This is a genomic window from Bacillus sp. 5w2, assembly GCF_054353775.1.
Window position 1 is genome coordinate 484,761 of record NZ_JBTIWT010000001.1, and the last position, 57,260, is coordinate 542,020.

Below are 57,260 nucleotides of genomic sequence, written 5' to 3' on the forward strand. Positions count from 1 at the left end.
GTCCCTGTTCCGCCTCCTGGGTTTCCTCCGTTATCTGTTCCCGTTCCGCCTCCTGGGTTTCCTCCGTTATCTGTTCCCGTTCCGCCTCCTGGGTTTCCTCCGTTATCTGTCCCTGTTCCGCCTCCTGGGTTTCCTCCGTTATCTGTTCCCGTTCCGCCTTCTGGGTTGTTATTACTCTGTTCTGTCTTTTGAATGATAGGCTTTTTAACAGTGTTTACTAGTGGCATGATTCCATACTGCGTTTGATTAACTACATTTTCTACCTTGCTATTTTCTGTTTTTGTTCCTTCATTCTCTTTATTTGGTTCTTCTTTTTTAGGTTCTTCTTTTCCAGTACTAGTTTCTTTCTCATAATTACCATTCAATTTCCATTCCCACGTTACTGGAGAGAAAACATCTATATTGATACTTGGATCTATTAACTTCACATGAAGGCTAATTTTCAAATCTCCTTCATTACGTGCTGATATTACAATTGATCCGTTTTGTTTAAATTCACTTGTACGGTCCACACCATCAATTAATAGTGAATCTGTACTACCATATAACTCAAAGCCACTAGGAATAGTTATATTCATAGTTTGCGAAGAATCCATTCCAATTACTTTCGCTGTATCACTGAATGTAATTCCATCTTTAGCCAAACTTTCTTTTACTTCTTTAATTGAATTTCCTAAAGATATTTTATTGACTGGGTCATAATTAAAATTATTTTCTTTATTATATTTATTCGTAAATTGGATTACGTTTTTCAGTTGTAACTTCGTTACATCAGGCAAATCACTTTGAACGATTTCTTCCATGTTCAAACTAGGCAACTTCGTAATTAAATTTTCAATTTGTTGCTTGATTCGAATATCTGGTTGTTTCATTAACGAATTGATAACTACTTCATGTTGTCCATCATTTGAAATAGACTTTTGTAATCGTTTAAGGATCGTCGCTTGCATGTCACTTTCTAACTTCCCTGCAAGTTCTGTATCATATTCTGACACTTGTTTTTTTACATCTGTTAAATACTTTTGAATTGTTGAAGCATCAGCTAAAATATTAGGATCTTTCTCTGAAAGCGTAAATTGATTTGCGATAATTTTATTCGCAGATTCTAATGCGCTTAACTGCTTTAAAACATCGCCTGAATTCATATCACTCATATACTGATTAAATTGATTTGTAAAATTATTCGCTAACAGATTATTATCCGTTTGTATTTTTTGAAAGTTATTAAATCCTTCTAAATACGTATTATTAGATTTATTCCCTTCATCTAAAGCTTGACCAAAGCCTTTTAAAACATCTTGGAATCCTTTAAAACTATTAACAGAAATACCAGTGTAATCTTGTACCGTTTTAAATTGGTTTGTGTAATTTGCCAACGGGCTATGTACATCTTTTTTATACATAGTCGTTTGATTGGTCCCTTTTTCAATTATTTTACCTATATTATCTTGTGCACCTTGCAACTTACCGATAACACTTGCAAAATAAACGTCGATGATTTGCTTATTAAAATCTTCTAAAATAGCAGAAGCTGTATTTTCTGCCTCAGCTTTCAAATCTTTATTCCCAGTTGCATTAACTTTGTAATTTAATGTTAATTTTTCTGGAAGTTCTGAATCAATCGCAACAGCTTTTCTAGAAAAATCGTTAGGTATTACAATCATCATATTGTAATTATTATTTTTTAAACCACTTTCTGCTACACCACGACTTACTACGTACCATTCTTGTTTCGTATTTTTATTTACATTTTTAACAAATTGATCTCCAAACGCTATTTTATTACCTTCAAATACAGTACCTTGATCTTCATTTACCAATGCAACTGTCATTTTTTGCGTGGTATTCTCATTTGCTTTCTTAACATTTTGATTTAACGCTAAATAGGAGACCCCTGTTGATAACACAAGAGCTAAAATAATAAACAACAAGATGCTCCACTTGAACTTTTTCACTACTTATCACTCCTGCGACTGCGAGTCTATTAAGTTAAAGACTTCGTATCTTACTCTAGTTTTAAAGTAATTTAGCCATACAACGTATGGTTGCATGGCTAAATTATATAGTTCTTTTTATCTGTCTTATTGTAGACCGAAATTACGAGAAAGATCTTCGTCATGTCTTGCAACAGCTTCTGCAGTTTTATTAAGCTGCATATTAATTTCTTGTAATAGCTGTGCGAAGTTTTGTACTTTTGGCTTTAATTGATTGAACTGTTGATCAAAACCTTCGAAAGCACGACCTTCCCATTCTCCTCTTAATTCATTTTGTAAGTTTTGTAGTTGACGTAAAATGTCCTCAATTTGATTTGCACCTTGTCCATATCGAGTCGCTTTCGATTTAAGCTCCTCTGGTGACATGCGAATTTGTCCTGCCATAAATAAATCCCCCTTAAAATTTAAAAATAGTAAAATTAACCAAAAATCAATTCTACAAATTGATTATATCAATAATTTAAAAATTTCTAAACAAAAAAATGATATTTTTCCAAAATTTCTCTTTTACTATAATAACATTATATTATATAATACTAATTTAGTGTTTTTTTAGGCATACTCTATAAATCTACTATAAATTTAAAGAAAACCTTTTATTCCATATGTCTTTAAGGACTTATCCATTTTAAATCCCAGCAATAAAGTGTTCACTAAATCAATCTTTCCCCTTCTCCACTGACTTTTCATTTTCACCAATCTAATTTTTAAACATATTGGGCTATTCCAGCTCTAAAAGCTTTCTTGTCATTATTAGTCACCCCAAAACGGATAAGGAATCGGAAGTGTAATAAAGGATTGTAATCGCTCTAACAACTTTGTTTCTAGTCGAAGTTTTTCAATGCCTTTTTCATATTTAGGAAAACGAAATACTATTTCATCATTTACAATTAATACATCATTATTTTGTCCTATCTCATTTATGTAAGTTGATTCTATTTGTAATGCCGGATACGCCATTTGCAAATACGCAACATATTCTCTTTCTCTTTCTCTTTTCATTTTTCCCTTCTCCCACTCACAATATTTTGCTCACTTCAAAGTCATAATTACCTGTCTTTCAACAAAACCAAATTCTTCGTACATCTCTTTCGCAAAGTTTCCTGCAAATACATTTAAGCGAATTTCTGAATAATTCTTTTGTAATTCCTTAATACCAGCCCCCATTAACTTTCTTGACAACCCTTTCCCGCGGTACTCTGGAAAAACATACAATTCGTATATAAACCCTAGTTTTTCATGAGAAAAATAGTCCGTATTTTCCCCTATTAATATCCACCCCATTACATTGTTTTCTTCTTTAACGACTAAATAATATGATCCCTTTTCTACAATCGGCCTTGTAATCTCAATTGCTTTCTCTGTACTTAACTGACAATTACCCCTCGTTCCTTCAAAAAGCGATTGAGCTGCATATTGTATTATTTCGTCCGTTTCTTCCCGATTCGCCTTCTCTATCATTTTTCACAACTCTCCTTATTAATAGGCATTAATATAGCTAGTTCAAGACTCTCCGCCTCTATAACAATTCCCATCAATCCATTTTCCGTACTCGTCTCATGAACTTCGCCCTTCTCCCAAAATACCGCTTGTCCCGCTTCCACCTTCACTTTTTCTTTATCTACTCCGCATACATACCCTTCTCCGTCCACAATAAGAAGCAGTTGCGATACAACTGCTTCATGATATCCGATTACTCCATTCTCTTGTAAATGCATAGCACCGATATGTACATTTCCTTTATGGTTTAATATTTTCGACATTATGAAATTAGATTGAAATGCTGAGATTTGTTTTCCCACTTTTTCACTAAAATCAAAAATTTTCATTACTAGTCCTCCTTATACGTATAAAACCATCCTTACTGTCTTCATCATATGTCCTTCAAAATCTTCTTCAAATTCCTCTAATTGTGCAAAACCTTTCGCTTCATAAAAACGTTTTCCTTTTTCATTCGCTGCTTCTACATGAATGTATAATTTCCGAATTCCTTTTAATGCCGTTAGCCCTTTTTGTAATAAAGCACTTCCTATTCCTTTCCCTTGCTGATCTGGTAACAAATAAATCGCACCTAATTCTGCTTCATTTTGCAGTCTAACAGGTGAGAAATTCACAAAGCCAATTACTTCTCCCTCTTCTTCCGCAACGAATAAATGTGTATTTTCAAGACGATATTTCATTTTTTCATCAGAATAAGCCTCGTCTAAAAAACTGTCTTGAATCTCTCTCGGAATAATGCCTTCGTATGTATCATGCCAAGCTATTTTCGCTACTGATTGTACAGCATGAATATCTTCTTGCTTCATTTCTCTAATTACATATGTCATCTCGTTGTCTCCATTCTCTTTAAATTATATTCTGCTAATATACTAGAAGAAATGGCAGAACCATTTTCATAATTCACTTTAATTAATTTTAATTTCTCAATTGAAGCTGTTGTAACATCAAATTTTTCATATATATATTCCATTACACTTAAAAACTGATTTGCATGTAACCTATTTGCAATCGTACAATGCGGAACCCATTTTTCTGGTACGTAATATGAATTTAAATTATCATGAAAAGTTTTAAAATAATCATGATAAGAATGATGAAGTCTTAACAATCCATCGGTAATGGTCGGTGCCAGAAAGATCGTTCCGTTAGTAGGAAAAATTCCAACAGAAGGAAAAGTTATTGCAGCCATATTCTCTTGAACAGCTACAAACTCCTCTAATTTCTCCGTATATAAATGAACATCTAATTCATTGTAATCAGCTAATGTAATATGAGGTTCTACTCCGGCTAATTGATTTGTGCCAATGATATTTGTTATTTCATTTTGCAATTCTGTAATTTTATTAGTAAATTCGCAATCAAATGTAGCAATAATAACGTATATACTTCCTCACCCCTTCGTTACACATAGCGCTTCCCATTCTTCACGAATCATTCCCATTCGAATAGAATCATAGTACGTTCCGTTATAGTATCGGCATTTGCGCATTCTACCTTCTACACTCATTCCTATTTTCTCAGCTACTTTCATCATTCGTTCATTACCAGACCAAGTCGTGATTCCTACTCTACCAATCTCCATCTTTTCAAATAGTAAATCTCGATATAACGTTAACGCATCTGTACCGTAGCCACCATTCCAATAATTTGGATTATAAATTACAAGCCCCATCTCTAACCAACGCGTCGGCTTATACTCCCAATAAAACCCGACTGTCCCAATGATTTGACCGTTATGTTCTATAATTAAATTTGATAGTGGTTCTTCTTTTAAACGAGTTTCCATCTTCTCTTTATAAGACGGGTATTCTTGCATTGAGAACGGGAAATATGGTGCATCCCATTTCTTCCATTCTGGATTTTCTTCTTTAAATACGAGATTCCATAATGGTTTTATATCTGATTCTTCAATTGTACGAATTGTAACTTTATCCCCTTTTACTATTACGTTTTGCATAATTTCCTCCTACAATCCTCTTTATTTCATATATAATTATAATGTTTTTTCAGAAAAATCAAAACAAATATCGTTTATTGTATTGTATAATTTTGTTATAAGATACCAATTATTCATGTAGAAAGCTGGTGATTCAATGAATAATCGATTTAGTATTGCTTTATTTCTCACTATTATTACGACAAATATTATTCTCTATTTCTTCTTACCATTAAGTATTGTTACGAAATGGGACTTCAATGGAACGCCTACATCAACAATGGATAAAAGCACCTTTGTTATCGTAAATATAATTATATGTTCCTTCTTATTCTTTTTATTTTTAGCTTTATCTAAAGCAGTGAGTAACCAGAAATTCCTCCATTGGATCAGCAACACAATTTTACTATTTTTATTTTTTGTCGATATGGTCATTGCCCTCCTCGCTCTTGGCTTCTCACTTCCTCTTGATCATTTAATATTTTTAGCATTAGGGCTTTTATTTATATTAATAGGCTATTTCAGTTCCAAAATTGATACGACTAAATCAACAGTTTCATTGGAATGGAATGATAAGCACCTCGAAAAAAGAGCTTCGAATATTTGTAGTATTTCAATGATGATAGCAGGTATTTTTCTAGCCGGGCTTCCATTTATCGTTCCTGCTCCGTATAGAGGTTATGCTATACTCACAATTTTTTTAGGAATGACGCTTGTCATTTTACCGAGTACGATTTACTTACTTATGAAAGACAGCAAGCAATCTACTCATATAAAAAGATAATAAAAAAATAGGAGGCTCCATACCTCCTATTTCATCTTTTCTATCTCAACTAAAATACCTTTCTCTATCCAGCCTTCTACTCCATCTCTTTTAACTAAATCATATCCCGAGCAGCTGTTATCAATGAGAGAAACAATGTCCCCTATGCTTACGCTTATTTGTGCACAAGAAATATCAGTTTTCACTGTGTATTCACCTGAATCAAGTTGCCTAATATATTCATTTTTCACAGAGAGTAATGTATTCGTTTCCTTTTGCTTACACATTGTGTAATCTTGCATCTTCTCCAGCGGCTCTATGTAATAGTACGGATATGTTACCCCGCCCTGCATTGTTGCATCAGCATGAAAATCTGCTATTACTTCATACTCTGGAAAATAGTCTACATATGTATAAGAAAACGTATCACCTGTTAGCTTCCTCTGAATGATAAATGCGTTTAATTGCCCTGCCTCTTTAATCGCATTTCCCCCATCAATTGCAATAATCTTTTTCTCCTGATCAATAACTGGATTGTTAGATGGGGCTTCATCAGAATAGTTCACAACAGGCCAATGACCGACAACTACATACTTATTTGATCTATGTAATTTATTGAAAAACTCCGGCATTGCTATCGCATTTTTTCGTTCTGTTTCTTTCCAATCCTCTCTATCTTCAAGGCCAGCATGTACAAAGATATAATCTTCTGTTTCAATCGCTGTTGGCAATTCTGTTAGCCACTTTATTTCTTTTGAAAAATGGCCCATCAATATGTTTTTCACTTCACGAATATCACTTTCTTCATTAACGGTAACGTTCAATTGCCCTAGCCACTCATTAAAAATTGTATTCTTTCGCGTACACAAATAATGTATTAGCGCAGGGTTTTCATTTACAAGTGCTTCAACTACAACTTCACAATTCCCTTCTATTACATAAACATTTGGCTTACTAACTACTAGATCCATCACATAGTTTACGACGCCAATACTATTTCTTCCTTTCTCACAAAGATCACCATTAATAATTAAATAATCCTCATCTTTAAAATTAACTTTATGTAGTAGTTCTTTAAAAAGATCTAATTCCCCATGAATATCAGAAATAATGATGGCTCTTACATCATTTGGTATCGATAATTTCTTTATTTTTTCCAAATATAAACGCCCCTAACATTCTCCAAATTCAACATTTCCTTGTTAAATTCTAATATTCGACAAATTATATTACTAGGCCTGTTCCTAGCTCAAATCTGGAAAAGAAAGTAGGTTCCATATATTTTCACACACGGAACCTACTTAGTATTATAACTCTTTATAAAAAGAATAGCTTACTTTATCATAGCCCTCTCTTTCATAAAAACGATGTGCATCCATTCTCGGAAACGCAGATGTAAGAACGATAGAGCTGCACCCTTTTTCTTTCCCCCATTTTTCTACATATGACAGCAGAACTTTACCATATCCTTTTGATCTGTGAGCTTCTGCCGTTACAAGGTCATACACGAAAACATGTTTCTCATTATAAAAGTTCGTACAAATCGCTACACCGGCTAGACTCACAACTTCTTCATCTTCATCCCGTAACGAGAGTAGTTTATAATTTTCTTCTTTCATTTTTTGAAATAAAGAACTCGCTTCTTCTCTTGAAAGTTTCGTTCGTAATTGCTGTAATACGGGAAATACATCATGTAAATCCTCTTCTGTTACTACTACTTTAATATTCATTATGATTCTCCCCTTACTATTTATAAAATTTTCTAAATGTTATATCATCATTATAGAAAGCGACTGCCCTTAGCTTAAGTGACAGTTCTATTCTTTTTTATAAGGCCAGTGTAAAGAGGAGCGTCTACGAATGAATCTTACTATCCCATTAGTATTACAAAGTAAAACACCCATTTACATACAGATTTGCGAATATATGAAACGAGAAATCTCTCATGGATCACTATGTGCCGGTACACGCCTTCCTTCTCACAGAAATTTAGCTATGCAACTTAATGTGAGCCGTATTACAGTTGAATCTGCTTATCAACAATTACTAGCTGAAGGGTATGTAGAAAGCAAACCGAAACGCGGGATTTTTGTTGCAGAAGTTGATATTGATGTCATTCAAAAGAAACAGCAAATTGCGTCAAACAGTGCTAACAATAAAGAAAACGAACAATATGATTATGATTGTAGTCAAGGGCTTATTGATCAAAAAGCTTTTCCGATAACAAACTGGAAAAGAGCAATACACGAAACTTTATTTCAGTATGAAAATGAATTATTTGCTAAAGAAGATCCACAAGGTGAGCTCGTTCTACGAGAACATATTTCAAAGTATTTATATCATGCTCGCGGGGTACATTCTTCACCTGATCAAATTATTATCGGAGCAGGTACGCAGCCTCTTCTTTGGCTACTCCTTCAACTACTTGGCCCAAAAAAAGAATACGGAATCGAAAACCCTGGTTTTCACCGTATACCTGCTATGATTCAAAGTTCTGGTCTTACCGTCCACCCCATCCCTTTAGATGATAAAGGGATTCATATTTCCGCTTTACGTGAATCGGGTTGCAATGTAGCATATGTCACTCCATCTCACCAATTTCCACTTGGAATCATTATGCCGTTATCTAGAAGACTCGAGTTATTAAAATGGGCGAATGATTGTAAGGGCTATATTATTGAAGATGATTACGACGGGGAATTCCGTTATATAGGAAAACCTATTCCTTCTTTACAAGGACTAGATACAAATGAACGTGTTATTTATATGGGAACTTTCTCGAAGTCTTTTTTACCTTCTTTACGAATGGGATATATCGTTTTACCCCCTCACCTTTTAAGCGTCTATGAAGAACTTGGTGGTATGTTTAAACAAACTGTTTCTACGCTGCAACAACTTACCTTTGCCACCTTTATTCAAAATGGTGATTGGGAACGTCATATTAACCGAAGTCGTACGTTATATAAAAGAAAACATATTTCTTTAATTAAATCTATTACAAACGAAATGGGGAATAACGTCCATATACTCGGTGAACAATCCGGACTTCATATTGTACTTCACGTTCATAATGGGATGAACGAACAAGAACTTATTCATGCAGCTGCAAAAGAACGTATTAAGTTATACCCTCTCTCCACATACGATTCTGTTCATAATGTAAGGGAGGAGTCGTATGTATTGTTCGGTTTTGGCAGTATTCCAGAGGATCGTATCGAAATTGTTGTCAAATTACTGAAACAGGCCTGGTTCGCTAAATAAGAATAGCTCCACGCAAGTTATACTTACGTGGAGCTATTTTTATTCACTATTTTTCTGATCTCGCTGCCCTTCCCGGACGTTTGACACCAGTTGTTTCTGTTGAATAGGAAGCTTCAATTATAGCAGTTGGATCTACAGAGAGAACGAGATCTTTCATTTTCGGATAAATGAAACGGTTTGTAATACAATAAATGATTCTCTTATGTTCTCCTAAAAAACCACCTTCTCCATGTAGATACGTAACGGATAATTGCAATTCTTTCATAAGTAGATCGCCTATTTCTTTATTTTTACCAGAAATAATCATAACGCTCTTTCCTTGATTAATACCATCTAATATGAAATCAATCATCTTCGTAACAATATAGAAGATTGCTAATGAGAACATCGCTTGTTCGATTGAAAATAAAATCGCTACAAATGTGAAAATAACTGCATTTACAGCAAGTAAAAATGTACTAATCGGTACTTTAAAATGTTTGTTCATCCAAACTGCTAACATTTCTGATCCGTCTATTGCTCCGCCCATTTTAACAACAATCCCAACGCCTATTCCAAACAGTACTCCGCCATAAAGTACAATTAATAGTTCAGAAGTTGTAATCGCCGGAAATGGTTTTAAATAGATTAAGCCGAGTGTTGTAACAACATTTGCATAAGATGTACGGATGAAGAACTTCTTCCCCATTACTTTTGCAGTAAAAAGCAGGATAGGAATATTAAGTCCTAAAAACACTCCGTAAAGCGGTAATCCAGCAACTTTATTTGCCATAATAGCAATGGCCGTTACACCGCCATCTACTAATCCATTAGGTGCTAAAATAAGTTCTAATGAACCCGCTACAATAATTGATCCAATTGTTAATAATACGTATTCAAATACTCTTTTCATTCATTACCCCCAAAACTTATGTATTTTCTTAGTATTATTTTAACGTAATTTTACTACTAATTCAAAGATATGAGTTTATATACACAAAAGTTTCACCTTTACAGTGATTTTTTATGTAATTTATTTATAGAAACACACTTACATATTACAGTAAGTGTGCTCCAAACATTTATTTAAGTTTTGAGTATGAATTCATTTTCATTTTTAATATTTCATCAACTGCCCTATTATACCCACCAGCATTTCGAAGTGACTCTCCAACTTTACGACTATTTTCCTTAAACGTTACATCATACGTTACTTTCTCTACAGCTTCACGTAACGATTCAGAAGTTAATTCTTTACGATTAAGCCTTATTCCAGCTCCTACTTCACTCACTCGTTTCGCAACTAAAGGCTGATCTCCTGTTACTGGAATTACAACTAACGGGACACCGTAATATAGTGCTTCGCTCGAACTATTCATACCACCGTGTGTCACGAATACATCAGCATGCTGTAATATTTCTAATTGCGGCACGTAATTATACAACTTAAAGTTATTCGGAATGTTTTCAAATTGATTTATATTTATCTTCTTACCAACAACTAATACGACTGTCGCTTCTACATCTTTAAACGCTTCAAAACATTTTCCATATAGTTCAGGTTGTTCATTAAAAACTGTTCCCATAGAAATGAAAATCAATTTTTTATCTTTTAAATCTACCATAGGAAAGCTACCTACTTCTTTACGCGTAGCAATTGATGGGCCGACGAACTTATACGATTCATCGAATACATCTGAACGGGGCTGGTATTCTTTTGAAGTATATACGATAGTAATATCACCAGGATGATTCATAATATCATACATACTATTACATTTCATTCCATACTGCCTATTCCATTTTTCCATTCCCGCTAAACAAGATTGATATAATGGATTCGTTTCGTCTACTTGTCTTGATTCTTGTTCATCATTAAAAGTAATGTACTGATTAAAAGCAAATGTTGTACAAGAAGAAACGCTAGGTAATTTTAAAACATTGGCTATAATACGTCCTACGGGAAAATGATTATCGTATATCAAGTAATCGTACTTTTCCCCTTTTGTTTCTTCTACAATTTGAGTCACAATACGCTCTGATGCTTCAATCATATGAGATAGCATCGTCAAAGGACTCCCACCTTCATTTACTCGTTCCATAATATTGATTTGAGAGAGGAAATTCTCAAACACTCGGAGTTCTGCACCTGTTGCTTCAATCTTCTTTCTATAATCTTCAATACAATACGAAACAACTGTCTCCCCTCGCTGAATTAACTCACTTACAATAGCTAAAGTCGGATTTATATGACCTTCTCCAGGGAAATTTATTACGAGTACATTTGCCATCATATTCTCTCCTATCTAATATTATTAATAATTAATTATATTAATTAATTTAAAACTATTATAAAGGAATCTATTCTACTTCTTTATATTTTTCTCTTCATTTTATTATTGAGAAATATTTTTCATAACCAACTTTATGATACTTATAAAAGAACGCTTAACTCTTCATTTACTGAAAATAAGAGATTTACATTCGGGTGTTTTTACAGATTTATCATCAGAAATATTATTTTGATAATTCATACAAAAGTAGAAAAATATAATTTTCACACTGATTTCTCACTATAAATTTATTTAAGTTCTATGTTGTCCTCATCATTATCCACTTGGAACAAATTCTGTTATATAATGAATTTATAGAATTTACAGAAAAAGGAGCAGCTTCATGCTACAACAACTATTCACTTCACCTATTTTATCTATTCAGGCTTTACACCCAGGTTATAAAGACCATGCAAGCGATGTGTTTCTCGTCCGAACAGAAGATGCAGAAGTCATCGTTCGTTCTTCTAAAATGAATGAAGAACCAAATAATGATTTTTGGTGGGGATGCAAAAACCTTTTTGGAATTGATCCACGGAACGTATATCATCTAGAAACTGTACATACATTGCTGCAAGAACATACTACTCTTCCCATCCCAACAATATTGGAAAAACATATTTTAAATGGCCGCGAATTCGTTGTGGTCGAAAAGTTAGTAGGTAACACAGTTCAATCTTTTATCGGGCAACCAGATACTACTTTATTCAGTCTAGGAAAAGGGCTTGCAGAAATACATAAATTTAAAGCCGATTACATAGGAAATGTGTCAGGCTCATTCCAAATTACACTTGAGGAATTCCAATCACACATTTTAAATGTGAGTAAAGAGCTTGTGAATATGTTTTATTCTGATAATGAAAGCATACAAAATGCATTTCCTACTTTTGAACAACAACTTTCTTCCTTACCAGCACCAAAGGAAGCGACGCTCGTTTTAATTGATATGGACCCTACTCAGTTTTTATCAGATGGTACAACTATTACGGGTTTAGTAGATACAGAAGCCTATGCAGTTGCTCCTCGAGAATTTGATTTTATCGGCTTAGAATATGTATTTACAGAAAAGGAAGCTCATGCTTTTAAACAAGGTTACGAAACCATTATGCCCATTCCTCGTCTTGAAGGATGTAGACCTCCCTATCGATATTTGTATCGATTATTATCTGTTCAGGGCAGTGTTGAGTTAGAAAAGTGGCTAAGTCATCCATCCTATTTTTAAATATGAATGTGAGGGATTATGAAATGTATATTGAACAAAAGAAATCTTTAACAGCAAACGAAATTCAGCAAATGAAAGATTTAGCTCATAATTGCGGGCAACACGATCAAATTGAATACTCGTCAGATTTACATATAAACTTTTTAACTACCCGTAATAAAGAAGAGATAAATGATTTTCTACTTTATGACGATACTCAATTAATCGGTGCATTAAGTATGTATGACTTTGAAAGACCGACAAAACTGGAGTTAATAGGGTTTGTTCATCCGAACTATAGGAAACAACATATAGGCACTACTCTTTTACAAACCGCAATGAAAGAAATACGAATAAGAGAGGCCGATGAAGCTCTTCTTATTATGAATGGGGATTCTGCTTCTGGGAAAGAATTTGCAAAACATATGAAGTTACCCTATTTATATAGTGAATATAGTATGGTGTTCAAAGCAAAAGAAGTGCAAAAAACAAAAGAGAATACTATACAGCTTACTTTTGCATCTTCAGAGTCACTTCTTGATCTTATTGAAATTTCCAGTAAAGCCTTTGGAGATTCAGCAGAAAATACCGCTACATGGTTACAAAAGATGATGAATTCGCCTTTCCATCAAGTTTACAGTGCACTTATCGATGAAAAAGTGATAGGAACGATTACAGTTTCTGAGCAAGAGCAATCTACTACACTATCAGGATTCGCCGTTCACCCTTCTTATCAAGGTAAAGGATATGGAAAAGATATTCTTAGTTATATGGTACATACCCTTATTACAGAAGGAGTATCAACAATTGAATTAGACGTCGAAACGAAAAATAATAATGCTTTAAAACTATATACACAATGTGGTTTTGAAATTAAAACGAAGCATGACTATTATAATGTAATGAATTTTGAGGTGAATACATATGTCTAAAAAACTAATTTATTCTAATTATGATATTTTTGCATCCATCTATAATAAGCATTGGGGGCATTATGCTGAACACGCCTATCTACTTTTGGAAAAACTCGTTTTACAATATGCACCACCACATTCTCATATTTTAGATCTTTGCTGCGGGACTGGTCACCTTACTAAGAAATTAATTGATAATAATTTTGTAGTAACTGGTATAGATGGTTCTGCTCAAATGATTGAATACGCACGTCAAAACGCGCCAGACGCAGCCTTTATCGTTGATGATGCTCGCTATTTCAATATAAATGAGCAATTTCAATATGTTATCTCTACTGGCGATAGCTTAAACCATATTTTGAAATTAGATGAATTAAAAATTGTTTTTCATAATGTTTACTCCGTATTACATAGCAAAGGTACATTCGTATTTGATATGAATATGGAAAAAGGCTTTCTTGAAAATTGGAGTGCTTCATTTCATATTTCAGCGGATGAACATGTTTGTACGATTGATTCAACATATGATAATGAAAATAAAAAAGCAGACATGAACTTTATACTATTTCAACATGACATAGATAATAATTGGATAAGAAGTGACTTTTCTTTTGAAGAAGCTTGTTATTCCAATGAAGAAATAATTTCTTCGCTAGAATCCGTAGGTTTTAAAGACATTCAATCACACGGTACAAATAGAGCATTTTTCATTTGTCAAAAATAAAAAAACTGAATCATAACGATTCAGTTTTTTCTTAATATATTTACAACAGCAGTCGTTTCATTATTTTCTTTATAAACACGTGGAATTCTTCTGTCTAGCATACATGTAACTTCATAGTTAATTGTACCTAACATATCCGCAATTTCTTCTACTGCGATGTTTTCTTCACCTTGTTTACCGTAGAATACTACTTCGTCACCAACTTGTACTGGCATTGCTTTTGAAACGTCTAACATGAGCTGATCCATACAAACACGGCCAATAACAGGTACTCGAACTCCATTTATTAATGCATGCCCTTTATTAGATAACTGGCGATTATAGCCATCAGCATAACCAATCGGTACAGTTGCAATCCATTCTTCACCAGTCGTTACATACGTATTCCCATAACTTACACCGCGATTCTTCTTCGCATGTTTAATATGAGCTACTTTTGATTTTAACGACAACGCAGGCTGTAAAGAAACAACTGCATGATCTACCTCTTTTGAAGGATACATTCCATAAATTCCAATACCTACACGAACCATATTTTGAAATGTATTGCTAAGTTCCATTGATCCTGCACTATTTGAACTATGAATATATGGGATATGGATTCCTAATTCTTTTGCAGCATTGACAGCTTTTTCAAATAAGCTTGTTTGCATATTCGTATATGATTTATCAATTTCATCTGCCGTAGAGTAATGTGTAAACATTCCTACTATCTCTACATACTCCATACGGTTTAATTCTGCTAAAAATGGTTTAACCTCTTCTTCTTGTAAACCGATACGACTCATTCCTGTATCAATTTTCACCTGAATTTGCGCTTTCTTTTGAAGGCGGTTTGCGATTTCATTTATACCTTTTAAATCTTCACTTCTATAAACGGTCATCATAACGTCATATTGAATTGCCTCTTCAGCAGCCGCTACTGATGTATAGCCTAAAATTAAAATCGGCACGTTTATTCCTGCTTCTCTTAACTCTATCGCTTCATCTACAAATGCAACTGCAAGCTGATTTATTCCTGCTTCAATAGCAGCTTTCGCAACTTCAACTGCCCCGTGACCATACCCATTCGCTTTTACAGCAGCCATCATTGCAATATTTTCATCATTCACACGTTTTTTAAATTCTTTTACATTATGTTTTACTGCATTTAAGTCCACTTCAACAATTGTATCTCTTCCATATTTCAAACTCATTGGTCTAACTCCTAACTCAATAATTGCATTCCATTCTATTTCACGTTTCATATGACCTTTTACAATATAATACTTTTCAATATGCTAGTCAAACTACTAGAATTTTCGGAATTTTGAGTATGATATAATACTCTTAAGAAATTATTATATACGGAGATGAGGAGAATTACAATGTTTGTTCACTCTGCCTTGCATCAACTACAAATTGCTGTTGATACTTCTATTCAAATGCTTAGCCAATACAATGAAGAAGATTTAAAAATATACCCCATTCACTCGAAGCGATCAGTATTCGAAATGTGTGCACATCTTTCTCTTATTTGCCATGCAGATTTACTCATTTTAAATGGTATTACGGAAAAAGAGTTACATACCTTTTATTTCGAACATACACCGGAAACAATTGCGTACATGCAACAAATAATGATTGAAGGATACAATCTTCTCTCTAAAACATTTCTTTCCTATTCCCCAGAAGAATTAGCAGAAGTTATGACTGCCTATTGGGGTGTTTCTTATTCTCGATTTGAATGGTTACTTGAAATTCTTTCGCATTTTTATCATCATCGTGGGCAAGTTCATATTTTATTATGTGAGCATACGAAAGATCCTCGCATTCCTTTATTTGAGTGATTTTCCACTCATTCATTATCCAATCTACATATCATCAAATACGTGTTCATCATTTATAAATAGAGAAGCTATAAAACCAATAAAAAGTATCATTCCTAATAAAATAAACGTTTGAGCATAACTTCCTATTTTCATAAGATAAATAGAAATGATGGGTCCTATACTAGTACCTAAAAATAAAATAAAAGTATAAATGGAAACTGCTATTCCCCTTGCTTTTCCTCCTAATTGGCCTACAAGAGAAACTAAAGACGGAACTGATATAGCAATACCTATTACAAAACAGACACTCATTATGACAAGTAGAGGCAGGTATGAAACAAAACCCATTGCACTTAGACTAATAATAGCGACCAACAATCCCCCCTGAAGAACTTTCCTTACTTCGAACCTCTTTGTTAAACGACCCGCAATCGGTGACAGCAACATACCAAACAGCCCTGCTAAGCGAAAATAAAGGATTTGTTCTGCAGTTAAAGTGTAAATAGGAGAGCTCAAATAATTCCCTAAAACAGTAAACATATTAACAAAAGCCATTAATAAAACAAATGCAATCATATAGCTCATTACTAAGCTTTTATGTGTAAAAACTTTACCCATTTGTTTAATTGGTCCCAAAATATCAGTATAGGATTGAGATGTCTCTCCTTTCGGAAGAGAATAATGAACCCATACAGCAGTAATCATATAGACAATGCTAAGAAGAAAGAACACCATATGCCATCCAAAATGCTGACTAACAACCGTACTGATTACCTGCCCTACAATTCCAGCTACTAAAAAACCGGTACTAACAAATCCTATTGTTGTAACCTTTTTTTCTACTGGAAACATTTCTACAACGTAGGCTAACGCTACCGGAGAAAATGTAGCTGCTGCGATACCCTGTAATCCTCTAAGAATAACAAGCCAAAATAAACTCCCTACAAACCCTAAGGAAAAAGAAATAATCGACAGAGCAAGTAATCCAATGAAGATCACTTTTTTTCGCCCATATTTATCAGAGATTGCCCCAAATAACAAACAACCTATAGCAAAGCCAACAGAAAATATACTGCCTGTAGCTGCAGATTGTGCTAGTGAAGCATTAAAAAGGTCTGAAAATAGAGCAATTAAAGGGATTGTTACATATAAGCTAGACATAACTACCATACCCGACCAACATAATACAACGGTCATTATTGTGTAATTCTTTTCACTATTTATTTCCTTTCCTATTTCCATCATAATATCTCTCCCTTATTATAATTTTTTTATCCACTTAAAACCTCTAAAGTACGCAAAATGGCATTTCTTTAACTGCTACTCGTTTTAAAAAATATGACTGTTCCTAAAGTTAGTTAAACATATAATAAGGTAAGCTAATTATATTCCCAAATAAATAAGTTGATCCTCATAATCAACTTATTTACCTACCTTCTCCTAATTTCACCTGCATAGTTACTTGCATTTTATTTAATAGCTTCTCTAAAACTTGACGCTCTTCTTGATTAAAGTCGTCAACTAACGAAGCGCAAGATAACCAAAAAGTTGGTAAAGATCGCGTAACTAGTTCTTTTCCTTTCGGGGTAATTTTCACTTTTAATCTTCTTCGATCTTCAGAATGATGGAATCTTACAATTAACTCTCGTTTCTCCATCCAATCTAATAAACCAGTGACAGAAGCACGTGTTATCCCTAATCGACTCGCAATATTCGAAGGACTCATATTCACTTCTTCCCCATTTGATTCCATTTCACGCAAAATAAACAACAGTAAAAAATCTAGTTTACTTTCCGAAATACCAAGCGGAGCTAAATCTACGTCAACAGCATCAAGAACATTATCAGACGTCCATAACATTAACAAACCAAGTTTTGCTGCGATTGGATCCGTATCCGCTGATGCTGTCTTTTTTATTAGCTCTGCATACGGCCCAATCCCTAAAGGAAGAGAATCATTTTTCGAATTCATTCATCTTCACTCTCCTTTCCTTTTAGTTAATTAGCTTACCTAATTACTTTTTCATTATACTCGCATTTTTCCTTTTATTGCAAGAATATTGTTAGACAAAAAAATCCTGCAATTCAAACAGGATTTTACAAACTGACTATCTATTATTTTTAAATCATACGAAACTTCTTTAAGGCAAAAGAGATACCACCTTCACTTGATTTCTTTGTAACGAAATCAGCTCTTGTTTTTAACTCTTCTCCACCATTCCCCATCGCAATCCCTAATCCTACATACTGCAACATCTCAATATCATTTCTACCGTCACCAAAAGCAACCGCTTCTGATTTACAAATGTTTAAGTGATCCAATACCTTTTGAATAGCAGTTAATTTTGATACTTTCTTATCTTCCAATACATTTATGACATAGCCATGAAAACGTTCAAATGTAAGCATTGGGTATTTTTCAATAAATTTTTGAGCTTCTATTTCATCCGCATACAGACATAGACAATAGACGTCTTCTGACAAATCCCTGCTTTTTTCAGGATACTTCCCTAAATGTAACGTCTCGCTAAGCGCTTGCATTACGCGCTCATTATCCCTGGCTATTCCATTCATTACAAATTCCTCTGTGAAATAAGAAATACCGTGACCATGTAATTCAGCAAACCCCGATATATCATGAATGATTTCACTTGAAAGTACTGATTTATGTATAACTGTTTCTCCACGCTTGATATGTGCACCATTTGCAGAAATAAACGTATTTATACCTAGTTCCTTAAATTGCGAGCATAAGCTATATGGTCTCCCTGTAGTAACAACTACATGAATCCCTTTATCTATTAATCTTTGTATCGCTTCTTTTGTACTGTCGTGCATACTTCTGTCAATCTCACTTAAAAGCGTACCGTCAACATCAAAAAACACTACTTTATACATAGGTTTTTACATCCCGTCCAAATGATTCGTATCATTAATGAAATGTATCGTTTTTTGTTCACCATCAATTTCAATTAAACTTATTCCCGTATCTCCCATTTTAAAATAATAATCCATTGAAATTGGCATTTTGAAAAACGCACGTAATAGACTATTTATTACACCACCATGTGCAACGATTGCAATTCGGTCATATGTATTCTCTGTCACGATTTTAGAAAAGATGCCTTCTATTCTCATTCTAAATTCAATAAATGATTCCCCGTTTTCAAATCGATCATGAAGAAACTTTGGCTCTGGATATTTTTTTGCCTCTTCAAATGATAAGCCAGCTTGTACCCCATTATTAAACTCCATTAGTTCCTCTTCTAATTGAATTGGGCATCCAATTCCTTCTGCTAATGTTTCACCAGTTTCACGAGCACGTTTTAATGTACTTGCCCAAATGAAATCTGGCGGAAAATCTGCTTTCACTTTCTGTACAAGTCTTTGCACTTGCTGCCTTCCCTTTTCTGTTAATTCAAAGTCAGCTCGTCCTTCATGTACGTTTAAGATATCAGCTTCTGATTCTCCGTGGCGTATTAGTAGTATTTGCATGTTTATTCCCCCTTATCTCCTTAAAACCAAGACTAAATTTTAACATATTATTAAAACTTTTCAAAATAATAAAAGCAATTTTCATTCATATAAGAATGAAAATTGCTTTTATTACTAACTAACTTTCTTTTAAACTAGCTTTAGACTTTCCTCCTACTCCCCAATGCGAACTCGGGATTTCATTCACCAGAACACGCACTCTTTCAACATCTACATCTAAGTTTTTCGCAACCGCCTCTGTAACATCAAATATTAGATTTTGAATTTGCTCCTTCTTTCTACCTTCTATTATTTGAATTTGTATAATGGGCATTTTATCTCTCGCTTTACCTTTTATTCACAAAACATCGCTATACTTCCTAAATCATCAAATTGTGCAATAATAGAATCTCCTGCTTTGAAAGCAATCGCTTCTGATAATGCTCCACTTAATACAATATCACCTTTCTTTAACCCTTCATTTTGTAAACCAAGTTTGTTTACCACCCAAGCAATCGCCTCTGCTGGATGTCCCAGTACAGCTGCCCCCGTTCCAGTTGTAGCAATCTTACCATTCTTCGACATAACCATCCCTACATTAGCTAAATCTATATCTTTAACATCAATCCACTTACTTCCTAACAAAAATTTTGAAGATGAACAATTATCTGCTATTACGTCAGGTAATGTAAATTTGAAATTTAAATACCTACTATCAATAATCTCTAAAGCTGGCGCAACATATTTTGTTGCCTTTAATACATCCTCAGCTGTCACATTCGTCCCTTGTAAATCCTCATCCATTAAAAAGGCAATCTCTGGTTCTACTTTTGGATGAATGAATGTTTCGTATTGTAATGGCTCCCATTCAAACGCTAACATATCTTCCAACAAATATCCGTATATCGCTTCATCAATACCCATCATTTGTTGTTTTGCCTTACTTGTTAATCCTAGTTTTACCCCAACTCTTTTAGAACCTTCGTTCATTTTTTGTTCAATTAAACATTTTTGCAATCTATATGCGTCATCCACCGTTAAATCCGGATGCTTATCTGTTACTTTCACTACTTCTTTTCTATCTTTTTCAGCCTGAAGTAAATAGTCAACAATTTCTAGATCTGCTCCTTTTACTAAAGCCATCTTTTACACCCCCATTTTTATCTTTGCTAATTCTGCCGCGACATCTAAAATCATATCCTCTTGTCCACCAACTACTTTTCTTTTCCCAAGTTCTATTAAAATATCACGGGCGTCTACACCAAAACGCTTTGCCGCTCTTTCAGCATGTAATAAAAAGCTAGAATATACACCAGCATATCCCATTACAAGACTTCCTTTTTGAATTTCTTGCGGTGCTGGCAATAAAGGTGCAACAACATCCTCAGCTAAGTCCATCATCTTATATAAATCTATATCTAGCTTATATCCCATACGATCTAAAACAGCGAGTAATACCTCTGTTTGGGCATTTCCAGCTCCTGCGCCAAGGCACCGCACGCTTCCATCAATACGTGTCGCACCTTCTTCAATTGCCACCACTGTATTGGCTACTGCAACAGACAGATTATTATGACCATGGAAACCAATTTCGACATTTAAAGATTGACGTAATGCTCGAATACGTTCACGTACTTCGTGAGGCAATAAAGCACCCGCTGAATCCGTTACATAAATCGCCTCAGCACCATAGTCCTCCATAAGCTTTGCTTGTTCTACTAACTTTTCAACCGGTGCAGAGTGTGCCATCATTAAAAAGCCACACGCTTCCATACCTAACTCACGCGCAAATTGGATATGTTGTGCTGAAACATCTGCTTCTGTTACATGCGTCGCTACACGAACAAGTTTCGCGCCAATATTTGCAGCTTGCTTTAACTCATGAATCGTTCCAATACCAGGAATTAACAAAACAGCTACTTTAGCTTGCTTACACTCATCTACCGCTGCTTCAATCAACTTCATTTCATTAACTAATGACTTTCCATATTGTAATGTGGAGCCTCCTAAACCATCTCCATGACTCACTTCAATATAATGCATACCAGCCTCATCTAATGCTCTAGTTACAGATCGAACTTGTTCTTCTGTAAATTGATGTTTCATTACATGACTTCCATCACGTAAACAAACTTCCGTTATTTTCACTGGCCTTTCACTATTTCGCCTCATTCATTACACCTCTTTTCTTCTCTGAAATGATCCGCATTGCAAATTCTTCACCTACTTTTAATGCCGCTGCCGTCATAATATCTAAATTACCAGCATAAGGAGGAAAGTAGTCTCCAGCTCCTTCAACCTCTAAAAATACAGTCACACGATTCCCATCAAACATCGGCTCTTGTTTTAGAGAATAACCTGGAACGTATGCCCTAACTACTTCAACCATCTTATGAATTGCTTCACGAATAGAATCCTCATCCATATACTTAACTTCACAATATACTGTATCTCTCATTAAAATAGGAGGCTCCGCAGGATTTAATATAATAAGTGCTTTCCCATAATCTGCTCCGCCAATTTCTTCAATTCCACGCCTCGTCGTAATTGTAAATTCATCAATATTTGCCCTTGTACCTGGACCTGCACTTAAACTTGAAATAGTTGCAACTATCTCTGCATATGTAACATTTGCCACTTTATTAATCGCATGAACAATTGGAATCGTTGCTTGTCCTCCGCACGTAATCATATTAACGTTTTGCTTATCTACAAAATGATTATTTCGGATAGCAGGACAAACGAACGGTCCGCATGCAGCCGGAGTTAAGTCAATTACTATTTTCCCAAGCTCTCCTAATACTTTTGCATGATAACTATGTGCTTTAGCTGAAGTTGCATCAAATACAATATCAGCTAAACTTGGATTATCAATCATTGCTTGTATTCCATTATCAAAAACCTCGTATCCTGCTTCTTTTGCTCGCTTTAAACCATCCGATTTTGAATCTATTCCAATTATGGCATTTAGCTCTATGACTTCACTTTTTCTTAATTTATACATTAAATCCGTACCAATATTACCCGATCCGATAATAGCCGCCTTTACTTTCTCCACATTTATCCCCCCCTTTTTTCAACGCTTTAATCTATATGAATGTTACAGAAACCGATCCAAGTAAACCGAAATCAGCTCGAATGTTGTCTTCACTTTGAACTGAAACAGCACCAGATAATGCGCCAGGTAAAATTAGTTCCCCTGCTTTCAATCCAATATTAAATTCATAAAGCTTATTAGCTAACCAAGCAATAGCTTGTGCTGGATGGCCTAATGCAGCCGCGCCAGCCCCCGTTGCAATTAAACTATTATTTTTATAAAGTGTCATTCCAGTTGTACGTAAATCTACTTTATCGATGCTAGAGAATGTATGACCAATTACAACTTTCGCTGATGAGCCATTATCCGCTACTGTATCAGCCAGTTTAATTTTCCAATCAACAATGCGACTATCAATTATTTCAAGTGTAGGTACAACATACTTTGTTGCCATCAGTACATCAATGTATGTAATATTAGGCCCATTTAAATCTTGCTCTAACACAAACCCTATTTCTGCCTCTATTTTTGGGGATACAAAGGACCTCATTGAAACTTCACTACCACTTTCTATCTTCATATCATCTAGTAAATGTCCATAATCCGGCTCATTTACTCCAAGCATTTGTTGCATTGCAACACTTGTAAGACCAACTTTCTTGCCAATTATGCTACGTCCACTCTCTAACTTTCTCCCTACAACTTCAAGTTGAATATTATAAGCATCCTCAACAGATAAATTATCATATCTCTCAGTAAAAGGAAGTATCCCTACACGTGAATTTTCAGCTTGTACTAGTTCATCGGCTAATTCTCTAATTAACAATTGCTCTCACCTCATTTTTTAATTTATATATCCCTAAATATTCACATTGTAACTAACCCCCATCTATCTACTTTATTTCCATAAATATTAGATGGGAGCTCTTTGTACTTTAAGTTTAAACATCACCTTTATAATTTCATCGTTACTGTCTTAGCTTCCGTATAAAATTCAAAACTATGACGTCCACCTTCTCTACCAATCCCGCTTGCCTTCGAGCCTCCAAATGGAGTACGTAAATCCCGAACATACCAACAATTAATCCATAGTAAGCCTGAATCAATTTGTGAAACCACTCGTTGCGCTCTTCTAAGATCATTGGTCCAAACAACTCCAGCTAGTCCATAAATGGAATCATTCGCAATGCGAATTGCATCCTCTTCCGTTTTAAACGGAATAACAACTAGAACTGGACCAAATATCTCTTCTTGCGCTACACGCATACTATTATCAACATCATATAGAATAGTAGGTTCATAAAAATTCCCTTCTACTAAACTCTTAACTCTTTTTCCACCATAGGCTAATTTTGCACCTTCCGAAATTCCTATTTCTACATAGCGATTAACCGTTTCTAAATGAGATTTTGATACTAGTGCTCCCATATCTGTATCTTCAGAAAGAGGGTTTCCAACTTTTATTCTTTGTACAGCTGCTACAAATTTTTCTAAAAACTGTTCATATACACTTTCTTGCACAAGTAATCTCGAACCAGCTAAACAAATTTCTCCTTGGTTCCGATATATAGCTTCAATCGATCCTTGTACCGCTTCATCTAAATCCACATCTTCAAATACGATATTTGCTGATTTTCCTCCTAATTCTAATGAAACAGGGATTAAATTCTCTGCTGCATTACGCATAATTGTTTTTCCTGTATTACTTTCTCCAACAAATGAAATTCTTCTTACAGCTGGATGTGTAGTCATTGTTGTCCCAACAGTACTCCCTGGACCTGTAATAATATTAAGTACACCTGGTGGTAATCCTGCATCATTAGCAATTTCACCAAGCATAACTGCACTTAATGGAGTATAAGAGGCCGGTTTGACAACAACTGTATTACCAGAAGCAAGCGCCGCTGATGCTTTCCACGTCATTTGCATAAATGGCAAATTCCAAGGAATGATTAAACTTGTCACTCCCGCTGGAGCGTACTTTGCATATGACATAAAATTATGTTTGTCATAGTGCTCGTGCACCATATATTTAGCCATTTCAGCAAAGAAGCGAAAGTTATGAGCCGCGCGTGGTATATCGAATCCTTTACTTTCCTTAATTGGTTTTCCAACATCCAAAGTTTCTATATACGCTAGTTCATCCACACGTTCCATAATTAAATCCGACATTTTGCATAAAATATCCGATCGTTCTTCAACAGGCATTTTACTCCAAATGCCGCTTTTAAATGTTCGTTCTGCTACATCAATTGCTCTTTTTGTATCCTCTTCATTTGCCTTCACTACAGAAGCTAACTTTCTATTCGTCGCTGGATTGAACGTATCAAACGTTTCACCACATATAGAATCCACATATTGTCCATCAATAAACAATTTCGCATCTTTTACTTTCATTTTGTCAGCTAATAATTCTTTGTTCACCGTCTTTACCCCCTACTCCTCAATTTCTAAAACCATCTCAATTTCAATTGTTGTGTTATTAGGTAATTGAGCCATACCGACTGCAGAGCGGGCGTGTTTTCCCTTTTCTCCAAAAATCTCTACTAATACATCCGATGCCCCGTTCATTACTTTTGGCTGATTGATAAAATCCTCCGTACTATTTACAAAGCCAAGCAACTTTACAACTCGTTTCACCTTATTTAAATCACCTAGTTCATTTCTTACAACACTTAATAAATTCAACATGGATTGTCTCGCTGCTTTATATCCATCATCAATCGATATATCCTTTCCTAATTTCCCGTGATACTCATCTACACCTTGTCCAGCAGTAAATAATAAGTTACCTACCCTTACACAACTAACATAATTTCCAACTGCTGGGCGAATAGCTGGTAGTATAATTCCCAACTCTCCTAATTTATCCTCAGGTGTTTGTACTCTCTGCATATGCTACACCTCGTTTTTTTATATCAATATTTAAAAATTCAGCTGCATTTTCCCCAAGCATTGCTGCTTTTTGTTCCTCGGATAAACCAGATGTTTCATCAATCACTCTACCCGGATCAATTTCTCGCAATAAAAATGGATAATCCGAACCCATGAAAATCTTTTCATGCCCAAATCTTTCAATCATATATTTCAAATTCATAGGATCATAATTTAAAGAGTCAAAATAAAATTTCTTTGCGTAATAACTAGGAGGATGTGTAGTCAAACGTAAATGAGGCCATACTTTCCAGCCTTGATCTAATCTTGGCAAAATATATGGAAAAGATCCGCCGCCATGCGCAAAACAAACTTTTAACCGTGGAAACTTTTCCATTATTCCACTACATATAAGTGTAGCTGCTGCAAGCGCCGTTTCACTTGGCATACCGACTGTATACATAAAATTATGGTGTGGCATTCTATCGCGTCCTAACGTTTCCCACGGATGGATAAAAATTGGAACTTGCCACTTTTCAGCCATTCGAAAGAATTCAATAAACGATGGATCATCTAAATTTTTACCATTTACGTTTGTACCAATTTCAATACCATGTAAATTTAATTCCGTTATGCAACGTTCCATTTCACGAATTGCAGTTTCTCCATCTTGCATCGGAACCGTTCCTAATCCTACAAAACGATCTGGATGTGCTGAAACTGTTTCTGCAATAAAATCATTTTGAATACGTGCCATACTTTCGGCTTCCTCTGGTTTTGCCCAATACGAAAATGTAACAGGGATTGGCGATAAAACTTGAATATCTACACCTTCCCGGTCCATATCTTCAATTCTTTTCTTAGGGCACCATACTTGGTCTGTCACATCACGAAAATTTTTCCCTCCAACCATAATACTTGCACCACATGTACAAGTCCGATTTAACATTGGCCAGCGACCGCCACCAAACTTCTCTTCAAAATCTGGAAAAGTTTCAGGAATAATATGTGTATGAAAATCTATTCGCACTTCCATTCCTCCACTTCTTCTGGCATAATGTAACCACAGTTTTTACATGCTCGAATTTCCTTATTTGAATTAAAACTATGAATTGCTTCTTTTACTTGTTTTTCAATATCATTTAATTGAACACGTACACGATGCATTTCATGATTACACTCGTCACAGAACCAAACGAAATCTTCAAGTTCTCCTTGGCTACGTTTTCTTTCAATTACTAGCCCAAATGTGTTAGCAACGCGGTGTGGTGAATGTGGTACCATAGCTGGCAGCATAAATACATCCCCTTCTTTTACTGTGACAACTTCCCGCTTACCTTCCTCTGTAATACATTCCACATAACATTCACCTTTAATTTGATAGAAAAATTCATCTGAAGGATCTACGTGGAAATCACGTCTTCTATTTGGACCACCTAATATCATGGCAATAAACTCTGAATCTTGCCAAATCACTTTGTTATTTACTGGTGGCTTCAATAACTCCTTATTCTCATCAATCCATTTTAGTAAATTAAAAGATTGCAATGTTTTAGACATATTATTTCCTCCTCATGATTCCTTTTTATTTATATCGTTTTAAAAGACCAACCGAGTAAAGAGCTAGACTTTTGCAAGTCCCCACGATAGACATAATCTCTAATTCTCGTTGAAGATATTCGCTCACCTTCATCACAGCAAACATCTTTCACTATAGAAATGTTGAAGTGTTCTCTTAGCAACTCAATATCTCCCTCACGATTTTTTCCAAACTTAAAATCTTGACCAATAAAAATTTCTACGGGGCTTAACCTTTTTATATCTTGTATAAAGCAACTCGCGCTTTTTGTTATATAAGACTCATCAAACCGAATTACAATCACATGTTCAACACCAAGGTTTTGAATACGTTTCACCTTCTCATCAATAGGCGTTAATACTTGCGCTCCTTGAAAATATGAGCGTGGTGGTGGATCAAATGTATACACAACATTTGTTATCTTTAATGCCGTTGCCTTCTCAACCGCATTTTTAATTACAGCTTGATGACCTTTATGCACACCATCAAATGCTCCAATTGAAACAATAGATTTCGTAAATTCAGGGATACACTGCTCATGTATATAAATGATACTCATCTCTTTTCTTCTAAAGTTAAATTTCCAAATAACCAAATTCCTTGGAAATCAAATTTGCCGTATTCATCACACTTTGAATTATGATTTCACGGTTACTTCCTTGCATATACGATATAGGTCCAACAATATTAAGCGCCGCAATGGTTCTCCCAGTATAAGATCGAATAGGCGCTGCAATCCCATACAGTCCATGCTCATTTTCGTTATCACTAATTGAATAACCTTGTTTACGAATCTTCTGTAACTCTGTCTGGAATTGTTTGACGCAAGTAATTGTATTAGGCGCTCTTGGTAAAAGCCCTTTCTCTGAAGTATATTCTAAGGAAGATGAATTAAATGAAAGCAGTACTTTCCCTGTGCTTGTACAATATGCAGGTTCTCTTGATCCAACATGTGTTGAAATTTGAACGGACTCCTTTGACGAAACTTTCAATATAAATACAACATCACCACGATCAAACATACCGATATGCACAGTACCACTAAAATTTCTTACAAGCTCTTCAACAAGTGGAATGGCTCCACTATAAATCTCTTGCTGAAACATGACTTGATTTCCCCACTCTAACAATTTCCAACCTAATCTATATTTTCTTTGCTCATCTTGTATGAGCATTCCTTCTGCACACAACGTACGAACAAGATGGTGAACCGTACTTGCATTCATATTTAGCTTTTCCGCTATTTCCGAATTACCTAGAACTGGTTCATCACTCGTAAAACAATTTAGAATTTTGCAAATTTTACTGATAGAAGCGATCAAATCATTTACCTCCCCTATTCCAGTTACAGTTCTCAAGTTTTAGATATTGTTAAAAATATAAGAAGATTTACATCCTAACAGTAAAATTCTTGTTTTCCTCTATTGCTCCTTCCTTTTTAAACAAAAATGTAAGCGTGAACATTTTTGTTTAACTTAAGGCTCCTTCAGATGAACTCGATTGCAATGCATTGTTCACAAGTGAAAAAGTTTGTTGTTTTTTGTACGCATTATAAAACATTCCCATTTTACGCACCGGATCTCCAGAATAATAACGCTCATATTGTAATAACCGTTGTCCAAAAGCCTCACCACATAAGTCCCATGCTAATTTAAATAAACGAACCCGTTCCTCAGAAGATACTCCTTCACGCCCGATATAATATTTTTGCATATCATCTTGAATCTCGGGGTTCATAAAATCAGCACCTGTCGGTGACATTAATAATCCACCAGCACCTATTGTTTGAATAATCTCAATAGCACGCGGGTACATCTTAGGTAATAAACTGCGTATCGTATCAAGCGGCAACCTCGCAGGAATAACTTCTCCATATGAATTCGTTTCATACTCATATTCAGCTACTTGCAGGAGAGCGCGTATCGTTTCAACATCTTGCATAAGCTCTGCTAACTGGTTTTGTACATTTAAAAATCCATCTACTCCAATCGAATCTGCTAATTTCATAGCTACTTCAGCTGCAAAAGATAGTTTTACTAACCCTCTTACCCCAGATTGATGGGCTGGTTGATGACCAATTCCGGTTTTAGGATACAATTGATTCCCAGCTTCCACACTTTGATAAATAAATACTTTATCCCACGGGATAAACACATTATGAAATACTAGTAATGCATCCATTTCCTCAAATCTTGATGCAAGTGGGTGATCAAATAAAGATCGTTTTCCATCTTGCATTGGCTCACGACATAGAATTCTTAGACCTGGTGCGTCAATTGGAACTGCAAAAGAAATTGCATGACGTTCATCACCTGGCTTAAAGCTTGGATAGGAATATATTATTACCTCATCCGTAATCGGCGCCAGTGTCGCTAACATTTTAGCACCACTAACATACATCCCTTCCGCTGCTTCACTTACTACCCCTAAATGCATTGTTTCATCTTCTTGTTGATGGGAAGCCTTACTCCGATCATTTTGTGGATTAATAATTGCGTGTGTTAAAAACAAATCATTATCCCTTATATGTTTATAATAATTTTTTATATTCGCTCCCCATTCTGGATTAAACTTCTCAAAAAACCACGAATTACTTGCCATCGAAGTAACCGTTACATTTAAAAAATCAGGTGTTCTACCCATTAAACCATAAGTAGCTTTTGCCCACACTTCAAATAATTCACGGCGTACTTTTAAATCCTCATAATTTTTCGGTACTAAAAATGCATTTGATACCCTTTCTCCTGTCTCTTCGCATATATGAGTAATCTTATCTTGATATTCTGGATTGTGCTGCATATCATATAAGTTCGCAATTTGTAAAATTGGTTCACGAAAAACATCTTCATTTACTACATCCGTTACTTTTCTTCCTCCAATCCAAATTTCAGGATTTCTTTTTCTCAATCCTTCAATATACTGTTCCCCTGTTCTAATTGCCATTCTTTCCCCTCCGATTTCCAATAATAATATACTAAAAAGTGTAGAAACTTCACTAGATGACTGAATTTTCAATCATTATACCAATTTTATTTTTTACAGATTCTCCTTTATTTCATATTATGAAATCTTAAAAATTTTTTAGTGCATATGAAAAAGGAAGGGTTTCCCGTCCCTTACTCATTTAATTTATAAATTAATACAATGATAAAAAATAAAAAGAGAAATGGCATCCCATTTCTCTTTTTCATTCTTATTGTTCTTTTGGTGTATCTGAAGAAGGCAATTTCTTCGCTTGTTTTTCTTTAAAGATTTCTCCAATTGCTCCAAGAGTACCAAGTGTTTCAATTGCATTAGACGGAATAAAGACTTTATTTGCTGGTCCTTTCGCAACCTCAATCAATGATTCAAATGATTTGTAAGCAAGTACGCGTTCATCTAAATCTGCTGCACGAAGTAATTCAATTCGATTTTGTTCTGCTTTTGCAATTTCCTCAATCGCTCTTGCTTCCCCTTGCGCTTCTAGTTCTTTTGCTTCCTTTATACCTTCAGCTTCTCGAATACGTGCTTCTTTATCACCTTCAGCCATTAAGATTTTACTTTGCTTTTCACCTTCAGCACGAAGAACTTTATCTTGTTTTGCAGCTTCAGCTTCTAAAATAATCGCACGTTTATTACGTTCTGCTTTCATTTGTTTTTCCATCGATGCTTGCACATCTTTTGGCGGATTAATATCGACAACTTCAACACGTTCAATACGTACGCCCCATTTTTCTGTTGCTTCATCAAGTGCTAAGCGAATTTCTGTTGAAATTTTTTCACGACCAGATAACGTTTCATCCAGTTCCATTTTACCAATAATTTGGCGCATCGTTGCAGAAGTAATGTTACGAACACCATATTCATAGTTCGAAATACCATATGTCGCAAGTTCTGGTTCCACAATTTGATAGAAAATAATTGTATCAATTTCTACTTGTACATTATCTTTCGTAATTACCTTCTGCGGCGGTACATTCGTTTGCTGAATACGCAAGTCATGATATACACGAACGCGATCCACAATTGGTATTAATAAATTTAATCCCGGCTGCATAATACGTTGAAACTTACCAAATCTTTCAACAACCCCAACTTTTTGCTGTGGAATAATTTTAATTGTTAATGCGATAAATGTAACAACAATTAGTGCGAAAATAATCGTTAATGTCAATGCTACTGCCATATTTATTCACTCTCCTTTTTCACTTGTAATATAGTACTATTCCTCTTTATAACAATAACCTTTTCTCCAGCATCAATTGGATCATCTGCAATAGCTGTCCAAGTATCTCCATCCACCTTCACAATACCATTTGTCTCATTTGTAATCGCTTGCATAATGATACCTTTTTTACCAACAAGCATATCTACTGTATCAGTAAAACCTTTTGCTTCTCGAAAGTTTTTTGAAATTCTTTTCGTGAAGAAAGTCAATGTTAAACTGACAATCGCACCAGCAATGACTTGTAACAGTAATGCTTCAGGAACAAACAAAGCAATAAGACCTCCGACAACAGCTCCAATTCCAAGCCACAGCATGTAAAACGTAATCGACAACATTTCCGCAATAAATAAAATACCAGCTATTATAAACCAAATTACCCAAGCAGCCATATACAACCCTCACTTTCTTTCTCATTTTCTATATGTATATGAAGAAAAGAATGGTTTATCCGCCCTTTCTTGTATGTGGGCGCTTACTACAAGCTATTGTACATATTCACTGTTATAATGAGTATTATTAAAATACTATATTAATATATTCTTCATTATACATGAAAATCCCTTTCAAAAAGTGACAAAAAATTAAATTCTTTCACAATTCCAACTTTCAAATTATAATTATTCTAAATATTGGAATGTTTTTCCTCAGGAAGGTTGTGTACTTATTGCAAAATCGTTCACTAATTTACTATTTAGGCTCTAAAATATGCATTACTCTTGCTGACATCGTATACATCATGATTATTACAACCCATATGTATATCACAACGAAATCAGCTACATTAACTGCTCTGTTTCCATTACTCCAGGTCATAACTAATCTTATAGCAAATACATCTGCACCACTTATAATGAATCGTTTTTCATCTTATTCCTTACTTTTTATACTACAATGGACAAAAACTGCTCTCTTATTTTTATTAATGATAGTATTCCCGGCCCTTTCCTCAAATATTGTAGCACTATTCACTTTCATTTTTTTCATTTCTTTATGTAGTGGCTGGAGCGCACCATTATTATACGGTATCCTTCCTCGCCTTACACCAAAAGAAAAATTAGTAAAAGTAAATAGTATTTTTTCCTTTTCCACACAAATTGCGCAAGCCGCTGCTTATTCATTTACAAGTTTTATTGTTCTTCTTATCGGCGCTACTTCTACACTCATGATGAATAACATATTGATGATTTTTGGGTGTGTTGCACTACACGTTTCATTACATTCCATACATAATGAACGAGTAATAGAGCCTTCTTCTTCAAAAGGCGCTGCTTTATTGGAAGGTTGGAAACTCTTATTTCAGAACCCGTCTCTCCGTACCGTTACATGTATGGACTTAATTGAAACTTTCGCAGGGACGATATGGATTGGCGCTATTACGATGGCTTATGTAACGACTGTCCTTCATAAAGGCGAAGAATGGTGGGGATATATTAATACAAGTTATTATGTTGGGACGTTAATTGGCGGGATATTAGCATGGAAAATGAGTACATACATTCAATACAATTTAATACGCTCCATGGCGATAGGCTCTCTTATGTTTAGTATTCTTACATTTTTATATGGTATGACAAGTAGCGGGTTTATTGCGCTTTTTCTATGCATTCTAATGGGGCCATGTTATCAAATTAGAGATATTTCTCAAACGACAGTGCTACAATCAAGTGTCGCCCCTACTTTACTATCAAAAATGTATACAGCTCATGGCGCACTCCTTTCCGCAGCTTCTGGTCTTTCTATGCTTAGCGTTGGAATTATTACCGATTTGTTCGGTGTTCGTACGATTTATATTCTCGCTTCTATCCTTATTTTATGCTCTGCTTGTTTATCGTTTAACTTATTAAAATATGATAAAACAGAGAAAAAAGATATTTCACTTTAATGAACAAAATAAATAGGACAGGAATTCCTGTCCTATTTATTTTATTCATGATAAGTTAGGGATTTTTCGATGCTTTGTCGCTTGTTCAAAAGCGTATGCTAGTTTAATCAAGGTCCCCTCAGAAAAAGCAGTGCTTGCAAGCGTAATTCCAAACGGTCTCCCGTTATCCATATATCCCGCAGGCATTGCTATAGACGGATAACCTGCTTTCGCACATATAGTGGAGCCTATATAAGAAGGGAACAGAATCGCATCAAGATTATATTTTTCCAGTGCAAAATCAATGCCTTGTTCTTGAGAAAAATATATATCTTCTAATCTTGCATTTAAATACTCTGGATTTCTTAACGTATTAGGAACATCTTTTCTTCTCTCCAACTTAGTTTGTCCATATTTCAAAGCTCTTTCTGCTATATTTTCATTAAACTCCATTAACTCTGAAATAGAATGCACTGGAATAGCAGATGGTAATTTTGAAAGATAGTTATCTAAACTATGCTTTAATTCATAGAGCGATACACCCCAGCTCCATTCTCTATGAAAAGACGGAATATTAATATCCTCTACTACTGTCGCACCCCCACTACGCAACACTTCAATCGTCTCCATAAACAACTTTTCATCATACTCACCAGTTTCATAATAATCTTTTTGTGCATTTCTAAATACACCAATCTTCGCTCCATGTAAGCCAGTAACATCAAGATACTTTGTATAATCATGTTCTGCTATACCTTCACTTTTATGAGTAGCTACATCCTTCTCGTCTACCCCAGTTAAACTCCCTAGCAAAACAGCAGCATCTGTAACCGTTCTAGCAAATGGTCCCGCTGTATCCTGTGAATAAGTAAGCGGAATAATTCCCCTACGACTAATTAGACCAACAGTCGGTTTAATACCGACTACAGAGTTTTGAACAGCTGGACTCAATATAGAACCATCTGTTTCCGTTCCAACAGATACTACTGTGAAATTAGCAGCAACTGCTATGGCAGACCCTGTACTTGAGCCTCCAACAAACATATCATCCTCACCTGTACCATAAGGGTTTATTGTTTGTCCACCTCTTGCACTATATCCAGCCCACATATCAAAAGACATTCCATTTGCTAATTCTGTCATATTTGTTTTTCCTATTATCACTACTCCTGCTTCTCGCAGCTTTGTTACGAGAAATGCATCTTCAATACTTATATTTTGTTCTAGAGCAATCGTACCTGCACTTGTATGCATAGAGTCGTTCGTTTCAATATTGTCTTTAAGTAAAACAGGTATACCGTGTAGTGGACCTCTTACACCTTTTGTTTTTCTTTCATGATCTAGCGCTTCTGCAATAAAGATAGCGTCCGGGTTGATTTCTAAAATAGAATTGATTTTTGGTCCGTCTTGATCATACTTTGCGATTCTATGAAGGTAATACATAACTAATTCTTTTGAAGTTAATTGCCCAGCTGCCATTGCTTTTTGTATATCATGAATTGTTAATTCTTTTTGTAACAGTGTATTGAACTGAACCTCCATCATCATTCTCCTTCTATAAAGCCTTTTATTGATTACATATAACTATTAGTTTTTCATTTTCTCCGCTCCTCGCATATACAATTACAATCCCTTTAAAAGAATTCAACTTACCAATATAAAAACCTTTTATTTCCTGAAAAATAAAAAAAGTCTGAAACGAATGAACTTCCGCTTCAGACCCTTTTATTACTTTACATATACTTCATCTAACAAATGTAAAAACTCACCTTGTTTCCCCGCTAATTCAGGGCATTTTGCAATATCAATCCATTCGTAGCAAAATACTAAACCTTCATCTTCCTCACCGGCACTTACAGTATGCTCCCAATTATCCTTTACATCTGTTGGTAACGTTACGTGGAAAAAATGGCGTTTTTGATATTCCTTTTTCTCCTTTACATGTATGATGTAGTCGGCTAGGAATCGTTCTATGCATAAATGACGTAATCCAGACTCTTCTTGTACTTCACGTAACACTGCTGTTTCTAACGTTTCCCCTTCGTCAACTGTTCCCCCTGGTACTTGTATACCAGCTTCAGGTATATCACGATGTTTAAAAACAAGCAGTTGCATAACTCCCTCTTTTTCTCTTGTTACATACACGTGTACCTTTTTCTTATATAACACCGTCATAATCCTTCTCTCCCCTCAATTGATCACTCTGTTACTTCTTCAAGTGTCAGTTGATTTTCATATAAATATGTAGCTTGTGGATTTCCCACATACCTCACGTGCCATGGTTCAAATCGATAGCCCGTAAGCGATTCTTTCTCTTTTGTATATCGAATGACAAAACCAAATTTATGGGCATTTTCAGAAAGCCACTGCCCTTCTTTCGTTTCACCAAAAATTGTCTCTAACTGAAACTTAGCAGATTGCGATGTAATATCCATAGCTAGTCCAGTTTGATGTTCACTCGTTCCAGGAACTGCACTCGACATTGCTGTTTTTGCTTCTCCATCTTGTTTTTTATACATCGTATTTAATGCTTTTTGTCGATCAAAAGATCTAAATCCAGAGACTGCAAAAAGGAAAATACGCTCCTTATCAGCTTGCTGAAACATTTCCTCAAGTGCCCCTGCTGCCTCTTTCCTCATTTTTTTCTTTTCTTGATCACCTTCACTTGAGTAACGTACTTTCGGAATAACTAAATCTGGCGGTCTATACCCATCTGGCAAACGCCTACTTTTATTCACAAGCACAAGCATCGAATTCGGATTACTAATGACCGCAATATCACCATCCATATTCGCAATCGTTTCTTTCGCTTTCGGAAATATGTTATTTACATTTACCTCGCGCGCCTGCTTATCCTTATACATTTTATAATTGATTCCTGCTACTCCAACAATGAGTATCATCGCTACGATACCAAGTAGTATCCATCTTTTTTTCATATAACGACCTCTTATTTTAATAATTTGGCCATTTCATACTCATCGATGTTCTCTCCATCGATAATAAGAGCAGCTCTTTTGACACCTTCTTTCTCAAATCCAGCTTTTTTATATAGTGCCTGAGCTCTTGTATTGTGGGCCATTACCGTTAATTCTAAACGCCATACATCATGTAATCTTGCCCACTTCTCAACCTCTTTAAACAATCTCGTCCCAATACCTCGCCCGCTATACTCTTGCAAAATACCAATTACAATACCTGCTACATGTCTCTTTCTTTGAATATGATTTCCATTCACTAAAATAAACCCTACTATTCTCTCTTCTTCAACTGCTACAAATATTGTTGCATATTCATTTTCTATAAAGCGATGAATCATTTGTTCTTGTTGCTCGGCTGTAAATTTTCTTTCTCCTGGTTCGTATAACATAAATTTCGTTTCTTCGTCTAGTTGCTTACTTAATTGCAAAAATGGTGCTGCATCTTCTATTTTGATCTCCCTAATCACTTCAATCACCCTACCAATTTCATAATAAAAAGCTTTCCTTATAAAAAGATTTTCTCTACTTTCTCGAAAATCCCTTTGTAAATCTCGCAGTACAATTTGACAAATTTCGATATTACTATAACAACGACAAAATATGTCTATTCTGTGAAGTCTCATCATTACAAAAAAAAACGCAAGCATTACACTCACGCTTTTTCAAAATGAATGTGAACTCATACTCATCAGCAGACTCCCCACTCATTTAAGTTTCACTTTATCCATTCACCTTTTCCGCCTGCCAGAAATATTCACCAAACGCTTTAGCAAGTGCATCAATCGATCGATTTAGTTCTTCCTCTGTATTATCTACGCCACCAACTTCAATTAATATCGCTTGTCCTGATAAGTCTTGATTGTAGACACCATTTCCTGTTTGGAATCCTTTTTGAATGACACCACGACTCACTCCTGGGTACTTCTTACTAATCGTCTCATGTAAAGCCGTTGCTAATTGTAAGTTCTTTTCGTAATTTTTATTGCCTTTCCCTACTACAAACGCAAGCTTCGCATATGATTTATCACCAATTGCTTTTGTCGTGACATTTTTCCGAGCACTATCACGATGTAAATCAAAAAAGTATTGTAGTTCTTTATTGCCGGCCATTGCTTCTTGTACAATTTCCCGTGACATTTTGTAAGAACTATTACTATTTAACCCTTTACTAATCAACTTTTGACCGACATCAGTCTTGTCGTTAGTAGCTCCGATCCCTTCACTTGCTAATTGTTCACGAAATCGGTCGCCGACTATTGAAATATTCGTGACGGAACTTGTCGCTTTATTCGGATTTGGATCGTTTGTTAAATTGAGTAACGGCAAATAAGATTCCCAGCTATGCGAATGATAAATAAACGCAACTTGTCGTTTTCCTGTCGTTTGATCTGGTTGCTTTTTCTCTTTGTTCGTATCCGGCTTTGGAGCCTGTCCACCTTCTCCAGTCCGTTCTTTTACTACTTCTTCAAGCGGAACGCTCGACTCAATCGGTAAGTTAGAATAATTGGTCCCTTCACCCGCAATAACAATTTCTGTATCGTACTTACCAAAACCAGGTAGCTCTTTGCCGACAAAACTGCGTACATCATTAAAACGAATATTCGTAGCCATCGAAAAGAGAAACGAAGAAATCGAAAAATCCTGATTTAAATTTCGATACTCTTGTGTAAAATAATGATTCTCTTTCCCAAGAACATACATGTAACCATTCATTGATAACTCATTTAACCAATTATATAAATACGTGGACTTTGTCTCTTTCATAGAAGTTACCATCATACTAATAAGAAAAAAAGTCGCAAGTACTGTAGCAATAATAAATAAAACTAACTTACGTACACTTGTGAACTTCACATAAAAAAAGCCTCGATTCATACTATCACCCTCTCTATTTCAAGTTATGTACAAGCTCTAGAGAATAGACCGTCTAAATTTCGGCTATATTGTTGCTGAGGTGAAATGAATTGAAGCTACTAATAGGAACATTACCCATTGTACTATCATTTATTTTTTATTGGCTTGCTAAGCATCCTACAATCCGTGTTGCGTTACATATTTCAGCGTACTTAGCACTTTATGTACTCGGTACAATTATTTCTATTAATATATATGATGTTTTAATACAAGATTTAGTTTTTATGACAAGCATTCATGGAATTTTACTAAATCCATTTTTTCTTATATCAGGAGCGTATATAGGAATATACACTTTGTACCTAATCATGTCTTACATTATTACAAAAATGAAAAATGGAGTGTAATGAAATGCAACCACCATTTATCTGTCATACATGTAAAAAAAGAATTGCACGAAAGAAAGATCTTATTACTGCCACATGGTACTTCCGCTTTTATTTATTTCACAGTGATTGTTTTAAAAGGCAGCAAGTGTTCATCTCACGATTTATCCCTGTGAATACACTTTTTAATTTCTTTCTTATTATATATGGACTTATTTTTGGCGGCATTCTTATGATTACAGAACCATCTATCATTTGGTTTATTTTTTTATTCCCCATTTTATATCGGTTTCTTTCCTATTATTATGTTGAACGTTTTTTCTCTACATAACGTGCAGAATGTCCTCTAGGAATACTTAAACATTCCCACTCATTTTCTTTTAACATTTTACCGATGTAAATAATCTGTCCAATATGCAAAGCATAATGAGAAATTTGTCTTTCAATTGCTTGCATGACAGTATGTGCTTCACCGCGAATATATACCGTCTTTAATAAATGTTCGGGCGTTAGCACATTCATCGTTTTAAAAACATATTCCCATCCTCCACTCCATGCTGCGAGAACCTCTTCCTTAGAATGATAACCGCCTTCAAATTCAGCATCTCGGTTACGATCTATTTTTTCACCATCAGATGTTAAAAAATCCGTCCATCTAGAACGCATATTACCATGTAAATGCTTAATAATAATTGCAATACTATTCGTCTCCTCATGAGAAGACCACATTATCTGTTCATAAGATAATTGAGAGAGTACTCGTTCTCCTTGGTTTTGTGTTGCTTTAAAATTCGAAATTGCACATTTTAAATATTCTCGTCCAATATCCAAATTAACACCTTCCTTCACACTAACTAATTTTCGTTCCATTCGGTAGTTCCATATTAGGCTGAAGTAAAACAACATCGTCAGCTTCAGGTACTCCTCCTAAAACAAGCACTTCTGATTTGAATCCAGCTATACGTTTTGGCGGGAAATTCACAACAGCAACGATTTGCTGACCAATTAACCCTTCCGGACTATATCTTCTCGTAATTTGAGCACTTGACTGCTTGATTCCAAGCTCTCCAAAATCAATTTCTAATTTAATCGCTGGAACTCTCGCTTCTTTAAATTCCTCTGCCTTTCTTACAGTCCCAATACGTAAATCCAAAGTTAAAAATTCTTCAAAATTAGCCATTTTATCATTCCTCCCAATTATTACTTAGACATAATACAAAAATTCCCTTCAAAAAAAAGAAAGGCGCCTAAGCACCTTTCTTTTGTAGTTCACTTGATTCATTTGATTTATAGAAGAAGAAACCCAGAATCCCGCCGATACATGATGGGATTAACCATCCTATTCCTTCTTTATATAAAGGTAACATTTGTAGTACGTTAGAAATCGCGTCAATTTTAATCTTCGCACTTTCTAAACCGTTAAAGAAACTAATTAACAATGCTCCTAAAATAGCTCCAATATAAATGGTATTACGCTTTCCAATCCATTTATGGAAGTAAGAAAGTACGATTAATACAATTGCAACTGGATAAATGATCATTAACACTGGTAATGTGACTGCAATTAATTGTGTTAAACCTAAGTTAGATACAATTAAACTAAACACACATACCATTGTTACAATCGTTTTATGCGAAAGTTTTGGGAATAAGTTTGTAAAGAAGCCAGCACAAGCTGATGTTAATCCAACAGAAGTTGTTAAACAAGCTAGTATAATAACAAGCCCTAATAAAATTTTACCACTTGTTCCATATAACTCATTTACAACATTCGTTAAAATAAGTCCACCATTCTCTGAGACACCAAGTGATGTACTTGTTGAACCAAGATAAGCAAGTGATAAATAGATTAACGTTAAACCAAGTACAGCAATAATACCTGATACAACTGTTATTTTTGCAATTTGACTACTCTCTTTTATCCCTTTAGAGCGGATAACTTGTACAACGACAATTCCAAATACGAGAGCACTAATTGCATCCATCGTTAAATATCCTTGTATAAATCCACCAAAGAAAGCATTTTCTTGATATGCCGCTAGCGGCGCAGCTGGTTCTCCAATTGGATCAATAATTGCCTTTCCGACAATAACAGCAACAATCAATACTAACAATGGTGTAAGAAATTTTCCGAACCAATCCACTAATTTAGATGGATTTAATGATAGATACCACGTTATTCCGAAGAAAACTATTGTGAATAGAAATAGCATGTACCATTCTGAAACCAATGCCTCTGATAGAAATGGCTTCATACCCATTTCAAATGAAACGGCTCCCGTACGCGGAATCGCGAAAAATGGTCCAATCGCTAAATAACTAATCAATGGGAAAATAAACGCAAATATAGGGTGAACTCTAGAAGATAGCGCTTTCAAGTCCCCCTCTACAAACGCGACAGCTGTTACAGCTAATAGGGGTAATCCGACTCCCGTTACAAGGAATCCAATTGTAGCAACCCAAACATTCTCTCCAGCTTGTTGCCCTAAAACTGGTGGGAAAATTAAATTTCCTGCTCCTAAAAATAGTGCAAATAACATTAAACCTATTGCTACCGTATCACCTGGCCTTAAACGTCCCTTCATACTTTTCATTTGCATAGCACTTTTTCATTGTTTATCTGTATTTTCACAATATGCTATGCATCCTCCTCTCTGCTCAAGCTGATAAAATATGCCCCTTACAAAGCAGTGTCTTTCTCCATAATTTCTCCATTCCCCCTATTTTTACTCTAATTATCGATTTTTGATTTTTTTGAATATTTAACTCATTAGAGTGGTATTGCGTGGAGTGTAGTTGTCAGACCTCTTTGTTTTTATCACACATATAGTAACATATTTATTTAAAAAATAAAAACATATTTTCAAATTGATTTTTTTGAAAATCAAAATTATCTACATTTTTTTATTCTTTTACACAAATATTTTTACACCCTCACCTTTTACCCTATCATTATTTTCAAATAACTTTATGCACGTAACATAACAAAAGCCATCCAACATAATTAGATGGCTTTTGCATGTTAGTCTATCGTTTCAACTTCACGTGGATTATTCATCTCTTCCACATAGACAACTCTAAATCCGTGATCTTCTAAATCTTTCAATAACATCTCTAATTCACCGTCGTTAAACTCTTCTCCTAATGTAAACATAATTCTACGAACTAATAAGGCATCATTATCAAAAGTCATTAAACTTTGGATACCTGTATATTTTTTTAACACTGTCGATAATTTTTGAATGGCCCCATTATAATCTTGTGTCCCAATCATGACAGAATATTTACTAGAATGAACGCCCCAAGCATCTTCTAATAACTCAAAAACTTTTTTATGCGTTAAAATTCCAAGAAAGATTCCTTTTTCATCCACTACTGATAAATAAGGTAATTTTTTTATTGTAAAAAATACTTTAAAGAACGAAGAATCTTCTCTGACATATCCTTCTTTATCGTTTAATAATTGTAACACACTCTCTTCCAGCGAACCTTTATATTCTAAAATATCTACTTTATATATATTACCTAAATATTTCTCTTTTTTTCCATCTAAAACTGGTACACAACGATAGCCAGTTTTATTTAAATGCTCCAGTGCTTCCCCTATTGTAATTGAACTTGAGCAAAAGAAAACTTCCCTTTTCGGCACATAATTCCCTTTAATCCTCATAAACAGCCTCCTTATGTTAAAATACTTTCTGTGCCATAACTATATTATATTTTCAGAAAAAAATAAATGATTTATTTTATTTTTCTGAAAATTATTCATTTTCTTGTCATAATTTATTCATGATTCATTCACTTATCTCATACAACCTCAAACATTCTCTCTAAATTTCTTTAAGAAAAATATATTGTAACTTACACTGAAAAAAGCTAAAATAAGAATAAGAATTTTCTGAATATTCTAAGAGTAGGTGATTACATGTCTTTATTGCGCTCACATATATGTAAATTTATAGTTGGTGTTCTCATTATATTTATTATTAGTCCTATTCCAGCATTATTCATTACACATAAATACACATACTTAACTGGCTTTATAAGCATTTTTCATAACTTCGCACAACTTTCTTCTATGACAATTCCAAAAATTGATTGGATGCACGAATCTATCTTTTTCTCAGCAAATCAGTCGGTACATACTTCTAATCATTCTACACCGTTATTCCCTTACATATGGGAAATATATTTTTTATCGATTGTTCGTTTTACCTTTACTCTTGCGATCGGATTCTTCATCAGTTTAGGAATCGGCCATTTATTTTTTAAAGCACCTCATTCGGTTAAAAAGTTCACTTCTTTATTAAAATGGATTCCTTACTCTTTTTGTACTGTATTATTACAATGCTCAGTCCTACTACTACTCCTATACATCACAAAATTTATAAAGCTTCCTTACTACTCATCTTTTATCATCGTTTGTAGCACTTCCATGATTATCGTTATGCAAGCAATAAAAAAATGGATTCCTTTCTTAAGTAACACAAATGAATATGAAATAAAACAATCTTCTTTCCTTGTAGACACATTGTTTTTGGCGCTTACTTCGAATCATAAATCTATTCTAGGTTCCATTATTCTTTCATTCATTTTTATGGAATGCGTTTTTCACGCAAGCGGACTATTGCAATTTATCGTTCAATTCGGCGGAAATGCACCTATTATTGTTACAATTAGCTTATTGCTTTTGTATATCCCGTATTGCATACTCTCATTCCTTCAAACACTATGGACAACAAACCACTTTAAACAACAATCATACGCTTTAACGAGAAGTATTCCAAAACCTTAATTTGAAATAGCCCTCTAGAATCTGAAAGTAGGGGGTTATTCCTTTTGTATAGCGGACAAAATAATAGCAAATTCAAAAACTATTGCAGAAACATACCAATATTTACCCTTTTTCTTTGACTATTCTTTTCGTTTGGATTTATTATAAAAGTATAACATAATTGCAGGAGGTGACATCTTTATTCCAAACTACGGAATAGAGAACACACTTGGACATATTAAATATTTTTCTCATCTTTGTACTTATCCTTATTTCCGGCTTTTTCGTTGCATCAGAATTCGCTGTTGTAAAAGTACGAAAAAGTCGAATTGACCAGCTTGCAAATGAAGGCAATAAACAAGCTTTAGCTGCAAGAAGTGTCATATCTAATTTAGATGTTTATTTATCAGCTTGTCAGCTCGGGATTACGATTACTTCTTTAGGGCTTGGTTGGCTTGGTGAACCGACTGTGGAACATTTACTACGACCGCTCTTTGAAAAGATTAATATTACTGGAACAATGGCGAATACTTTATCCTTTATTATCGCTTTTAGTGTTATTACATTTTTCCATGTTGTATTAGGTGAATTAGTTCCAAAGTCTTTCGCAATTCAAAGGGCAGAAGCAATCACACTTAAGTTTGCACGACCACTTATTTTATTTGATAAAATTATGTATCCATTTATTTGGCTACTTAATAGTACAGCTATCTTTTTCACAAAACTACTCGGTTTAGAGCCTGCGAAAGAAAATGAACTTGCCCATTCTGAAGAGGAATTAAGACTCATTTTAGGTGAAAGTTTCAAAAGCGGCGAAATAAACCAAACCGAATATAAATATGTAAATAATATTTTTGAATTTGACGACCGGGTCGCGAAAGAAATTATGGTCCCTCGTACAGAAATGATTTGCTTATCTACTGAAAATACGTTAGAAGAAAATATGGATATCGTCGCAACTGAAAAGTATACACGCTATCCTATTATCGAAAAAGATAAAGATGATATTATCGGTATGATCAATACGAAAGAAGTATTTCACGATCAAACGAAGGGCATTCATAAGCCGCTTGAATCATACATACATCCAGTACTAACTGTATTTGAAACCGTTCCAATTCGCAAAACGTTAGTACATCTACAAAAAAATCGTGTTCAGATGGCAATCGTTATGGATGAATACGGTGGTACTGCTGGACTCTTAACAATGGAAGATATTCTTGAAGAGATTATTGGAGAAATTCAAGATGAGTTCGATGCGGATGAATCACCTATGATTGAAAAACGCACGCCGAAGCTTACTGTTTTAGATGGGAAGGTGCTCATTTCTGAAGTAAATGATATGTTTGGCCTACATATTGATGATAGTGATTTAGATACAATTGGCGGCTGGCTACTCTCTCAAGCAGTTGACTTAAATATTGAGGCTGGTTATTCTATTGAATTTGCTGGTTTTCAATTTAAAGCACTAGAACTTGATGGACATCAAGTGAAAAAAATTGCGGTACATAAATTAGACACGAAGAAGGAGTTATAAAGTGACAGTATTATTAACAATCTGTATCATTGCCTGTTTCATTGTTTCATTTCTCGCCTTTATTTATCCTATAATCCCAGGAATCCTTGCTGTCTGGGCTGGATATTTAATTTATCATTTTGGCATAAATGGCGGAGAACTAACAACTTCCTTTTGGATTATTCAAGTCATTTTCACACTATTCATTTTCGTTGCTGATTTTATTGCAAATGGATATTTCTTAAAGAAATACGGGAGTTCTAAATGGGGCGAGCGTGTCGGGATGATTTCAATCATTGTCGGATCGTTCTTCTTCCCACCATTTGGTCTTATTATCATCCCGTTCTTATCGGTATTTATAACAGAACTAATGCATAAAAAAGCGCCAAAAGACGCTTTTCTAGTAGGAGTTGCTACTGTAGTTGGTTTTTTAAGCAGTACAGTAGCGAAAGCCATTCTCCAAATCATTATGATTATCATATTTGTATGTTATATTATCTTTTAACCATCCCATTTTCGGGATGGTTTTTTAATATGAAATACCTACTCGACTATTCTCATATTTGTTTTTACTGCACAGATTCCACGTAAATTGCGCTGTATCACCAACTGTTATTTTTGCTCCTCCTTCTGGTAATACATCTTTTTCAGCTCGATATACCCCTGTCACATCACCGTCTATTAAATGCGTCGGACAAACGACTGTCCAACATAAATTACTACTACTAAGTATCTTGTATGCAGCTAAATGATCTTCTGCTGCTGTTGTCGTTTTCCTTTTTGATTCCGTTGATTGAAAACGATATAAATTTAGATTTGTCCTTGCTTGTAAAATACCTGCTGTTCCTATTGTAATAATCTTATAAACCCCTTCTTCTTCCATTTGCTTTATAATTTGTGGCATACTCTTCGCTAACGTTCCATTTTGATCAGTTCCAAGTGCACTAATTACTATATCGCTTCCTTCTATCGCGTTCTTTATATCATTTTCATTCAGTACATTACCTTCTATAACTCGTAACCTTTCATGATTTATTTCTATTCTATTTAAATCACGCGCTAACGCAGTCACTTCAGCTGAATCTTTTAATGCCAATTTTATAATTTTTGAACCTACTCGACCTGTTGCTCCCAATATACATACTTTCATTTGTTATCCCCTCTTTCTCTCTTTCTCTCTTTCTTTCCCTCTTTCTCTATTTTTCAATAATCTTAATCAATTTACAACAAAAAAGCTTCCTCATGTATAAGAGGAAGCTCTATTATTACTTTATTTCTTTTCTTTAGAATCTGTAGACTTCTCAGTTTTGCTTGTTTCTTTATCCTTTTTGTCCTCTTGTTGTGTTGTTGTACCGTCTTCTTTCTTCTTGTCCTCATCTTTACTACAACCTACCATTAATAAAGAACTTGCAAGTGCCATAGCAGTTATTGATTTAACCCATTTGTTCATTTGCGTTTCCTCCTTGTGATAGAATATGTACAACCCCATATTACTCTCTATTTTTAAAGGAAAGATTGAAAAATAGTAAATAAACGGTAAATATTTGTAAATTTTCTGATAATAAACATAGACACTTAGTCTTTTTTCTCCATGAAAAAAAACTAAGGCGCCTATCTTTCCACCTTAGTTTCTTATGCAAACTTCTCATTTTCATATACATGTTCAATCTTATACTCTTTCTTCACAACATATTGCCATACACTATAGGCATAACGGTTCATTTTCAAGAAGCAATTTTCTAAAAATGAACGGAATTCTGGATTTGCAACTTCAACTGCCACTTGAGCAAACTTTAATGCTAGCCGTTTTAAATGCGAAATATAGCAAGTTGCAATATAAATATCCCCTGTATACTTACTATTAGTTTCCTTTTCCATTTCATGAAAATGAAATGAAATTGGTTCACAAGTTATTTGCTGTACATTCTCTCCTTCTTGAAAATTAACTTGTTCATTATATGCTTGCAACATATATGGTAAATGATGCTGTAATAGCTCCTTTAATTCTTCGTCTCTTACCTCTCCTGTATACTCCCCAACCTTATATATAAGCATATAACTATACCTCATTAATTCTTTCATACAATCCATGAAAGTGCCTCCCATCTCTTTTGTCTATATACTATAAATATGATGCTATAACATTTGCTATTCTTGCTAAAAACCAATCCCATTTACTAATTTTCTCAAAATCTTCTTCTGAAAATCTTTTTGATTTATGAAAGTCTTCTTTTAATCGGTTCCATACATCAGCAACAACTGTTTTATCATATATGACACAGTTAGATTCACAATTTAAATAAAAACTTCTATTATCAAAATTCGCTGTACCTATATCAACAATCTCTCCATCAATGATTGTTACTTTCCCGTGAAAAAAACCATTCCGATATTGATAAATTTCTGCTCCAGCATGTTTCATCTCTTTCAAATGCGGATAGGCAGCTTGTTTCAACAATACCGCATCACTTTTAAATGGTACGAGAATTTTCACATTGACACCGCGGTTTAATGCATCTTTTAACTCTTTCATCATTTCTTTACTTGGTACAAAATATGGTGTAGCAATAATTAAATACTTTTTAGCCTGCTTTAAAAGCGCTCCATATTTTTCCCATAACCCTTTTCCATCTGAAAATAAATATTGATATTTTACATTCCCTATCGCAGGTAAGCTTTCATGTACAGGCATTTTTTCTCCTGTATCTTCTTTCCAATCATCAGCAAATTTTCTTTCCATATCCGTGGCACCATTCCCATTGACTCGTACATGATAATCACGCCACGGACCAAATTTCGGATCTTGTCCAAGATACTCCTTTCCGATGTTAAAGCCGCCGATATATGATACTTTTCCATCTATCGTAACGATGCGTCTATGATTCCGTTGATGCAACGAATAGAATATATTTTTCAGTTTAAGCTTTTTACTAAACGTAAACTGAACACCATTTCTTTTTAGTTGACGAATTATTTTCTTCTTCAGCTTATATCCACCTATTCGATCGACTGACAATTTCACTTCTACTCCGCTCGATGCCTTTTTCTTGAGTAACTGCAAAAACTCTTGGCTTATTTCATCTTTACCTACAATGTAAAAATGGACATATATGTACTTTTCTGCATTATGTATATCCTCAAATAATTTCTTATATAACTCTTCACCGTTCGTATATAGTTGAAATTCACCTAATCGAATTTGTCCTAATTCATATTCACTAGCCATTTTTTTCCCCATTTCCACATCGATGTTCATCCATATGAATACACCTATTAAACAAAGGATTACAGCGAAAAAGTGCTTCATGGATATTTTCCTTTCTCCACTTACTGTTATTTCTATATCTTCCCTTTTTTAATACATTATCATTCAAGAAAATATGTCATTACATGATATATGTCCATATCAAACAATAGCTCATTTGCATATAGTATGTTGTATCTTAAAATAAAAGGAGGAAATAACAATGGGCTTCGCACATGGTAATGGATTCGCGCTATTAGTCGTATTATTTATCCTCTTAATCATCGTCGGTGCTGCTTGCTTCTGCTAAGTAGTTATCGTCATATGATATGTGGATGAAAAAACTATAAAAGCGGACACCTATTTTTAGGTGTCCGCTTTTCATATAAAAAACACTTCGGTCTGTTATAATACCTTTAACGACTACATATTCAACTCAAAAAGTTAGTAATGTGGCTACTTTCTTACTCTCTGCCTTACGTATATGACGTTGTTCTGCACGTAACACTGCAATACGATGTAATTCTTTCTCTTCTTCTGTTTCAGGGATTACTCGCGGCACAGGAACTGGATTATTTTCCTTACTAAGTGCAACAAAAGTAACAAAAGACGTTGCTGCGATACGCTTCTCACCTGAAATTAAATCTTCCGCTACTACCTTCACAAACACTTCCATAGAAGTTCTACCCGTCCAAATTACAAAGGATTCATAACTAACACAATCTGAAGAGCGAACAGGATGTAAGAAATCTACCCAATCCATAGATGCTGTGACACATTCTTTTCTTGCATGCCTTGTTGCTGAAATAGAAGCAACCATATCCATCTCGGCTAATATCTTTCCACCAAATAGCGTATTGTGATCATTTAAATCTGTTGGAAATACTCGGCTCGTTTTAAACACTCTGGATTCATTTGCTGTTTTTCCCTTTACTTCAGTCATTGTTATCACCCTTTTAATTATTTATCCCTGATATTTCAACCATCACTATACTAAATGAACTACACATTTAATATTAACAACATTCCGAACTTTTAGTCTATAAAAAAGAACCGATGTTATCAATCGGCTCCTCTAAATACATATTGTTCTTTCGGCTGTTCAACTTTATTCCATTTCGTTACTTCTAAAACAGGGATATTTGCATGGAACGGTTGATAAAATTCAGTAGAAATTTCTCCCTCTATTTGAATCCAATCATCGTTTTTCCATTCTACACCTTCTGGCTTTTTCACTAACATACCATATACACCAGAATCCGCTACACAATGTATAATACCAAAACGGAATAAGAAATATTGTTCTTTTTTAGAAGAATCATCTTTGAAAACAAACCCTTTAAAAGATAACTTTTTCCCAGTAAACTCGCCAGGATAATTATAAATTGTTTCCATTCCTTTTAAGAAATCCTCATCTTTTAAAGCAATATTGTCTTTCGTAACAAACTCTTTCTTCCCTTTTTCCATTACACCACGGTATCCTTCTTTTCCATAATAAATACTCGTGTCTGGTCTTAGGAATTGCCTTGTCATAAATGGATCTTTACTTTCCGCCTGTGCTACTGGAAAATGAAATCCCTTTGCTTTTACAATATCCGAATCTAGTGTCGCAATCGGGAAAAATAATCCTGAAATAATTGGGAAACAGAACAAAGTATAAGAAAATGTTCGTTTCCACCATGTATTTTCATCTTTTGAATGGTCGTGCCCACAATGACTATGATCACACCCACAATTGTGCTGTTCTTTTTCTTTTTGGTGTTCTTTTTGGAATACGATAATAATTTGAACGATCGTTAAAAAACCTAAAATAATAGCTGCTGTTGTTGATAAATAGGCATACTTCATATTGATATACTTCGTAATATTACCGGAAATATGAAGCTGCGCGATTAAGATTGTAAAACCTAATAATATATATGCTCGAAACATAACCTACCACCCCATCGCATAAATGAGTAGTGAGCTTGCATAAACAACAAGTGTAACTGTAACAGTAACGACAATTACAAATTTCGTTTTAAACGTCGCAAGCATCATAAACATATTTTTAATATCCACCATCGGTCCATATACGAGGAACGCGACCAGTGATGCTGTTGAAAAAGTACTTTGGAATGACGAAGCAATAAACGCATCCGCTTCTGAACACAGTGATAAAATGTAAGCAAGTCCCATCATAACAGCTGGTGAAGAGAACGGCCCTTGTCCTATAGCAAGAAGTGTTGAAGTTTGTACGAACGTTTGAACTGCCGCTGCAATTAACGCACCTAATACTAAATATTTTCCCATCGAGAAAAATTCCTCAACAGCATGCGTACATACATCCCACATTTTTTTACGTAATGGACGCTTATGATTCACTTCTGGGAAGTGATCATCTCGTAATTGATGTTCTTTAAACATAAATGATAATATAATTCCAACGATAATTGCTACGATAATCGCTACGATAGAACGATACCATACCATGTGCATACTACTTCCAAAGGCAACGTATGTTGCAAATAATACGACTGGATTAATAATTGGTCCAGTTAACATAAATGCAATCCCGGCATATGGCGGAACCCCTTTTCCGATTAATCGCCTTACAATCGGAACGATTCCACATTCACAGCCCGGAAACATCATACCTAAAAAAGTAGCCATTAAAACAGACAGGAAACGGTTTTTCGGCATCCATTTTGCTACCATATCTTCTGTTACAAACATTTGAATGAATCCTGAAATAAATACACCAATGAGCACAAAAGGAAGTGCTTCGATCAATATGGAGATAAAAATTGTATTCATTTGCAGGAATGCTTTCGGTAATTGAAACAATTCCATGATGTATTTCCTCCAACTTTTCATTAACAATATGTAATTTTAACCTCATTTTATGAATTGGACAAGACTTATACGGAATTCAACCCTTTCATATACATTACATTTTATAAGTTATATTCTATTCAAAATTTGGGATTTCATAGCAAAAAAGCTGCTCTAGCGCAGTTACACAACTATGCTAGAGCAGCTTTCTTCTCGTTAAAAGTAACGTTTCTTCCAAAAAACAAATGCTAATGTGAAAGATAGTGTTACACATATGATGAGTACAATTACAAAACCATGTGCTTCCCCTTCAAACGGAACCTTTACGTTCATTCCAAAGAAACTAGAAACCATCGTTGGTAACGATAAAATGATTGTAATAGACGTTAACAGTTTCATAACACTATTTAAATTATTTGATATAACGGAGCTAAAAGTATTCATCATTCCACTTAAAATGTGACTATATATTTCCGCCATTTCAATAGCCTGTTTATTTTCAATTAATACATCTTCTAATAAATCTTGATCGTCTTCATACATTTTTAAAAATGTACTGTTACGCATTAATTTTTGAATTACAATTTTATTCGCCTTTAATGATGTTGTAAAGTAAACTAAACTTTTTTCAAGGCCTAGCAATGTGAAAATCTCTTTATTTTTCATCGACTTATTTAATTGATGCTCTAAATCGATTGTTTTTCTGTTAATTTGCTTTAAGTATCTTAAATAATAAGTAGAAATCGTATATAAGAGCTGAAGTGCAAAGCGTGTCTTTTTAAACGTATAAAATTCTTTAATACGTTGATTAATAAAACGTTCAAAAATTGGGTTTTCTTCTAAGCAAATTGTAACAAAACAATCTGGCATTACAATCATACCTATTGGAATCGTGTCATAAATCGAATTTCCTTCTTCATCATGTCTAACTGTTGGAATATCCACGATAATTAAAGTATTATTATCTTCCTTTTCAATACGAGAGCGTTCTTCATCATCCAAAGGGTCTTTAATGAAATCTAAGTCTACATTTAAAGTTTGTACTAGATATTGAATTTCTTCTTCCGTTGGATGAAGTACATTAATCCAGCAACCCTTTTGCATTTCCTCAACCTCTTGTAGTTTTCCGTTTCGGTCTGTTAAATAAATATTTAACATACTATCACCCCGATTCTTTTTACATGTAGGAATCTACCTCTCTTACATAACAGTTTTTGAACCGCCATTCTCAGCATATGAAACATACGTTTAAATTTCAATAGAAAAATTATTTTGAAAACGTTTTTATAAGAAAAATATTCTAAACAAAGAAAAAGACAGAGTGCTCTCTGCCTTAAAAGCTTATGTTGCCTTTATAACATATTTAGAAAGCATCCACAAGTTAAAGCCAACTGAAATCGTATAACCAGCGTATGTTGAAATAATAAAACTTACATAATCGAAATACGGAAGCAGCACAATATTTAAAAATATCTTCACAATAATGCCAATACCTAATCCTAGCACTGTTTTCTGTTGTTGATTAATTCCTTGTAACATCGCAGCTGTTACTGTAAAAAGCGAAAATAGTATACAGGCAGGAGCATAATACTGTAATATAACTCTCCCCATCTCTGGATCATTTCCGGCACCAAATAAAAGCGTATATACTGGTTTTGCTAACACCATCATTCCAATTGCCGCTGGCACCGTAATACCTACTACTAATGCATTCGTCCTCGTAAAATGTTTGTACAGTAACTTCACATTCCCTGCTGTATATGCTTTTGTCATCTCAGGTACGAGAGACATACTAAAAGCGGTCGCAACGGAAACCGGGATAAGTACAACCATCTGGACAAGACCAATTATTGCATTAATCTTCTCCGCTTCTCCTTGCATATACCCTATTTGTATAAGTAGTTTATTAATTGTAAATGTATCAATCGTCTGATACAACGGAATTGCTAAACCTACCACAACAAACGGTATTGAATATGTAAAGAGCTCCTTATACAGTGAGAAAAAAGATTTCGTTGTTTGCGGTATACTTGCCATCTCTTTTTTCTTTAAGTGCTTTCTCCTTCTTATGTAATACGCACTTAAAACTGTTAATCCACCTATCGCTCCCATAAAGGCACCAAACGTTGAAATACCAACAGCCAACGAGACAGAAGCTTTTAAAATATATAAAACGACAAAACTTCCTATTAAAATAGTTAAGACCCGAAAAAATTGTTCTACAACTACACTTAAAGCAGAAGGCCCCATCGATTGGAATCCTTGAAAGAAACCCCTTAATAAACTCATTACTGGCACAAGTATTAACGCAAAACTCACAATTCGAATATTAGTAGTGACTGCCCCTACACTATTCCCCGTTTGATCATTTCCATCGATTACAAGTTTAGCCAAATGTGGAGCTAGCATATATAAAGCAAAACACGAAATAATTCCCATTATAAACATAAACACGATTCCACTTTTCAACACTCTCTTAACCGTATGATAATCATTCAGTTGATCATATTTTGATACCATTTTTGAAACTGCAAGTGGTAGTCCCATCGTCGCAATGCTGAGCATAATCGTATATGGACGATATGCATACGTGTATAAAACATATCCACTCGTACCGACCATTGCTGTAAATGGTATAACATATATAAACCCTAACATTTTTGATATCATCGTTGCCATCGTTAAAAATATCGTTCCACGTATAAACGGTGACCCTTTCATCACATTCCTCCGCTACGCTTTATTATTACACATTATGGACAACTCCTTTTCTTTAGAACCGAAACAAATAAAAAAAGCCAATGAAAAATCATTGACTTTAACGCGCTGCTTTTTTCTTTTTGAAATACTTTAAACCAAAATATAAGGCAACAAAGAGAACAGCTCCTATAATTATGTAATGTGTGTAATCAGATGCATACTCTTTAATATGTCGCCAATTTCCACCAAGCTTTTCACCTAAGTATATAAATAGTATTGACCATGGAATAATCGCAACTACTGTATACAGTGTAAATAGTTTTAATGGCATTTTAGCTAGTCCTGCTGGAATAGAGATTGCATGACGTACGACTGGGATAAAGCGTGCAGAAAAGATTACTCCTGCTCCGTAACGCTTAAACCAATTTTCTGCTATGTCTAAATGGTGTTTATTAATAAGTAGATATTTTCCATATTTCTCTACAACTGGACGTCCTCCATAGTATCCAAGCCAATATAAAAAGATTTGAGCTAAAGTACCACCGATTGTTCCAGCAATAACTGCACCGACAAAGCTAATTTTACCATCTGCGACTAAAAAGCCAGCATACGAAAGTACAATTTCACTCGGGATAATTTCAATCATTAAAGCTAGCGCTACTCCAAAGTAACCTAAGCTTGCAAAAAATTGCAATAACTGATCTATTATGCTTGCTAACATTTTATTTTCTATCTCCTTTTTTCTTCACATACCATCCCATTATTACATAAAGGTTGCATTCTGCCAATATCTTCATTCCAACAATATCATCGGCATAAACATTATTAATCTATTACTATTTCTTTCAGTGGTTCTTTCATGTAGGCAAACATTTCTTTAATTTGCTCTTCTGTATTTCTAGCAATCGATAAATTAGGCAATTCATTCTCACCAAAAAACTCCACATCTTCTGTTTCAATACTAATTTTCTTTTCACCACCAATAATCTTACAGCCAATAAAAATTTTATATACGTGTGTTGCTGAAGGCGAAGGTTGATGTTTTTCTTTATCAAATATAGCGAGTAGCTTAAAATGATCAACTTCATAACCTGTCTCTTCTAAAACTTCTTTTGCTGCTACTTCTGTCGGCGTATAACCGATGTCAGCCCATCCACCTGGCAATGCCCATTTCCCATCGCTTTTTTCTTTCACAAATAATAACTTTTCATTTTGAAAAACAACTGCTCTTATATCAATTTTTGGTGTTTGATAGCCTGTCTCACTTGCAAATAACTTCTCTACAACTTCCCAATCTGTCTTTGTGTAATGTGACATCATCGAAATGGAAATATCCCGTAATTGTTGGAAACGCTCTATATCATACACATCCTTAGAATACGTTAAACCCGCTTGAGCTATAGATTGTATTTGTTTTACCCAATCAATCCATTTTACCTTCATGTTTCCACATCCCCATTCATTATTAAGTAAATATTACGTCAATTCCATTGATACCTCTTTATTATACAAAAAAAGAGATTGATAATGTTCCAATCTCCTTCAAAATTAATCCAATTCATGTAAATGATCTTGTATATACTTTCTTCTTTTATTTATATATTCCTCAATCATATTAGCTTCTTGATCAAATGTTTCTAATTTTTCTTTCATATATGGATCTTGTAGTAAATAAGGACGAATCGACTCACACAAACCTTCTACTTTCGGCATCATAAATGAAACGGTAAATTGTTCTTCTAATATTTCTTCCAAAATACTTCGGTATTGTTTTCTAAATACAGGTATATCTAACAATCTTGCACTTAACGTGTTATAACCTTGAATACGAATATATTCATGATTAAGTGGTCTCCCTTGGACATCTCGCCCCCAAGTCGCATCATAATCCCACGGTATCACTTCAAATAAATTCGTTTCATCGTTATGATATAGTGCATAGTTATGAACGAAACCATCAAAGTTTTGTGTGAAAATAACGCCAGCTAACCATCGTAAATATTTATCAACATGCAAAAACTTCCCAATTTCTTTTTCATAAGATTCCCTCGACAAAGTATTCGCTTGGAATACAAATTCACTCAATTGTTCTTCACTATTTTCATTCGAATATTTAAATTCATAACCCGCAAATAGCTCGGTCTTAACATCTTTATCTCTCTCACTCATTAAAGAAAAATTCGCATCATCATCTATCGCATAATAAATAGAACCACTCGGTAATCCTCTATTTTTCAAAAAGTTTTCATCAACTGATTCTAACTGTAAATATACACCTTGAATTTGACCATTAATTTTTATAAACACATGTTGTGATTTTGGTGAAAGTACACCAATATCATGAAAAAAGTCTAAAGATAATTTGTTTCGTATGAGAGACGGATCCATAAACTCAGAATTTAAATGAATTTCTTTCGCACCTTGAAATTTTTTCGGTTTATAAAACATAACATGATAAGACTTTTTCTCAAACTCACGAATATGAGCCCCCCGGTATACGATATCAATGTCATACTTCTTTTTTCCATAAGTTAATTTTGCTGGCACTGGACTGTCTGACCAAATTTCTTTTTTCAATTCCACTAGGTTCATTGGATGAATAAAAAAATCATATGAAGGTAGCATATTTTCTCATCCCTTCTCAGTTCTCTTCATTCAATGTATGCACCTTGCCTTGTCCATACATCCGCTATCATCTATTTATATAAAATTACACTCTTGTCCTGTTCAGAAAGACTTCATATCTCATATCATGTTAAGGAAAAAGAATACCTTTTCAACTTAATACATGATAAGGAGGATTTCTATGAAACGTGATATTAGAAAAGCGGTTGAAGAAATCAAAAGTGCTGGGATGGAGGATTTTTTACATCAAGATCCAAGTGCTTTTGAGTGCGATGATGATAAATTCTCTCATCATCGATGTACAACAGGATGTAAATGTACAACTGGGGGTAAATGTCCAAGAACAAGATGTACTCGTGTGAAACATTGTACGTTCGTTACAAAATGTACGCATGTAAAAAAATGGACATTTGTTACGAAATGCACTCGTGTACGCGTTCAAAAATGGACGTTTGTTACGAAAGTAACGCGTAGAAAAGAATGCGTTTTAGTTACGAAAGTGACGCGTAGGAAACATTGTACGTTCGTTACAAAATGCATACGCTTTGAAAAGAAATTTTTCTGGACAAAACGAAGCTTCTGTAAAAAGTGCGAATTCTTCCCGCATAGAGACGGTCACTCATGCGATGATTCATGTGATCATGGCAGAGACTGTCACGATAATGGACACAAATGGAATGATTGCAAAGGCGGACATAAATTCCCATCTTGCAAAAACAAGAAATTCGATCACTTCTGGTATAAAAAACGTAATTGCTAGTTTTTATGCCTACAAAAAAAGGCCGTTTTGCGGCCTTTTTTACGTTCATTGAAAATGACTTATATCTGCAAATTGCTTCACTTCACCTTTATCTTCTTCAAATTCTATTATACTTAGACTAGCACTATGCATAAATGGATCATCCCACACATTTTCTA

Annotated in this window: 67 protein-coding genes (1 of these 67 only partly in view); 14 read left to right on the plus strand and 53 right to left on the minus strand. The window is 34.6% G+C overall.

Annotated features, from left to right (window positions below; all coding sequences use genetic code 11):
- The 8 genes from esaA to ACXY7N_RS02520 form a co-directional block, all read right to left on the minus strand.
- The coding region (gene esaA, locus ACXY7N_RS02485; RefSeq protein ID WP_488592263.1) for a type VII secretion protein EsaA at positions 1–1,955 on the minus strand (1,955 nt) is incomplete at its 3' end.
- Between the two features lie 126 nt (positions 1,956–2,081).
- A complete protein-coding gene (locus tag ACXY7N_RS02490; RefSeq protein ID WP_000918601.1) occupies positions 2,082–2,378 on the minus strand; it encodes a WXG100 family type VII secretion target in 297 nt (98 codons plus the stop codon).
- 369 nt (positions 2,379–2,747) lie between these two features.
- Positions 2,748–2,996: a hypothetical protein gene (locus ACXY7N_RS02495; RefSeq protein WP_016134252.1), complete on the minus strand. Its 249-nt coding sequence runs from the start codon at positions 2,994–2,996 to the stop codon at positions 2,748–2,750.
- Between the two features lie 30 nt (positions 2,997–3,026).
- Positions 3,027–3,455: a GNAT family N-acetyltransferase gene (locus ACXY7N_RS02500; RefSeq protein ID WP_016088175.1), complete on the minus strand. Its 429-nt coding sequence runs from the start codon at positions 3,453–3,455 to the stop codon at positions 3,027–3,029.
- Entirely contained in the window at positions 3,452–3,823 is a 372-nt protein-coding gene (locus ACXY7N_RS02505) for a cupin domain-containing protein (protein WP_016134251.1), read from the minus strand. The genes ACXY7N_RS02500 and ACXY7N_RS02505 overlap by 4 nt, the downstream gene beginning before the upstream one ends.
- A gap of 12 nt (positions 3,824–3,835) precedes the next feature.
- Positions 3,836–4,321 (minus strand): GNAT family N-acetyltransferase, encoded by a 486-nt coding sequence (locus tag ACXY7N_RS02510; RefSeq protein WP_016134250.1) that lies wholly within the window; start codon positions 4,319–4,321, stop codon positions 3,836–3,838.
- On the minus strand, positions 4,318–4,878 hold the full coding sequence (locus ACXY7N_RS02515) for a 2'-5' RNA ligase family protein (RefSeq protein ID WP_033659674.1): 561 nt from the start codon (positions 4,876–4,878) through the stop codon (positions 4,318–4,320). The genes ACXY7N_RS02510 and ACXY7N_RS02515 overlap by 4 nt, the downstream gene beginning before the upstream one ends.
- 6 nt (positions 4,879–4,884) lie before the next feature.
- Complete coding sequence (locus ACXY7N_RS02520) at positions 4,885–5,451, minus strand: GNAT family N-acetyltransferase (protein ID WP_116363101.1); 567 nt, start codon at positions 5,449–5,451, stop codon at positions 4,885–4,887.
- Positions 5,452–5,587: 136 nt separating this feature from the next.
- Between ACXY7N_RS02520 and ACXY7N_RS02525 the strand changes: the two genes are divergently transcribed.
- Positions 5,588–6,214 (plus strand): DUF1648 domain-containing protein, encoded by a 627-nt coding sequence (locus ACXY7N_RS02525; RefSeq protein WP_016088180.1) that lies wholly within the window; start codon positions 5,588–5,590, stop codon positions 6,212–6,214.
- Between the two features lie 26 nt (positions 6,215–6,240).
- Here the strand turns inward: ACXY7N_RS02525 and ACXY7N_RS02530 are convergent, their stop codons facing one another.
- On the minus strand, positions 6,241–7,353 hold the full coding sequence (locus ACXY7N_RS02530; RefSeq protein WP_016134249.1) for a metallophosphoesterase: 1,113 nt from the start codon (positions 7,351–7,353) through the stop codon (positions 6,241–6,243).
- A 147-nt stretch (positions 7,354–7,500) separates the two neighbouring features.
- Complete coding sequence (locus ACXY7N_RS02535; RefSeq protein WP_016088182.1) at positions 7,501–7,923, minus strand: GNAT family N-acetyltransferase; 423 nt, start codon at positions 7,921–7,923, stop codon at positions 7,501–7,503.
- Positions 7,924–8,053: 130 nt separating this feature from the next.
- Between ACXY7N_RS02535 and pdxR the strand changes: the two genes are divergently transcribed.
- Positions 8,054–9,454, plus strand: coding sequence for a MocR-like pyridoxine biosynthesis transcription factor PdxR (gene pdxR, locus ACXY7N_RS02540; RefSeq protein WP_016088183.1), 1,401 nt, complete (start codon positions 8,054–8,056; stop codon positions 9,452–9,454).
- A gap of 46 nt (positions 9,455–9,500) precedes the next feature.
- Here the strand turns inward: pdxR and ACXY7N_RS02545 are convergent, their stop codons facing one another.
- Together ACXY7N_RS02545 and ACXY7N_RS02550 are read right to left on the minus strand one after the other, a co-directional pair.
- Positions 9,501–10,346, minus strand: coding sequence for a YitT family protein (locus ACXY7N_RS02545; protein ID WP_000831975.1), 846 nt, complete (start codon positions 10,344–10,346; stop codon positions 9,501–9,503).
- A 169-nt stretch (positions 10,347–10,515) separates the two neighbouring features.
- On the minus strand, positions 10,516–11,724 hold the full coding sequence (locus ACXY7N_RS02550) for a macrolide family glycosyltransferase (protein ID WP_033659673.1): 1,209 nt from the start codon (positions 11,722–11,724) through the stop codon (positions 10,516–10,518).
- A 385-nt stretch (positions 11,725–12,109) separates the two neighbouring features.
- Here ACXY7N_RS02550 and ACXY7N_RS02555 point away from each other — a divergent pair, with 385 nt between their 5' ends.
- From ACXY7N_RS02555 to ACXY7N_RS02565, 3 genes are read left to right on the plus strand one after another with little or no spacing between them, the layout of a single operon-like run.
- The gene (locus ACXY7N_RS02555) at positions 12,110–12,988 is read left to right on the plus strand and encodes a hypothetical protein (protein ID WP_016134247.1); all 879 of its coding nucleotides are present in this window, start codon (positions 12,110–12,112) and stop codon (positions 12,986–12,988) included.
- Between the two features lie 23 nt (positions 12,989–13,011).
- Entirely contained in the window at positions 13,012–13,899 is an 888-nt protein-coding gene (locus tag ACXY7N_RS02560) for a GNAT family N-acetyltransferase (RefSeq protein ID WP_016088186.1), read from the plus strand.
- Positions 13,892–14,605 (plus strand): class I SAM-dependent methyltransferase, encoded by a 714-nt coding sequence (locus ACXY7N_RS02565; RefSeq protein ID WP_016088187.1) that lies wholly within the window; start codon positions 13,892–13,894, stop codon positions 14,603–14,605. Before ACXY7N_RS02560 ends, ACXY7N_RS02565 begins: the two co-directional genes overlap by 8 nt.
- Positions 14,606–14,625: 20 nt before the next feature.
- Here ACXY7N_RS02565 and alr read toward each other — a convergent pair whose 3' ends face one another.
- Positions 14,626–15,801 carry an alanine racemase gene (gene alr, locus ACXY7N_RS02570; protein WP_016088188.1) on the minus strand — a complete coding sequence of 392 codons (1,176 nt, stop codon included), beginning with the start codon at positions 15,799–15,801 and terminating at the stop codon, positions 14,626–14,628.
- Between the two features lie 171 nt (positions 15,802–15,972).
- On the opposite strand from alr, the gene ACXY7N_RS02575 reads away from it, so the two are divergent.
- The gene (locus ACXY7N_RS02575) at positions 15,973–16,434 is read left to right on the plus strand and encodes a DinB family protein (protein ID WP_016134245.1); all 462 of its coding nucleotides are present in this window, start codon (positions 15,973–15,975) and stop codon (positions 16,432–16,434) included.
- 24 nt (positions 16,435–16,458) lie between these two features.
- Here ACXY7N_RS02575 and ACXY7N_RS02580 read toward each other — a convergent pair whose 3' ends face one another.
- From ACXY7N_RS02580 to ACXY7N_RS02665, 18 genes are all read right to left on the minus strand, one after another.
- Positions 16,459–17,658: an MFS transporter gene (locus ACXY7N_RS02580; RefSeq protein WP_016088190.1), complete on the minus strand. Its 1,200-nt coding sequence runs from the start codon at positions 17,656–17,658 to the stop codon at positions 16,459–16,461.
- A gap of 184 nt (positions 17,659–17,842) precedes the next feature.
- Positions 17,843–18,388 carry a MarR family winged helix-turn-helix transcriptional regulator gene (locus ACXY7N_RS02585; RefSeq protein ID WP_016088191.1) on the minus strand — a complete coding sequence of 182 codons (546 nt, stop codon included), beginning with the start codon at positions 18,386–18,388 and terminating at the stop codon, positions 17,843–17,845.
- Between the two features lie 149 nt (positions 18,389–18,537).
- The gene (locus tag ACXY7N_RS02590) at positions 18,538–19,314 is read right to left on the minus strand and encodes a Cof-type HAD-IIB family hydrolase (RefSeq protein WP_048566533.1); all 777 of its coding nucleotides are present in this window, start codon (positions 19,312–19,314) and stop codon (positions 18,538–18,540) included.
- A gap of 6 nt (positions 19,315–19,320) precedes the next feature.
- A complete protein-coding gene (locus tag ACXY7N_RS02595) occupies positions 19,321–19,911 on the minus strand; it encodes a histidine phosphatase family protein (RefSeq protein ID WP_016088193.1) in 591 nt (196 codons plus the stop codon).
- A gap of 118 nt (positions 19,912–20,029) precedes the next feature.
- Complete coding sequence (locus ACXY7N_RS02600; protein WP_016088194.1) at positions 20,030–20,224, minus strand: 4-oxalocrotonate tautomerase; 195 nt, start codon at positions 20,222–20,224, stop codon at positions 20,030–20,032.
- A 20-nt stretch (positions 20,225–20,244) separates the two neighbouring features.
- The gene (locus ACXY7N_RS02605) at positions 20,245–21,033 is read right to left on the minus strand and encodes a 2-keto-4-pentenoate hydratase (protein WP_016088195.1); all 789 of its coding nucleotides are present in this window, start codon (positions 21,031–21,033) and stop codon (positions 20,245–20,247) included.
- A 3-nt stretch (positions 21,034–21,036) separates the two neighbouring features.
- The gene (gene dmpG / locus ACXY7N_RS02610) at positions 21,037–22,062 is read right to left on the minus strand and encodes a 4-hydroxy-2-oxovalerate aldolase (protein ID WP_016088196.1); all 1,026 of its coding nucleotides are present in this window, start codon (positions 22,060–22,062) and stop codon (positions 21,037–21,039) included.
- Positions 22,049–22,948 carry an acetaldehyde dehydrogenase (acetylating) gene (locus ACXY7N_RS02615; RefSeq protein ID WP_016088197.1) on the minus strand — a complete coding sequence of 300 codons (900 nt, stop codon included), beginning with the start codon at positions 22,946–22,948 and terminating at the stop codon, positions 22,049–22,051. Before ACXY7N_RS02615 ends, dmpG begins: the two co-directional genes overlap by 14 nt.
- Positions 22,949–22,979: 31 nt before the next feature.
- Positions 22,980–23,753, minus strand: coding sequence for a 2-keto-4-pentenoate hydratase (locus ACXY7N_RS02620; RefSeq protein ID WP_016088198.1), 774 nt, complete (start codon positions 23,751–23,753; stop codon positions 22,980–22,982).
- 128 nt (positions 23,754–23,881) lie between these two features.
- Positions 23,882–25,351 (minus strand): aldehyde dehydrogenase, encoded by a 1,470-nt coding sequence (locus ACXY7N_RS02625; RefSeq protein ID WP_488592264.1) that lies wholly within the window; start codon positions 25,349–25,351, stop codon positions 23,882–23,884.
- Positions 25,352–25,363: 12 nt separating this feature from the next.
- On the minus strand, positions 25,364–25,822 hold the full coding sequence (locus ACXY7N_RS02630) for a RidA family protein (RefSeq protein WP_016088200.1): 459 nt from the start codon (positions 25,820–25,822) through the stop codon (positions 25,364–25,366).
- Positions 25,800–26,837 carry an amidohydrolase family protein gene (locus ACXY7N_RS02635; protein WP_033659672.1) on the minus strand — a complete coding sequence of 346 codons (1,038 nt, stop codon included), beginning with the start codon at positions 26,835–26,837 and terminating at the stop codon, positions 25,800–25,802. Before ACXY7N_RS02635 ends, ACXY7N_RS02630 begins: the two co-directional genes overlap by 23 nt.
- Positions 26,822–27,361: a 3-hydroxyanthranilate 3,4-dioxygenase gene (gene nbaC / locus ACXY7N_RS02640; protein WP_016088202.1), complete on the minus strand. Its 540-nt coding sequence runs from the start codon at positions 27,359–27,361 to the stop codon at positions 26,822–26,824. The genes ACXY7N_RS02635 and nbaC overlap by 16 nt, the downstream gene beginning before the upstream one ends.
- 29 nt (positions 27,362–27,390) lie before the next feature.
- Positions 27,391–27,939, minus strand: a complete 549-nt coding sequence (locus tag ACXY7N_RS02645) for an FAD synthetase family protein (protein WP_016088203.1) — start codon at positions 27,937–27,939, stop codon at positions 27,391–27,393.
- Positions 27,940–27,955: 16 nt separating this feature from the next.
- Positions 27,956–28,702, minus strand: coding sequence for an IclR family transcriptional regulator (locus ACXY7N_RS02650; protein WP_016088204.1), 747 nt, complete (start codon positions 28,700–28,702; stop codon positions 27,956–27,958).
- 148 nt (positions 28,703–28,850) lie between these two features.
- Positions 28,851–30,323 carry a 4-hydroxyphenylacetate 3-hydroxylase family protein gene (locus ACXY7N_RS02655; protein WP_016088205.1) on the minus strand — a complete coding sequence of 491 codons (1,473 nt, stop codon included), beginning with the start codon at positions 30,321–30,323 and terminating at the stop codon, positions 28,851–28,853.
- A 250-nt stretch (positions 30,324–30,573) separates the two neighbouring features.
- Entirely contained in the window at positions 30,574–31,545 is a 972-nt protein-coding gene (locus ACXY7N_RS02660; protein ID WP_000257392.1) for an SPFH domain-containing protein, read from the minus strand.
- Between the two features lie 2 nt (positions 31,546–31,547).
- Complete coding sequence (locus tag ACXY7N_RS02665) at positions 31,548–31,976, minus strand: NfeD family protein (protein WP_016134240.1); 429 nt, start codon at positions 31,974–31,976, stop codon at positions 31,548–31,550.
- A 275-nt stretch (positions 31,977–32,251) separates the two neighbouring features.
- Here ACXY7N_RS02665 and ACXY7N_RS02670 point away from each other — a divergent pair, with 275 nt between their 5' ends.
- Positions 32,252–33,469, plus strand: coding sequence for an MFS transporter (locus ACXY7N_RS02670; protein ID WP_033659671.1), 1,218 nt, complete (start codon positions 32,252–32,254; stop codon positions 33,467–33,469).
- Positions 33,470–33,514: 45 nt separating this feature from the next.
- Here the strand turns inward: ACXY7N_RS02670 and ACXY7N_RS02675 are convergent, their stop codons facing one another.
- The 5 genes from ACXY7N_RS02675 to spoIIP all read right to left on the minus strand — a co-directional run bounded on the left by ACXY7N_RS02675 (position 33,515) and on the right by spoIIP (position 38,304).
- Positions 33,515–34,990 (minus strand): amidase family protein, encoded by a 1,476-nt coding sequence (locus ACXY7N_RS02675; RefSeq protein WP_016134239.1) that lies wholly within the window; start codon positions 34,988–34,990, stop codon positions 33,515–33,517.
- Positions 34,991–35,176: 186 nt separating this feature from the next.
- On the minus strand, positions 35,177–35,623 hold the full coding sequence (locus ACXY7N_RS02680; RefSeq protein ID WP_016088209.1) for an NUDIX hydrolase: 447 nt from the start codon (positions 35,621–35,623) through the stop codon (positions 35,177–35,179).
- Between the two features lie 23 nt (positions 35,624–35,646).
- Entirely contained in the window at positions 35,647–36,387 is a 741-nt protein-coding gene (locus ACXY7N_RS02685) for a M15 family metallopeptidase (RefSeq protein ID WP_000747667.1), read from the minus strand.
- 11 nt (positions 36,388–36,398) lie between these two features.
- Entirely contained in the window at positions 36,399–36,896 is a 498-nt protein-coding gene (locus ACXY7N_RS02690) for a GNAT family N-acetyltransferase (RefSeq protein ID WP_033658874.1), read from the minus strand.
- 253 nt (positions 36,897–37,149) lie between these two features.
- Positions 37,150–38,304, minus strand: coding sequence for a stage II sporulation protein SpoIIP (spoIIP, locus tag ACXY7N_RS02695; protein ID WP_016134238.1), 1,155 nt, complete (start codon positions 38,302–38,304; stop codon positions 37,150–37,152).
- An 89-nt stretch (positions 38,305–38,393) separates the two neighbouring features.
- Here spoIIP and ACXY7N_RS02700 point away from each other — a divergent pair, with 89 nt between their 5' ends.
- Together ACXY7N_RS02700 and ACXY7N_RS02705 are read left to right on the plus strand one after the other, a co-directional pair.
- Positions 38,394–38,690 carry a hypothetical protein gene (locus tag ACXY7N_RS02700; RefSeq protein ID WP_016088212.1) on the plus strand — a complete coding sequence of 99 codons (297 nt, stop codon included), beginning with the start codon at positions 38,394–38,396 and terminating at the stop codon, positions 38,688–38,690.
- A 4-nt stretch (positions 38,691–38,694) separates the two neighbouring features.
- Positions 38,695–39,000: a hypothetical protein gene (locus ACXY7N_RS02705; RefSeq protein ID WP_016088213.1), complete on the plus strand. Its 306-nt coding sequence runs from the start codon at positions 38,695–38,697 to the stop codon at positions 38,998–39,000.
- On the opposite strand, the gene ACXY7N_RS02710 is transcribed toward ACXY7N_RS02705, so the two are convergent.
- From ACXY7N_RS02710 to cbpA, 4 genes are all read right to left on the minus strand, one after another.
- Positions 38,973–39,539 carry a DUF1572 domain-containing protein gene (locus ACXY7N_RS02710; protein ID WP_016134237.1) on the minus strand — a complete coding sequence of 189 codons (567 nt, stop codon included), beginning with the start codon at positions 39,537–39,539 and terminating at the stop codon, positions 38,973–38,975. The genes ACXY7N_RS02705 and ACXY7N_RS02710 overlap by 28 nt on opposite strands.
- Complete coding sequence (gene csaA, locus ACXY7N_RS02715; RefSeq protein WP_016134236.1) at positions 39,520–39,849, minus strand: chaperone CsaA; 330 nt, start codon at positions 39,847–39,849, stop codon at positions 39,520–39,522. Before csaA ends, ACXY7N_RS02710 begins: the two co-directional genes overlap by 20 nt.
- Positions 39,850–39,916: 67 nt before the next feature.
- Positions 39,917–41,254, minus strand: coding sequence for a branched-chain amino acid transport system II carrier protein BrnQ4 (gene brnQ4, locus ACXY7N_RS02720; RefSeq protein WP_431153780.1), 1,338 nt, complete (start codon positions 41,252–41,254; stop codon positions 39,917–39,919).
- A 437-nt stretch (positions 41,255–41,691) separates the two neighbouring features.
- The gene (cbpA, locus tag ACXY7N_RS02725; RefSeq protein WP_016088217.1) at positions 41,692–42,339 is read right to left on the minus strand and encodes a cyclic di-AMP binding protein CbpA; all 648 of its coding nucleotides are present in this window, start codon (positions 42,337–42,339) and stop codon (positions 41,692–41,694) included.
- Between the two features lie 255 nt (positions 42,340–42,594).
- On the opposite strand from cbpA, the gene ACXY7N_RS02730 reads away from it, so the two are divergent.
- The 3 genes from ACXY7N_RS02730 to ACXY7N_RS02740 all read left to right on the plus strand — a co-directional run bounded on the left by ACXY7N_RS02730 (position 42,595) and on the right by ACXY7N_RS02740 (position 45,464).
- Entirely contained in the window at positions 42,595–43,464 is an 870-nt protein-coding gene (locus tag ACXY7N_RS02730; protein WP_016088218.1) for a hypothetical protein, read from the plus strand.
- A gap of 208 nt (positions 43,465–43,672) precedes the next feature.
- Positions 43,673–44,980 (plus strand): hemolysin family protein, encoded by a 1,308-nt coding sequence (locus ACXY7N_RS02735; protein ID WP_016088219.1) that lies wholly within the window; start codon positions 43,673–43,675, stop codon positions 44,978–44,980.
- Between the two features lies 1 nt (position 44,981).
- Positions 44,982–45,464, plus strand: coding sequence for a DUF456 domain-containing protein (locus ACXY7N_RS02740; protein WP_016088220.1), 483 nt, complete (start codon positions 44,982–44,984; stop codon positions 45,462–45,464).
- Positions 45,465–45,488: 24 nt separating this feature from the next.
- Here the strand turns inward: ACXY7N_RS02740 and ACXY7N_RS02745 are convergent, their stop codons facing one another.
- From ACXY7N_RS02745 to cls, 4 genes are all read right to left on the minus strand, one after another.
- The gene (locus tag ACXY7N_RS02745; RefSeq protein WP_088083627.1) at positions 45,489–46,109 is read right to left on the minus strand and encodes an NAD(P)-dependent oxidoreductase; all 621 of its coding nucleotides are present in this window, start codon (positions 46,107–46,109) and stop codon (positions 45,489–45,491) included.
- 120 nt (positions 46,110–46,229) lie between these two features.
- Complete coding sequence (locus ACXY7N_RS02750) at positions 46,230–46,409, minus strand: hypothetical protein (RefSeq protein ID WP_016088222.1); 180 nt, start codon at positions 46,407–46,409, stop codon at positions 46,230–46,232.
- Between the two features lie 182 nt (positions 46,410–46,591).
- A complete protein-coding gene (locus ACXY7N_RS02755) occupies positions 46,592–47,050 on the minus strand; it encodes a spore coat protein (protein WP_016088223.1) in 459 nt (152 codons plus the stop codon).
- Positions 47,051–47,081: 31 nt separating this feature from the next.
- On the minus strand, positions 47,082–48,266 hold the full coding sequence (gene cls, locus ACXY7N_RS02760; protein WP_116349068.1) for a cardiolipin synthase: 1,185 nt from the start codon (positions 48,264–48,266) through the stop codon (positions 47,082–47,084).
- Between the two features lie 160 nt (positions 48,267–48,426).
- Here cls and ACXY7N_RS02765 point away from each other — a divergent pair, with 160 nt between their 5' ends.
- Positions 48,427–48,513, plus strand: a complete 87-nt coding sequence (locus tag ACXY7N_RS02765) for a YjcZ family sporulation protein (RefSeq protein WP_000505094.1) — start codon at positions 48,427–48,429, stop codon at positions 48,511–48,513.
- A 126-nt stretch (positions 48,514–48,639) separates the two neighbouring features.
- Here the strand turns inward: ACXY7N_RS02765 and ACXY7N_RS02770 are convergent, their stop codons facing one another.
- The 8 genes from ACXY7N_RS02770 to cotH form a co-directional block, all read right to left on the minus strand.
- Positions 48,640–49,146 (minus strand): acyl-CoA thioesterase, encoded by a 507-nt coding sequence (locus ACXY7N_RS02770; protein WP_000141167.1) that lies wholly within the window; start codon positions 49,144–49,146, stop codon positions 48,640–48,642.
- Positions 49,147–49,265: 119 nt separating this feature from the next.
- Entirely contained in the window at positions 49,266–50,135 is an 870-nt protein-coding gene (locus ACXY7N_RS02775; RefSeq protein ID WP_016088225.1) for a TIGR03943 family putative permease subunit, read from the minus strand.
- A 3-nt stretch (positions 50,136–50,138) separates the two neighbouring features.
- Entirely contained in the window at positions 50,139–51,035 is an 897-nt protein-coding gene (locus tag ACXY7N_RS02780; RefSeq protein ID WP_000418724.1) for a permease, read from the minus strand.
- A 198-nt stretch (positions 51,036–51,233) separates the two neighbouring features.
- Complete coding sequence (locus tag ACXY7N_RS02785; protein ID WP_000932392.1) at positions 51,234–52,175, minus strand: magnesium transporter CorA family protein; 942 nt, start codon at positions 52,173–52,175, stop codon at positions 51,234–51,236.
- Positions 52,176–52,358: 183 nt separating this feature from the next.
- Positions 52,359–53,738 carry a putative polysaccharide biosynthesis protein gene (locus ACXY7N_RS02790; protein WP_088083626.1) on the minus strand — a complete coding sequence of 460 codons (1,380 nt, stop codon included), beginning with the start codon at positions 53,736–53,738 and terminating at the stop codon, positions 52,359–52,361.
- Positions 53,739–53,835: 97 nt separating this feature from the next.
- A complete protein-coding gene (gene uptA, locus ACXY7N_RS02795) occupies positions 53,836–54,438 on the minus strand; it encodes an undecaprenyl phosphate transporter UptA (RefSeq protein WP_000881208.1) in 603 nt (200 codons plus the stop codon).
- Between the two features lie 104 nt (positions 54,439–54,542).
- Positions 54,543–55,160: an NUDIX hydrolase N-terminal domain-containing protein gene (locus tag ACXY7N_RS02800; RefSeq protein ID WP_016088229.1), complete on the minus strand. Its 618-nt coding sequence runs from the start codon at positions 55,158–55,160 to the stop codon at positions 54,543–54,545.
- 105 nt (positions 55,161–55,265) lie between these two features.
- Positions 55,266–56,342 (minus strand): spore coat protein CotH, encoded by a 1,077-nt coding sequence (gene cotH, locus ACXY7N_RS02805; protein WP_088083625.1) that lies wholly within the window; start codon positions 56,340–56,342, stop codon positions 55,266–55,268.
- 181 nt (positions 56,343–56,523) lie between these two features.
- Here cotH and exsB point away from each other — a divergent pair, with 181 nt between their 5' ends.
- Positions 56,524–57,102: an exosporium protein ExsB gene (gene exsB / locus ACXY7N_RS02810; protein ID WP_016088231.1), complete on the plus strand. Its 579-nt coding sequence runs from the start codon at positions 56,524–56,526 to the stop codon at positions 57,100–57,102.
- A gap of 45 nt (positions 57,103–57,147) precedes the next feature.
- Here the strand turns inward: exsB and ACXY7N_RS02815 are convergent, their stop codons facing one another.
- Positions 57,148–57,260: the end of a phosphoserine phosphatase 1 gene (locus ACXY7N_RS02815; RefSeq protein ID WP_016088232.1), read on the minus strand. It continues 499 nt past the right edge of the window; 113 of the gene's 612 nt are visible here — the last part of the coding sequence; its start codon lies off the right edge, out of view — the gene reads right to left on this strand; its stop codon occupies positions 57,148–57,150.

What these genes read in the sequence shown, in the direction of transcription:
- ACXY7N_RS02660 (WP_000257392.1), bottom strand. Translation starts at nt 31,545, where the DNA reads ATGGCAGTAGCATTGACATTAACGATTATTTTCGCACTAATTGTTGTT.
- ACXY7N_RS02525 (WP_016088180.1), top strand. Translation starts at nt 5,588, where the DNA reads ATGAATAATCGATTTAGTATTGCTTTATTTCTCACTATTATTACGACA.
- nbaC (WP_016088202.1), bottom strand. Translation starts at nt 27,361, where the DNA reads ATGTCTAAAACATTGCAATCTTTTAATTTACTAAAATGGATTGATGAG.
- ACXY7N_RS02800 (WP_016088229.1), bottom strand. Translation starts at nt 55,160, where the DNA reads ATGAAGGTAAAATGGATTGATTGGGTAAAACAAATACAATCTATAGCT.
- ACXY7N_RS02565 (WP_016088187.1), top strand. Translation starts at nt 13,892, where the DNA reads ATGTCTAAAAAACTAATTTATTCTAATTATGATATTTTTGCATCCATC.
- ACXY7N_RS02645 (WP_016088203.1), bottom strand. Translation starts at nt 27,939, where the DNA reads ATGAGTATCATTTATATACATGAGCAGTGTATCCCTGAATTTACGAAA.
- ACXY7N_RS02665 (WP_016134240.1), bottom strand. Translation starts at nt 31,976, where the DNA reads ATGGCTGCTTGGGTAATTTGGTTTATAATAGCTGGTATTTTATTTATT.
- ACXY7N_RS02555 (WP_016134247.1), top strand. Translation starts at nt 12,110, where the DNA reads ATGCTACAACAACTATTCACTTCACCTATTTTATCTATTCAGGCTTTA.
- ACXY7N_RS02685 (WP_000747667.1), bottom strand. Translation starts at nt 36,387, where the DNA reads ATGAAAAAAAGATGGATACTACTTGGTATCGTAGCGATGATACTCATT.
- ACXY7N_RS02775 (WP_016088225.1), bottom strand. Translation starts at nt 50,135, where the DNA reads ATGTTTCGAGCATATATATTATTAGGTTTTACAATCTTAATCGCGCAG.
- csaA (WP_016134236.1), bottom strand. Translation starts at nt 39,849, where the DNA reads ATGGCTAATTTTGAAGAATTTTTAACTTTGGATTTACGTATTGGGACT.
- ACXY7N_RS02635 (WP_033659672.1), bottom strand. Translation starts at nt 26,837, where the DNA reads ATGGAAGTGCGAATAGATTTTCATACACATATTATTCCTGAAACTTTT.
- ACXY7N_RS02575 (WP_016134245.1), top strand. Translation starts at nt 15,973, where the DNA reads ATGTTTGTTCACTCTGCCTTGCATCAACTACAAATTGCTGTTGATACT.
- brnQ4 (WP_431153780.1), bottom strand. Translation starts at nt 41,254, where the DNA reads ATGAAGGGACGTTTAAGGCCAGGTGATACGGTAGCAATAGGTTTAATG.
- dmpG (WP_016088196.1), bottom strand. Translation starts at nt 22,062, where the DNA reads ATGAGGCGAAATAGTGAAAGGCCAGTGAAAATAACGGAAGTTTGTTTA.
- ACXY7N_RS02765 (WP_000505094.1), top strand. Translation starts at nt 48,427, where the DNA reads ATGGGCTTCGCACATGGTAATGGATTCGCGCTATTAGTCGTATTATTT.
- ACXY7N_RS02505 (WP_016134251.1), bottom strand. Translation starts at nt 3,823, where the DNA reads ATGAAAATTTTTGATTTTAGTGAAAAAGTGGGAAAACAAATCTCAGCA.
- uptA (WP_000881208.1), bottom strand. Translation starts at nt 54,438, where the DNA reads ATGTTAGCAAGCATAATAGATCAGTTATTGCAATTTTTTGCAAGCTTA.
- ACXY7N_RS02770 (WP_000141167.1), bottom strand. Translation starts at nt 49,146, where the DNA reads ATGACTGAAGTAAAGGGAAAAACAGCAAATGAATCCAGAGTGTTTAAA.
- cotH (WP_088083625.1), bottom strand. Translation starts at nt 56,342, where the DNA reads ATGCTACCTTCATATGATTTTTTTATTCATCCAATGAACCTAGTGGAA.
- ACXY7N_RS02550 (WP_033659673.1), bottom strand. Translation starts at nt 11,724, where the DNA reads ATGGCAAATGTACTCGTAATAAATTTCCCTGGAGAAGGTCATATAAAT.
- ACXY7N_RS02580 (WP_016088190.1), bottom strand. Translation starts at nt 17,658, where the DNA reads ATGGAAATAGGAAAGGAAATAAATAGTGAAAAGAATTACACAATAATG.
- ACXY7N_RS02730 (WP_016088218.1), top strand. Translation starts at nt 42,595, where the DNA reads ATGTCTTTATTGCGCTCACATATATGTAAATTTATAGTTGGTGTTCTC.
- ACXY7N_RS02600 (WP_016088194.1), bottom strand. Translation starts at nt 20,224, where the DNA reads ATGCCCATTATACAAATTCAAATAATAGAAGGTAGAAAGAAGGAGCAA.
- ACXY7N_RS02510 (WP_016134250.1), bottom strand. Translation starts at nt 4,321, where the DNA reads ATGACATATGTAATTAGAGAAATGAAGCAAGAAGATATTCATGCTGTA.
- ACXY7N_RS02745 (WP_088083627.1), bottom strand. Translation starts at nt 46,109, where the DNA reads ATGAAAGTATGTATATTGGGAGCAACAGGTCGAGTAGGTTCAAAAATT.
- ACXY7N_RS02490 (WP_000918601.1), bottom strand. Translation starts at nt 2,378, where the DNA reads ATGGCAGGACAAATTCGCATGTCACCAGAGGAGCTTAAATCGAAAGCG.
- ACXY7N_RS02680 (WP_016088209.1), bottom strand. Translation starts at nt 35,623, where the DNA reads ATGACGGTGTTATATAAGAAAAAGGTACACGTGTATGTAACAAGAGAA.
- spoIIP (WP_016134238.1), bottom strand. Translation starts at nt 38,304, where the DNA reads ATGAATCGAGGCTTTTTTTATGTGAAGTTCACAAGTGTACGTAAGTTA.
- ACXY7N_RS02545 (WP_000831975.1), bottom strand. Translation starts at nt 10,346, where the DNA reads ATGAAAAGAGTATTTGAATACGTATTATTAACAATTGGATCAATTATT.
- ACXY7N_RS02590 (WP_048566533.1), bottom strand. Translation starts at nt 19,314, where the DNA reads ATGTATAAAGTAGTGTTTTTTGATGTTGACGGTACGCTTTTAAGTGAG.
- ACXY7N_RS02495 (WP_016134252.1), bottom strand. Translation starts at nt 2,996, where the DNA reads ATGAAAAGAGAAAGAGAAAGAGAATATGTTGCGTATTTGCAAATGGCG.
- ACXY7N_RS02560 (WP_016088186.1), top strand. Translation starts at nt 13,012, where the DNA reads ATGTATATTGAACAAAAGAAATCTTTAACAGCAAACGAAATTCAGCAA.
- cbpA (WP_016088217.1), bottom strand. Translation starts at nt 42,339, where the DNA reads ATGAGGATTAAAGGGAATTATGTGCCGAAAAGGGAAGTTTTCTTTTGC.
- ACXY7N_RS02710 (WP_016134237.1), bottom strand. Translation starts at nt 39,539, where the DNA reads ATGGAACGAAAATTAGTTAGTGTGAAGGAAGGTGTTAATTTGGATATT.
- ACXY7N_RS02535 (WP_016088182.1), bottom strand. Translation starts at nt 7,923, where the DNA reads ATGAATATTAAAGTAGTAGTAACAGAAGAGGATTTACATGATGTATTT.
- ACXY7N_RS02500 (WP_016088175.1), bottom strand. Translation starts at nt 3,455, where the DNA reads ATGATAGAGAAGGCGAATCGGGAAGAAACGGACGAAATAATACAATAT.
- ACXY7N_RS02785 (WP_000932392.1), bottom strand. Translation starts at nt 52,175, where the DNA reads ATGTTAAATATTTATTTAACAGACCGAAACGGAAAACTACAAGAGGTT.
- ACXY7N_RS02705 (WP_016088213.1), top strand. Translation starts at nt 38,695, where the DNA reads ATGCAACCACCATTTATCTGTCATACATGTAAAAAAAGAATTGCACGA.
- ACXY7N_RS02750 (WP_016088222.1), bottom strand. Translation starts at nt 46,409, where the DNA reads ATGAACAAATGGGTTAAATCAATAACTGCTATGGCACTTGCAAGTTCT.
- ACXY7N_RS02630 (WP_016088200.1), bottom strand. Translation starts at nt 25,822, where the DNA reads ATGCAGAGAGTACAAACACCTGAGGATAAATTAGGAGAGTTGGGAATT.
- ACXY7N_RS02585 (WP_016088191.1), bottom strand. Translation starts at nt 18,388, where the DNA reads ATGAATTCGAAAAATGATTCTCTTCCTTTAGGGATTGGGCCGTATGCA.
- exsB (WP_016088231.1), top strand. Translation starts at nt 56,524, where the DNA reads ATGAAACGTGATATTAGAAAAGCGGTTGAAGAAATCAAAAGTGCTGGG.
- ACXY7N_RS02605 (WP_016088195.1), bottom strand. Translation starts at nt 21,033, where the DNA reads ATGGCTTTAGTAAAAGGAGCAGATCTAGAAATTGTTGACTATTTACTT.
- cls (WP_116349068.1), bottom strand. Translation starts at nt 48,266, where the DNA reads ATGAAGCACTTTTTCGCTGTAATCCTTTGTTTAATAGGTGTATTCATA.
- pdxR (WP_016088183.1), top strand. Translation starts at nt 8,054, where the DNA reads ATGAATCTTACTATCCCATTAGTATTACAAAGTAAAACACCCATTTAC.
- ACXY7N_RS02675 (WP_016134239.1), bottom strand. Translation starts at nt 34,990, where the DNA reads ATGGAGGTTCAGTTCAATACACTGTTACAAAAAGAATTAACAATTCAT.
- alr (WP_016088188.1), bottom strand. Translation starts at nt 15,801, where the DNA reads ATGAGTTTGAAATATGGAAGAGATACAATTGTTGAAGTGGACTTAAAT.
- ACXY7N_RS02790 (WP_088083626.1), bottom strand. Translation starts at nt 53,738, where the DNA reads ATGAAAGGGTCACCGTTTATACGTGGAACGATATTTTTAACGATGGCA.
- ACXY7N_RS02655 (WP_016088205.1), bottom strand. Translation starts at nt 30,323, where the DNA reads ATGGCAATTAGAACAGGGGAACAGTATATTGAAGGATTGAGAAAAAGA.
- ACXY7N_RS02755 (WP_016088223.1), bottom strand. Translation starts at nt 47,050, where the DNA reads ATGGATTGTATGAAAGAATTAATGAGGTATAGTTATATGCTTATATAT.
- ACXY7N_RS02520 (WP_116363101.1), bottom strand. Translation starts at nt 5,451, where the DNA reads ATGCAAAACGTAATAGTAAAAGGGGATAAAGTTACAATTCGTACAATT.
- ACXY7N_RS02595 (WP_016088193.1), bottom strand. Translation starts at nt 19,911, where the DNA reads ATGCAAATACTACTAATACGCCACGGAGAATCAGAAGCTGATATCTTA.
- ACXY7N_RS02780 (WP_000418724.1), bottom strand. Translation starts at nt 51,035, where the DNA reads ATGGAATTGTTTCAATTACCGAAAGCATTCCTGCAAATGAATACAATT.